At 72.5% G+C, this 52,256-nt stretch carries 46 protein-coding genes, 2 tRNA genes and 1 pseudogene; 7 read left to right on the top strand and 42 right to left on the bottom strand.

Annotation, left to right across the window (positions count from 1 at the left end; all coding sequences use genetic code 11):
• Positions 1-272 precede the first annotated feature (272 nt).
• From ACZ4VL_RS22805 to hrcA, 11 genes are all read right to left on the bottom strand, one after another.
• Positions 273-635 (bottom strand): MmcQ/YjbR family DNA-binding protein, encoded by a 363-nt coding sequence (locus ACZ4VL_RS22805; protein ID WP_385848764.1) that lies wholly within the window; start codon positions 633-635, stop codon positions 273-275.
• Positions 632-1,942, bottom strand: a complete 1,311-nt coding sequence (locus tag ACZ4VL_RS22800) for a hemolysin family protein (protein WP_468202797.1) — start codon at positions 1,940-1,942, stop codon at positions 632-634. The genes ACZ4VL_RS22805 and ACZ4VL_RS22800 overlap by 4 nt, the downstream gene beginning before the upstream one ends.
• The gene (gene ybeY / locus ACZ4VL_RS22795; protein ID WP_361083911.1) at positions 1,939-2,436 is read right to left on the bottom strand and encodes an rRNA maturation RNase YbeY; all 498 of its coding nucleotides are present in this window, start codon (positions 2,434-2,436) and stop codon (positions 1,939-1,941) included. Before ybeY ends, ACZ4VL_RS22800 begins: the two co-directional genes overlap by 4 nt.
• Positions 2,437-2,449: 13 nt before the next feature.
• Positions 2,450-3,505, bottom strand: a complete 1,056-nt coding sequence (locus ACZ4VL_RS22790) for a PhoH family protein (RefSeq protein ID WP_468202793.1) — start codon at positions 3,503-3,505, stop codon at positions 2,450-2,452.
• Between the two features lie 180 nt (positions 3,506-3,685).
• The gene (locus tag ACZ4VL_RS22785) at positions 3,686-4,783 is read right to left on the bottom strand and encodes a carbohydrate kinase family protein (RefSeq protein WP_468202790.1); all 1,098 of its coding nucleotides are present in this window, start codon (positions 4,781-4,783) and stop codon (positions 3,686-3,688) included.
• A 166-nt stretch (positions 4,784-4,949) separates the two neighbouring features.
• On the bottom strand, positions 4,950-5,861 hold the full coding sequence (locus tag ACZ4VL_RS22780) for a ribonuclease Z (RefSeq protein WP_452939546.1): 912 nt from the start codon (positions 5,859-5,861) through the stop codon (positions 4,950-4,952).
• A 4-nt stretch (positions 5,862-5,865) separates the two neighbouring features.
• Positions 5,866-6,225: a histidine triad nucleotide-binding protein gene (locus tag ACZ4VL_RS22775; protein ID WP_468202854.1), complete on the bottom strand. Its 360-nt coding sequence runs from the start codon at positions 6,223-6,225 to the stop codon at positions 5,866-5,868.
• Between the two features lie 106 nt (positions 6,226-6,331).
• Positions 6,332-7,075, bottom strand: a complete 744-nt coding sequence (locus ACZ4VL_RS22770) for a 16S rRNA (uracil(1498)-N(3))-methyltransferase (RefSeq protein WP_468202786.1) — start codon at positions 7,073-7,075, stop codon at positions 6,332-6,334.
• Positions 7,072-8,163 carry a nitronate monooxygenase gene (locus ACZ4VL_RS22765; RefSeq protein ID WP_468202785.1) on the bottom strand — a complete coding sequence of 364 codons (1,092 nt, stop codon included), beginning with the start codon at positions 8,161-8,163 and terminating at the stop codon, positions 7,072-7,074. Before ACZ4VL_RS22765 ends, ACZ4VL_RS22770 begins: the two co-directional genes overlap by 4 nt.
• Positions 8,164-8,321: 158 nt before the next feature.
• Entirely contained in the window at positions 8,322-9,461 is a 1,140-nt protein-coding gene (gene dnaJ, locus ACZ4VL_RS22760) for a molecular chaperone DnaJ (protein WP_468202782.1), read from the bottom strand.
• Complete coding sequence (hrcA, locus tag ACZ4VL_RS22755; protein ID WP_468202779.1) at positions 9,462-10,478, bottom strand: heat-inducible transcriptional repressor HrcA; 1,017 nt, start codon at positions 10,476-10,478, stop codon at positions 9,462-9,464.
• A gap of 144 nt (positions 10,479-10,622) precedes the next feature.
• Here hrcA and ACZ4VL_RS22750 point away from each other — a divergent pair, with 144 nt between their 5' ends.
• Both ACZ4VL_RS22750 and ACZ4VL_RS22745 read left to right on the top strand, forming a co-directional pair.
• Positions 10,623-11,384 (top strand): MBL fold metallo-hydrolase, encoded by a 762-nt coding sequence (locus ACZ4VL_RS22750; protein ID WP_468202777.1) that lies wholly within the window; start codon positions 10,623-10,625, stop codon positions 11,382-11,384.
• Entirely contained in the window at positions 11,377-12,177 is an 801-nt protein-coding gene (locus ACZ4VL_RS22745; protein WP_468202774.1) for a DUF3097 domain-containing protein, read from the top strand. Before ACZ4VL_RS22750 ends, ACZ4VL_RS22745 begins: the two co-directional genes overlap by 8 nt.
• 52 nt (positions 12,178-12,229) lie before the next feature.
• Here the strand turns inward: ACZ4VL_RS22745 and hemW are convergent, their stop codons facing one another.
• From hemW to lepA, 3 genes are all read right to left on the bottom strand, one after another.
• On the bottom strand, positions 12,230-13,462 hold the full coding sequence (gene hemW / locus ACZ4VL_RS22740) for a radical SAM family heme chaperone HemW (RefSeq protein WP_468202771.1): 1,233 nt from the start codon (positions 13,460-13,462) through the stop codon (positions 12,230-12,232).
• 115 nt (positions 13,463-13,577) lie between these two features.
• Complete coding sequence (locus tag ACZ4VL_RS22735) at positions 13,578-15,467, bottom strand: AMP-dependent synthetase/ligase (RefSeq protein ID WP_468202769.1); 1,890 nt, start codon at positions 15,465-15,467, stop codon at positions 13,578-13,580.
• A 248-nt stretch (positions 15,468-15,715) separates the two neighbouring features.
• Positions 15,716-17,581 carry a translation elongation factor 4 gene (gene lepA, locus ACZ4VL_RS22730; protein WP_468202766.1) on the bottom strand — a complete coding sequence of 622 codons (1,866 nt, stop codon included), beginning with the start codon at positions 17,579-17,581 and terminating at the stop codon, positions 15,716-15,718.
• A 228-nt stretch (positions 17,582-17,809) separates the two neighbouring features.
• Here lepA and rpsT point away from each other — a divergent pair, with 228 nt between their 5' ends.
• Positions 17,810-18,076, top strand: a complete 267-nt coding sequence (gene rpsT / locus ACZ4VL_RS22725; protein ID WP_361083950.1) for a 30S ribosomal protein S20 — start codon at positions 17,810-17,812, stop codon at positions 18,074-18,076.
• A 192-nt stretch (positions 18,077-18,268) separates the two neighbouring features.
• Here rpsT and holA read toward each other — a convergent pair whose 3' ends face one another.
• A complete protein-coding gene (gene holA, locus ACZ4VL_RS22720) occupies positions 18,269-19,267 on the bottom strand; it encodes a DNA polymerase III subunit delta (RefSeq protein ID WP_468202763.1) in 999 nt (332 codons plus the stop codon).
• Between the two features lie 61 nt (positions 19,268-19,328).
• Between holA and ACZ4VL_RS22715 the strand changes: the two genes are divergently transcribed.
• The gene (locus ACZ4VL_RS22715; RefSeq protein ID WP_361083956.1) at positions 19,329-19,571 is read left to right on the top strand and encodes a hypothetical protein; all 243 of its coding nucleotides are present in this window, start codon (positions 19,329-19,331) and stop codon (positions 19,569-19,571) included.
• 20 nt (positions 19,572-19,591) lie between these two features.
• Here the strand turns inward: ACZ4VL_RS22715 and ACZ4VL_RS22710 are convergent, their stop codons facing one another.
• From ACZ4VL_RS22710 to ACZ4VL_RS22645, 14 genes and pseudogenes are all read right to left on the bottom strand, one after another.
• Positions 19,592-20,473: a YceI family protein gene (locus ACZ4VL_RS22710; RefSeq protein WP_468202760.1), complete on the bottom strand. Its 882-nt coding sequence runs from the start codon at positions 20,471-20,473 to the stop codon at positions 19,592-19,594.
• 136 nt (positions 20,474-20,609) lie between these two features.
• Positions 20,610-22,982, bottom strand: a pseudogene (locus tag ACZ4VL_RS22705) (ComEC/Rec2 family competence protein); the annotation flags it as partial.
• Positions 22,979-23,614, bottom strand: a complete 636-nt coding sequence (locus ACZ4VL_RS22700) for a ComEA family DNA-binding protein (RefSeq protein WP_468202757.1) — start codon at positions 23,612-23,614, stop codon at positions 22,979-22,981. The gene ACZ4VL_RS22700 and the pseudogene ACZ4VL_RS22705, both read right to left, overlap by 4 nt.
• Positions 23,615-24,153: 539 nt before the next feature.
• A complete protein-coding gene (locus ACZ4VL_RS22695) occupies positions 24,154-24,999 on the bottom strand; it encodes a DegV family protein (RefSeq protein ID WP_468202755.1) in 846 nt (281 codons plus the stop codon).
• Between the two features lie 126 nt (positions 25,000-25,125).
• Positions 25,126-25,908, bottom strand: a complete 783-nt coding sequence (locus tag ACZ4VL_RS22690; protein ID WP_468202752.1) for a hypothetical protein — start codon at positions 25,906-25,908, stop codon at positions 25,126-25,128.
• Positions 25,909-26,015: 107 nt separating this feature from the next.
• Positions 26,016-28,886: a leucine--tRNA ligase gene (leuS, locus tag ACZ4VL_RS22685; RefSeq protein WP_468202749.1), complete on the bottom strand. Its 2,871-nt coding sequence runs from the start codon at positions 28,884-28,886 to the stop codon at positions 26,016-26,018.
• A 266-nt stretch (positions 28,887-29,152) separates the two neighbouring features.
• A tRNA-Ala gene (locus ACZ4VL_RS22680) sits at positions 29,153-29,225 on the bottom strand.
• 134 nt (positions 29,226-29,359) lie between these two features.
• On the bottom strand, positions 29,360-29,593 hold the full coding sequence (locus tag ACZ4VL_RS22675) for a hypothetical protein (RefSeq protein WP_008738908.1): 234 nt from the start codon (positions 29,591-29,593) through the stop codon (positions 29,360-29,362).
• Between the two features lie 144 nt (positions 29,594-29,737).
• A tRNA-Ala gene (locus ACZ4VL_RS22670) sits at positions 29,738-29,810 on the bottom strand.
• Positions 29,811-29,933: 123 nt separating this feature from the next.
• A complete protein-coding gene (locus ACZ4VL_RS22665; RefSeq protein WP_468202849.1) occupies positions 29,934-30,554 on the bottom strand; it encodes a histidine phosphatase family protein in 621 nt (206 codons plus the stop codon).
• A 74-nt stretch (positions 30,555-30,628) separates the two neighbouring features.
• Complete coding sequence (gene rsfS / locus ACZ4VL_RS22660; RefSeq protein ID WP_361083974.1) at positions 30,629-31,075, bottom strand: ribosome silencing factor; 447 nt, start codon at positions 31,073-31,075, stop codon at positions 30,629-30,631.
• 107 nt (positions 31,076-31,182) lie between these two features.
• Positions 31,183-32,982: an LCP family protein gene (locus ACZ4VL_RS22655; protein ID WP_468202746.1), complete on the bottom strand. Its 1,800-nt coding sequence runs from the start codon at positions 32,980-32,982 to the stop codon at positions 31,183-31,185.
• Positions 32,983-33,007: 25 nt separating this feature from the next.
• Positions 33,008-33,625, bottom strand: coding sequence for a nicotinate-nucleotide adenylyltransferase (gene nadD, locus ACZ4VL_RS22650; RefSeq protein WP_404237848.1), 618 nt, complete (start codon positions 33,623-33,625; stop codon positions 33,008-33,010).
• 67 nt (positions 33,626-33,692) lie between these two features.
• Positions 33,693-33,860 carry a hypothetical protein gene (locus tag ACZ4VL_RS22645; protein WP_361083981.1) on the bottom strand — a complete coding sequence of 56 codons (168 nt, stop codon included), beginning with the start codon at positions 33,858-33,860 and terminating at the stop codon, positions 33,693-33,695.
• A 141-nt stretch (positions 33,861-34,001) separates the two neighbouring features.
• On the opposite strand from ACZ4VL_RS22645, the gene ACZ4VL_RS22640 reads away from it, so the two are divergent.
• Positions 34,002-35,084 (top strand): M48 family metallopeptidase, encoded by a 1,083-nt coding sequence (locus ACZ4VL_RS22640; protein WP_468202742.1) that lies wholly within the window; start codon positions 34,002-34,004, stop codon positions 35,082-35,084.
• Here ACZ4VL_RS22640 and ACZ4VL_RS22635 read toward each other — a convergent pair.
• From ACZ4VL_RS22635 to ACZ4VL_RS22605, 7 genes are all read right to left on the bottom strand, one after another.
• The gene (locus ACZ4VL_RS22635; RefSeq protein WP_468202739.1) at positions 35,068-36,237 is read right to left on the bottom strand and encodes an SCO2583 family membrane protein; all 1,170 of its coding nucleotides are present in this window, start codon (positions 36,235-36,237) and stop codon (positions 35,068-35,070) included. The genes ACZ4VL_RS22640 and ACZ4VL_RS22635 overlap by 17 nt on opposite strands.
• A gap of 67 nt (positions 36,238-36,304) precedes the next feature.
• Positions 36,305-36,859, bottom strand: a complete 555-nt coding sequence (locus ACZ4VL_RS22630) for an SCO2584 family spore wall biosynthesis protein (protein ID WP_468202736.1) — start codon at positions 36,857-36,859, stop codon at positions 36,305-36,307.
• Positions 36,860-36,936: 77 nt separating this feature from the next.
• Positions 36,937-38,214: a glutamate-5-semialdehyde dehydrogenase gene (locus ACZ4VL_RS22625; protein ID WP_468202733.1), complete on the bottom strand. Its 1,278-nt coding sequence runs from the start codon at positions 38,212-38,214 to the stop codon at positions 36,937-36,939.
• Between the two features lie 256 nt (positions 38,215-38,470).
• Complete coding sequence (locus ACZ4VL_RS22620) at positions 38,471-38,902, bottom strand: hypothetical protein (protein WP_361083996.1); 432 nt, start codon at positions 38,900-38,902, stop codon at positions 38,471-38,473.
• Between the two features lie 58 nt (positions 38,903-38,960).
• Entirely contained in the window at positions 38,961-40,088 is a 1,128-nt protein-coding gene (gene proB, locus ACZ4VL_RS22615) for a glutamate 5-kinase (protein WP_468202730.1), read from the bottom strand.
• A gap of 81 nt (positions 40,089-40,169) precedes the next feature.
• Positions 40,170-40,613, bottom strand: coding sequence for a GtrA family protein (locus ACZ4VL_RS22610; RefSeq protein WP_468202726.1), 444 nt, complete (start codon positions 40,611-40,613; stop codon positions 40,170-40,172).
• A gap of 4 nt (positions 40,614-40,617) precedes the next feature.
• On the bottom strand, positions 40,618-41,691 hold the full coding sequence (locus ACZ4VL_RS22605) for a glycosyltransferase family 2 protein (protein ID WP_468202723.1): 1,074 nt from the start codon (positions 41,689-41,691) through the stop codon (positions 40,618-40,620).
• A 158-nt stretch (positions 41,692-41,849) separates the two neighbouring features.
• On the opposite strand from ACZ4VL_RS22605, the gene ACZ4VL_RS22600 reads away from it, so the two are divergent.
• Both ACZ4VL_RS22600 and ACZ4VL_RS22595 read left to right on the top strand, forming a co-directional pair.
• Positions 41,850-44,720 carry a bifunctional glycosyltransferase/CDP-glycerol:glycerophosphate glycerophosphotransferase gene (locus tag ACZ4VL_RS22600; protein WP_468202720.1) on the top strand — a complete coding sequence of 957 codons (2,871 nt, stop codon included), beginning with the start codon at positions 41,850-41,852 and terminating at the stop codon, positions 44,718-44,720.
• Entirely contained in the window at positions 44,717-45,925 is a 1,209-nt protein-coding gene (locus ACZ4VL_RS22595; RefSeq protein WP_468202718.1) for a glycosyltransferase, read from the top strand. Before ACZ4VL_RS22600 ends, ACZ4VL_RS22595 begins: the two co-directional genes overlap by 4 nt.
• A gap of 133 nt (positions 45,926-46,058) precedes the next feature.
• Here the strand turns inward: ACZ4VL_RS22595 and galE are convergent, their stop codons facing one another.
• The 6 genes from galE to ACZ4VL_RS22565 form a co-directional block, all read right to left on the bottom strand.
• Entirely contained in the window at positions 46,059-47,060 is a 1,002-nt protein-coding gene (gene galE / locus ACZ4VL_RS22590; RefSeq protein ID WP_468202716.1) for a UDP-glucose 4-epimerase GalE, read from the bottom strand.
• A 61-nt stretch (positions 47,061-47,121) separates the two neighbouring features.
• Complete coding sequence (locus tag ACZ4VL_RS22585) at positions 47,122-48,744, bottom strand: glycosyltransferase family 2 protein (RefSeq protein WP_468202713.1); 1,623 nt, start codon at positions 48,742-48,744, stop codon at positions 47,122-47,124.
• A 76-nt stretch (positions 48,745-48,820) separates the two neighbouring features.
• On the bottom strand, positions 48,821-50,266 hold the full coding sequence (gene obgE / locus ACZ4VL_RS22580) for a GTPase ObgE (protein WP_468202711.1): 1,446 nt from the start codon (positions 50,264-50,266) through the stop codon (positions 48,821-48,823).
• Positions 50,267-50,433: 167 nt separating this feature from the next.
• Positions 50,434-50,688, bottom strand: coding sequence for a 50S ribosomal protein L27 (gene rpmA / locus ACZ4VL_RS22575; RefSeq protein ID WP_008738950.1), 255 nt, complete (start codon positions 50,686-50,688; stop codon positions 50,434-50,436).
• 14 nt (positions 50,689-50,702) lie between these two features.
• Positions 50,703-51,023 (bottom strand): 50S ribosomal protein L21, encoded by a 321-nt coding sequence (gene rplU, locus ACZ4VL_RS22570; protein ID WP_114057537.1) that lies wholly within the window; start codon positions 51,021-51,023, stop codon positions 50,703-50,705.
• A 167-nt stretch (positions 51,024-51,190) separates the two neighbouring features.
• Entirely contained in the window at positions 51,191-52,147 is a 957-nt protein-coding gene (locus ACZ4VL_RS22565; protein ID WP_468202708.1) for a barstar family protein, read from the bottom strand.
• Between the last annotated feature and the right edge of the window lie 109 nt (positions 52,148-52,256).

Genomic DNA, 52,256 nt, shown 5'->3' with positions numbered 1-52,256 from the left:
TGGTTTTTCTGTGGTGTGGCTTGTGGTTTGGGGGCTAGGGAACACCCCCTCCTCCCCCCCCCCCCCCCCCCCCCCCCCCCCCCCCCCCCCCCCCCCCCCTCTCCCCTCCGTCCCCCGTCTGTCCCCCGCGTCATACCGGTCTCAGGGATTGGCCTGGACCAACATAAGGGCACGCCAAGCGATTGCCCCCGGTCGGGGGCCGCAGAAAACAGTGACGTTCGTCCCACCCCGCGACGGCACCGGGCAGCCGGTCCGCCGGGCAGCCGGTCCGCTCAGGGCCGGTCGAGACGCAGCCGCTCCGCCTTCGGCAGGCCCGCGACCACCAGGTCGTAGCTGTCCTCGACGAGCTCCCGCACCATCGCGTCGGGCAGGGCGTCGGGCCCGCCCACGGTCACGGTGTTCCAGTGCCGCTTGTTCATGTGCCAGCCCGGCACGATCGCCGCGTGCTCGGCGCGCAGCCGCACCGCCAGCTCGGGCTCGCACTTGAGGTTCACCTTCAGCGGCTCCGCGTCGAGCGCCGACAGGGCGAACACCTTCCCGAGCACCTTGAACACCGAGGTCTCGGGGTTGAAGGGGAACTCCTCCACCGCGGCGTTGAAACCGAGGCACAGCTCCCGCAGCTCTGCCGGGGTCATTCGCCCTCCTCGCCCTCGCCCTCGGCCTCCGCCGGGGACACGGGCTCCACGAGCACCGTCACGATCTTGTTCCGGCGGCCGGCAGGAGCCTCGGCCGTCAGCCGCAGGGGCCTGCCGTCGGGCAGCTCGACCAGCGCCGAGGCGCCCGCGATGGGTACCCGGCCGAGGGCCTTGGCCAGCAGTCCGCCGACCGTCTCCACGTCCTCGTCGTCGAAGGCCTCGACCTTGAACAGCTCGCCGAGGTCGGTGATGTCGAGGCGGGCCGTGACCCGGTAGCGGTCCTCGCCCAGGTCCTCGACGGGCGGCAGCTCCCGGTCGTACTCGTCGGTGATCTCGCCGACGATCTCCTCCAGGATGTCCTCGATGGTGACGATGCCGGCCGTACCGCCGTACTCGTCGACCACGACGGCGACGTGGTTGCGCACCTGCTGCATCTCCCGCAGCAGGTCGCCCGCGTTCTTGGTGTCCGGCACGAAGGCCGCGGGCCGCATGGCCGTCGAGACCAGGTCGGACTCCGCGTCCCGGCTGATGTGGGTCTTGCGGACCAGGTCCTTCAGGTACACGATCCCCACGATGTCGTCCTCGTTCTCCCCGGTCACCGGGATGCGCGAGAAGCCCGAGCGCAGGGCGAGCGTGGTCGCCTGGCGGATCGTCTTGTACCGCTCGATGCAGACCAGGTCGGTGCGCGGCACCATCACCTCGCGCACCAGCGTGTCGCCCAGTTCGAAGACCTGGTGCACCATCCGGCGCTCCTCGTCCTCGATCAGCGACTCCTTCTCGGCCAGGTCGACCATCGCGCGCAGCTCGGCCTCCGAGGCGAACGGCCCCTTGCGGAAGCCCTTGCCGGGGGTCAGGGCGTTGCCGATGAGGATCAGCAGCTGCGGGATGGGCCCCATGACGCGGGCGAGCGGCACCAGCACGTACGCGGCGGCCGTCGCCGTGCCGAGCGGGTGCTGGCGGCCGATGGTGCGCGGCGAGACGCCGACGGCCACGAAGGAGACCAGGACCATCACGGCGATGGCGGTGAGCAGCGCCTTCCAGTTCTCTCCGAGCGCGTCGAGGCACACGTACGTGACGAGCACCCCCGCCGCCATCTCGCAGGTCACCCGGACCAGCAGGGCGACGTTGAGGTAGCGGGTGGTGTCCTGGGCGACCTGGAGCAGCTTCTCGCTGCCGCGCCGGCCCTCCCGTACGGCCTGTTCGGCGCGGAAGCTGGACACCCGGGCGAGGCCCGACTCGGCGCAGGCCGCGAACCACGCGACCACCACCAGCAGGACCGCCCCGGTGATCAGTTGCGGGGCGGTCACGAGACGGTCGGGGCCGGGGAGGGGCCCGTCAGGCCGCGCTCGCTGCGCCAGCCGTCCACGATGGCCGCCTGGAGGCCGAACATCTCGGCCTTCTCGTCCGGCTCCTCGTGGTCGTAGCCGAGCAGGTGCAGCACCCCGTGGACGGTCAGGAGCTGGAGCTCCTCGTCCATGGAGTGCCGGGTCGGGGCCTCGTCGCCCTGCTTCTTCGCCACCTCGGGGCAGAGCACGATGTCGCCGAGGAGCCCCTGCGGGGGCTCCTCGTCGTCCTTGGCCGGCGGACGGAGCTCGTCCATCGGGAAGGACATGACGTCGGTGGGTCCGGGCAGGTCCATCCACTGGATGTGGAGCTGTTCCATGGCGTCCTCGTCGACGACGATGACGGACAGCTCGGACAGGGGGTGGATCCGCATGCGGGTCAGCGCGTAGCGGGCGATGTCGAGGATCGCCCGCTCGTCGACCTCGGTTCCGGACTCGTTGTTGACGTCGATCGACATGGTGCGCTGGGTTCTACTTCCGCTGGGAGCCGTTCCGGGCCGGCCGGGATTCCCGGTCCGCCTGGCTGTCGTCGTACTTCTCGTACGCATCGACGATACGGCCGACCAGCTTGTGCCGGACGACATCCTCGGACGTGAGCCGCGAGAAGTGGATGTCCGGGATCCCTTCGAGGATCGACTGGACCTGGCGCAGACCCGACTTGGTGCCGCCGGGGAGGTCGACCTGGGTGATGTCGCCCGTGATGACGATCTTCGAATCGAAGCCGAGCCGGGTCAGGAACATCTTCATCTGTTCCGGGCTCGTGTTCTGCGCCTCGTCGAGGACCACGAAGGCGTCGTTGAGGGTGCGGCCGCGCATGTACGCGAGCGGGGCCACCTCGATCGTCCCGTTGGCCATGAGCCGCGGGATCGAGTCCGGGTCGAGCATGTCGTGCAGCGCGTCGTACAGCGGCCGCAGGTACGGATCGATCTTGTCGAAGAGCGTGCCGGGCAGGAAGCCGAGCCGCTCTCCGGCCTCGACGGCCGGGCGGGTCAGGATGATCCGGCTGACCTGCTTGGACTGCAGGGCCTGGACCGCCTTGGCCATGGCGAGGTAGGTCTTGCCGGTACCGGCGGGGCCGATGCCGAAGACGATCGTGTGCTTGTCGATCGCGTCGACGTACCGCTTCTGGTTCAGGGTCTTGGGGCGGATGGTGCGGCCGCGGCTGGAGAGGATGTTCTGCGTGAGCACCTCGGCAGGGGTTTCCTGCGGACCGTTGCCGTTGTCACTGGCCCTGAGCATGGCGATCGAGCGTTCCACTGCGTCCTCCGTCATCGGCTGCCCGGTGCGGAGCACGAGCATCATCTCGTCGAACAGGCGCTGGATCAGACGGACTTCCGCTGCTTCGCCGATCGCGCTGACCTGGTTGTCCCGAACATGGATGTCGGCCTTCGGGAAGGCCTTCTCGATCACACGAAGCAGGGCGTCACCGGGACCGAGCACCGCCACCATGGGGTGGCTGGCCGGAACGGTGAAGTGGGCTCGCGCCTGTCCCTGCGCCGGTGTGTGAGCTGTCGATGTCTGAGTCATGGGCCGGCACTGTGGCCTGCACATACCTCCCGCTGAGGGGCCGCGCCGATCGACGACCTCCGGAGTACCAAGGGTACGTCGCCCCGGCGGCTGTACCGAGGGGTTTTCCAGCGCCCCTCCGGCCGGCCTCGGGCGGGCCGAGCACGGGTGTCCGTGCCCCGGTGCGGGGCGCCCGGGCCGCTACGCGAAGTGGCGGAAGCCGATCGTCGGCACCGCCCGGCGCCGCGGCCCCCGGGCCGCGTCCCGCGGGAGCAGCTCGTCGAGGAAGCCGTAGCGGCCGCGCAGCCCGTCCGGGGCGGTCCGCCACCAGTGGGCCACCTCGGCCCAGCCCGGGGCCGACAGGGAGCCGCCGAACTCCTGGACCGACAGGGCCGCCGTCAGGCCCGCGAAGGCGAGCCGGTCGACCAGCGGCCACCCGGCCAGCGTCCCGGTGACGAACCCGGCCATGTAGACGTCCCCGGCGCCGGTCGGGTCGAGCTCGTCCACCACGATCCCCGGCACCTCCGCCGTCTCGCCGGACCCCGAATCCACCGCGTACGAGCCCTCGGCACCCAGCGTGACCACGGCGACCGGAACCCGCTCGGCCAGCGCCCGCGCCGCCGCCCTCGGGCACTCGGTCCGCGTGTACCGCATCGCCTCCCCCGCGTTCGGCAGGAACGCGTCGCAGTGCTCCAGGTCTGCCAGTGCGCCGAGGTCCCAGCGGCCCGTCTCGTCCCACCCCACGTCCGCGAAGATCCGCGAGCCGCGGCGGGCCGCCTCCCCGATCCAACCGTCCGCCCGGTCCGGGGCCAGCGAGGCCACGGCTGCCCGGGTGCGCGGCGGGCACTGCGGGAAGGGGGCGGGGTCGGCCGGGGGCGGCGCCTCGTGGCCGTGCGAGATCATCGTCCGCTCGCCCTCGTACGCCATCGAGACGGTGACGGGGCTGTGCCAGCCGGGAATGGTCCGCGACATGGACAGGTCGATGCCCTCGCCCTGTTCCAGCGCGTCCCAGCAGTACTCGCCGTAGTGGTCGTCCCCGAAGGCCGCGGCCAGCGAGGTCCGCAGACCCAGCCGGGCGAGCGCGGTGGCCATGTTGGCCACGCCGCCGGGGCTGGAGCCCATGCCGCGCGCCCAGGACTCCGTACCGCGCACCGGGGCGGAGTCGAGGCCGGTGAAGATGATGTCGAGGAAGACCGTGCCGGTCAGGAAGACGTCGTACCCCGGGTCCTGGGGATCGCGCAGCGGACCGAGCGGGTCCACGTCGGCGCTGAGGCTGAGTCTGCTGTCCCGGTTGGTCACGGTGCACTCCCCGATCGGCGCGAAGGGTCGTCTCTGCCGGCGGCGGATTCCGGCGGAAGGCCGGCGGCCCCGCCCGTCCGGGCCGGACTCACAGCCCAGTGTGGCGTACGTCACCACCGGGCCGCTGCCCCACCAGGCGGGGCGCGGGCGCCCGCCCGCGCCCCCGTCAGTCCTGGCGCCGCTTGGGCAGCGGCACCCGGGCGAGGTCCGCGGCGACGGTCAGTTCGCCCTCGAAGCCGGCCGCGCGGGCCTGCCGCTCGAACTCGAAGGGGTCGCCGTACCGCTGCGAGAAATGCGTCAGCACGAGGTGGCGCACTCCGCCGTCGCGGGCGACGCGGGCCGCCTGGCCGGCGGTCAGGTGCCCGTGGTCGGCGGCCAGCTGCGCATCCTCGTCGAGGAAGGTGGACTCGATGACCAGCATGTCGCAGCCCTCCGCCAGGGCCTCCACGCCGGGGCAGAGCCGGGTGTCCATGACGAAGGCGAAGCTCTGGCCGGGCCGCAGCTCGCTGACGTCGTCGAGCGTGACCCCGTCCAGCCGGCCCTCGCGCTGGATCCGGCCCACGTCGGGGCCCTTGATCCCGTGCCGGGCGAGGAGTTCGGGCAGCATGCGGCGCCCGTCGGGCTCGGTGAGCCGATACCCGAAGGACTCCACCGGGTGGGACAGGAGACGGGCTTCGAGGACGTACGAGGGCCCCTCGGCCAGCGTTCCGTCCTGCGCCACGGGCTCCTCGCGCAGCTGGACGGTCTCCCGGTAGGCGGTGGCGTACCGGAGCCGGTCGAAGAACTTCTGCCCGGAGGCCGGGTAGTGCGCGGTGACCGGGTGCGGGACCTGGTCGAGGTTGATGCGCTGGATCACCCCGGCGAGGCCGAGGCTGTGGTCGCCGTGGAAGTGGGTGACGCAGATCCGGTTGATGTCGTGCGCGGCCACCCCCGCGCGGAGCATCTGCCGCTGGGTCCCCTCGCCCGGGTCGAAGAGGATCCCCTCGCCGTCCCACCGCAGGAGGTAGCCGTTGTGGTTGCGGTGGCGGGTGGGCACCTGACTGGCGGTGCCCAGCACCACGAACTCTCGTACGGACACGGCCTTATCCCGGCGGCCACTGCAGGCCGCGCCCGCCCAGGACGTGCGCGTGCGCGTGGAAGACCGTCTGGCCCGCGCCGGAGCCCGTGTTGAACACGATCCGGTAGCCGTGGCCGTCGATCTTCTCCTGGGCGGCGATGGCCCCGGCCTCGCGCAGCACGTCGGCGGCGAGCTCCGGCGCCCCGGCGGCCAGCGACGCCGCGTCGGGGTAGTGCGCCTTGGGGATGACGAGCACGTGCGTGGGCGCCTGCGGGTTGATGTCCCGGAAGGCGACGACCGTGTCGGTCTCCAGGACCACGGTCGCCGGAACCTGCCCCGCGACGATCTTGCAGAACAGGCAGTCCGCCTGCGGTTCGCCGGCCATCGATGCGCCTTCCGTGAGGTGGGGTGGTGAACCGGGCGGGCGGCCCGGATCGGTGTGGATCATTCTGGAGATCGTATCCGGCGCCGACCCGCCCCCACGGGGGATTTCAGGACCAGCGGCCGGTGCGAGCCAGCAGGACCGCCGCCGCCGCGGTGCCCGCCGTGGACGTGCGCAGCACCGAGGGGCCCAGGCGGAAGGGGTGGGCGCCCGCCTCGGCGAAGAGGGCCAGCTCCTCGGGCGAGACGCCGCCCTCGGGGCCGACCACCAGGACGACGGAGCCCGCGGCCGGGAGCTCGGCCGTGGCCAGGGCGCCCGACGGGTGGTCGCGGTCCTCGTGGAGCACCACCGCCAGGTCGGCGTCGGCCAGCAGGGCCGCGACCTGCTTGGTGGTCATGGCCTCGGCCACCTCGGGGAAGCGGACCCGGCGGGACTGCTTGCCCGCCTCGCGGGCGGTGTTGCGCCACTTGGCCAGCGACTTGGCGCCACGGTCGCCGCGCCACTGGGTGATACAGCGCGAGGCCTGCCAGGGGACGATCGCGTCCACCCCGGTCTCGGTCATCGTCTCGACGGCCACCTCGCCGCGGTCGCCCTTGGGCAGGGCCTGGACCACGGTGATCCGGACCTCCGGCTCGGGCTCACGGCCCGTGGCGGACACCACCACGGCCAGCCGGTCCTTGCCTTCCGCCGCCTCGACCACGGCCTCGGCCCAGCCGCCGCGGCCGTCGGTGAGGACCACCTCCTCGCCCGGGTTCAGCCGCTTCACGGACACCGCGTGCCGGCCCTCCGGGCCGTCCAGGACGAACTCCGGCCCCGCGGGGACCTCCTCGACCACGAACACGGGGGCGGTCATGACGTACTCCTCTGCTGCATCTCGTTCAACGTGCTCTGTGCCTCGGCCAGTTCCGCCGCCAGCACCTCCACCAGCTCCCCGGCCGGCATCGCCCGGGCCAGCCGGTGGCCCTGCCCGGCCCACAGGGCCATGCCCTGCGGGTCGCCGGCCGCGGCGGCCGCCTTGCGCAGCCCCGCGGTCATGTGGTGGACCTGCGGGTAGGCGGCGGGGGCGTAGGGGCCGTGCTCCCGCATGAAACGGTTGACCAGGCCGCGGGCCGGGCGCCCGGAGAACGCCCTGGTGAGCTCGGTGTGCGGGAACAGTGGGTCCGTCAGCGCCTTCTTGTGCAGCGGGTGCGCCCCGGACTCCGGGCAGGCGAGGAAGGCCGTGCCGAGCTGGGCCGCCTCCGCGCCGGCCGCCAGCAGCGCCGCGATCTGCGAGCCGCGCATCAGGCCGCCCGCCGCGATGATCGGGAGGGCCACCGCCTCGCGCACCTGCGCCACCAGCGCGAGCAGGCCGACCCCGGCCGTGGCGTCGGCCTGCGGGTCGTCGCGGTGGGTGCCCTGGTGGCCGCCCGCCTCCACGCCCTGGACGCAGACGGCGTCGGCGCCCGCCGCCTGGGCGGCGCGGGCCTCGTCGATCGAGGTGACGGTGACGATGCTGTACGTGCCCGCCGTGCGCAGGGAGGCGATGACGGCGGCCGTGGGGCAGCCGTAGGTGAACGACACCACCGGGACCGGGTCCTCCAGGAGGATCGCCAGCTTGGCGTCGTAGCCGTCGTCGCTGGTGCCGAGGGTGTCCTCTTCGGCGATCGAGACGTCGTACCAGGTGGCCTCGCCGGCGAGTTGGCCGCGGTAGGCCTCGACGGCGGCCTGGTCGACGGGGCCGGTCTGCGGCATGAAGAGGTTCACGCCGAACGGGCGGCGGGTGAGCGCGCGCAGCCGTTTGACCTCCTGGTACATGCCGTCGGCGGTCTTGTAGCCGCCGGCGAGGAAGCCCAGGGCGCCCGCCTCGCACACGGCGGCGGCGAGCGGCGGACAGGAGGCCCCGCCCGCCATGGGAGCCTGCACGATCGGGTACCGGTGGAGACCGCTCAGTGCCAAGGACATGTCCAGCATCGTGCCACGTCCCGCCCACGGCGCCGAATCTCCGCGATCGCCCCCGCCATCACCCCGCCCGACCGGTGTCCCGGCAGGAGCGCCGAGCCCGGCCCGGGGTATCCCCGGACCGGGCTCGTACGTCGTGCACGCGGTCTCCCGCGGGCGGCTCAGCGGCCGTTGAACGCGTCCTTCAGACGGCTGAAGAGGCCCTGCTGGCCCGGCGCGAACTGGCCCATCGGCCGCTCCTCGCCGCGCAGCTTGGCGAGCTGGCGCAGCAGCTCCTCCTGCTGGGCGTCCAGCTTGCCCGGGGTCTGCACCTCGACGTGGACGATCAGGTCGCCGCGGCCGCCGCCGCGCAGGTGGGTCACGCCCCGGCCGTGCAGCGGGATCGACTGGCCGGACTGGGTGCCGGGCCGGATGTCGACCTCCTCCATGCCGTCGAGCGTCTCCAGCGGGCACTTGGTGCCGAGGGCCGCCGCCGTCATGGGGATGGTCACCGTGCAGTGCAGGTCGTCGCCGCGCCGCTGGAAGATCGGGTGCGGCAGCTCGTGGATCTCGACGTACAGGTCGCCGGCGGGGCCGCCGCCGGGGCCGACCTCGCCCTCGCCCGCGAGCTGGATCCGGGTGCCGTTCTCGACGCCGGCCGGGATCTTGACCGTGAGGCTGCGGCGGGAGCGGACCCGGCCGTCGCCCGCGCACTCGGGGCACGGGGTCGGGACGACGGTGCCGAAGCCCTGGCACTGGGGGCAGGGGCGCGAGGTCATGACCTGGCCCAGGAAGGACCGGGTGACCTGCGAGACCTCACCGCGGCCGCGGCACATGTCACACGTCTGCGCCGAGGTGCCGGGCGCCGCGCCCTCACCGGAGCAGGTGGTGCAGACGACGGCGGTGTCGACCTGGATGTCCTTGGTCGTACCGAACGCGGCCTCGTCCAGCTCCAGGTCGAGGCGGATCATGGCGTCCTGGCCGCGACGGGTCCGCGAGCGCGGTCCGCGCTGCGCCGCCTGGCCGAAGAAGGCGTCCATGATGTCCGAGAAGTTGCCGAAGCCGCCCGCGCCGAAGCCGCCCGCGCCACCGGCGCCGCCCGAGGAGGACAGCGGGTCCCCGCCGAGGTCGTAGACCTGCTTCTTCTGCGGGTCCGAGAGGACCTCGTACGCGGCGTTGATCTCCTTGAAGCGCTCCTGCGTCTTCGGGTCCGGATTCACGTCCGGGTGGAGTTCGCGCGCCAGGCGGCGGAAGGCCTTCTTGATCTCGTCCTGCGATGCGTCGCGGCGTACGCCGAGTACGGCGTAGTAGTCCGTGGCCACTTACGACTCCGCCAGGATCTGTCCGACGTAACGTGCCACTGCGCGTACCGCTCCCATCGTTCCGGGGTAGTCCATGCGGGTCGGTCCGACCACGCCGAGTTTGGCGACACTCTCGCCGCCCGAACCGTAGCCGACCGACACGACGGACGTGGAGTTCAGTCCCTCGTAAGCGTTCTCATGTCCGATTCGTACAGCCATGCCTGATTCACTGGCCTCGCCGAGCAGCTTGAGGAGCACGACCTGCTCCTCCAGCGCCTCCAGCACCGGCCTGATCGTCAGGGGGAAATCATGTCCGGAGCGCGTCAGATTGGCGGTACCGCCGATCATCAGCCGCTCCTCCGCCTCCTCCGCCAGCGTCTCCAGCAACGTCTGGAGCACGGTCGCGACCGTGCCCCGGTCGTCCGGCTCGAAGGCCTCCGGGAGGTCCTGCACGAGCCGCGGCACATCGGTGAACCGGCGGCCGACGACCCTGCTGTTGAGCCGCGCCCGCAGATCGGCGAGCGAGCTCTCGGCGAACGGCGCCTGGCAGTCGACCAGCCGCTGTTCGACCCGGCCGGTGTCGGTGATCAGCACCAGCATCAGGCGGGCCGGCGCCAGCGCGAGCAGTTCGACGTGCCGGACCGTGGAGCGGGTCAGCGACGGGTACTGCACGATCGCGACCTGCCGGGTCAGCGTCGAGAGCAGCCGCACCGTCCGGCCGATGACGTCGTCGAGGTCGACGGCGCCGTCGAGGAAGTTCTGGATGGCCCGGCGCTCCGGCGTCGACAGCGGCTTGACGTCCGCCAGCTTGTCGACGAAGAGGCGGTAGCCCTTGTCCGTGGGGATCCGGCCGGCACTCGTGTGCGGCTGGGCGATGTAGCCCTCCTCCTCCAGGACGGCCATGTCGTTGCGCACGGTGGCCGGCGAGACGCCGAGCTTGTGGCGCTCGGTCAGCGCCTTGGAGCCGACCGGCTCCTCCGTCCCGACGTAGTCCTGGACGATGGCGCGGAGCACCTCGAGTCTGCGTTCGCTGAGCATCGCGCACACCTCCAGCTGTGATGCGGGTCGTCGTGGTCCACTGCTTCTGGCACTCGCCTCGTCGGAGTGCCAGCGATCCCCCGGCCAGTGTACGGCCGGGTAGTGCACGGCTAGCAAGGGTGGCCCGCCAGGTAGCGTCGCGGTATGGACGTACGGTGGGAAGACACGAATTGGGAACGTTTGACACGGCGGACCGGCCGCAAGCGTCTTCCGGTGTGGGATTGCACGGTGGGACTGGTGGTCGGGGACGATTCCGTCCTGATGATCGACCCCGGTTCGAGCGTTCGTGAGGGGGCCTCGCTGAGGGCCGAGGCCGAGCGGCTGACGGGCCGGCACGTGACCCATATCGCATTCACCCACGGACATTTCGATCACGTCCTGGGCAGCGCGGCCTTCTCCGGGGCCGAGGTCTACGGGGCGGTCGGGCTCGACGGCGAGCTCCGCTCGGGACGCGAAGAGCTCCGGGAGGACGCGGTGCGCCAGGGCCTGGACGCGGCCGAGGCCGCCGAGGCCGCGGACCTGCTGGTGCCCCCGCGGCACCTGGTGTCGGGCGAGTGGACGCTCGACCTGGGCGGCGTCCAGGTGCTGCTGGCCAACGTGGGGCCCGGCCACACCCCCTACGACCTCGCCGTCTTCGTGCCGGGCGAGCGCGAGACGGTGTTCTGCGGCGACCTCGTGGAGGAGTCCGGCGAGCCCCAGGCGGGCCGGGACGCGCTGCCCGAGCAGTGGCCGGCGGCCGTGGACCGACTGCTGGCGCTGGGCGGGGAGGACGCGCTGTACGTGCCGGGGCACGGCGCCGTGGTCGACGCGGCCTTCGTCCGCGCGCAACGCGACGCACTGGCCGCCCGGTTCGGTCTGACGGACCCGGGCGCGCACCCGCTCCCCCAGGGGCGGCCGGATGCGTGAGTACTCCCCCGACCTGACCCCGCCGTGGAAGCGCGCCCGGGCCGTGCCCGAGGTGCCCGCCGATCCCGACCTGGTGGTCGAGGTGGCCGGTACGGACTTCTGCGGCGCCGTGGTGGCCTGCGAGGCGGGCACGGTGACCCTGGAGGACCGCTTCGGCAAGCGGCGGGTCTTCCCGCTGGAGCCCCGCGGCTTCCTGCTGGAGGGGGCCGTGGTCACCCTCGTCCGGCCCGCCGCCCGGACCTCGGCGGGGCCGCGGCGCACGGCCTCGGGCTCGATCGCGGTCCCGGGGGCCCGGGCCCGGGTGGCGCGGGCGGGGCGGATCTACGTGGAGGGCCGGCACGACGCCGAGCTGGTCGAGCGGGTGTGGGGCGACGACCTGCGGATCGAGGGCGTCGTCGTGGAGTACCTGGAGGGCGTCGACCACCTGCCCGACGTCGTCGCGGAGTTCGCGCCCGGCCCGGACGCCCGCCTGGGCGTCCTGGTCGACCACCTGGTGCCCGGCTCGAAGGAGTCCCGGATCGCCGCGGCCGTCGCCTGTGACGACGTGCTGGTGCTGGGCCACCCGTACGTGGACGTCTGGCAGGCCGTGAAGCCGTCCGCGCTGGGCATCGCCGCCTGGCCCGAGGTCCCGCGCGGCCAGGACTGGAAGACGGGCGTCTGCCGGGCGCTGGGCTGGCCCGAGCACACCGGGGCCGCCTGGCAGCACGTCCTGTCCCGCGTGACGTCGTACAGGGACCTGGAGCCCGCCCTGCTGGGCGCGGTGGAGCACCTCATCGACCACGTCACGGCCTGACCCGGCCCGCGGCCCGACCCGCGCCGCCGAGGCTCGGGCCGGGCGGCCGGTGTCAGTCGACCAGGTCCCGGACCACCGCGTCGGCCAGCAGCCGGCCCCGCAGGGTGAGCACGGCGCGCCCGGCCGCGTACGGGCCCGGCTCCAGCAGGCCGTCCTCCACGGCGCGGCGGGAGGCCGCCAGGCCGGCCGGGGCAAGCAGGGACAGCGGGCAGCCGTCCACGAGCCGCAGCTCCAGCAGGATCCGCTCGACGCGCCGGTCCTCCTCGGACAGCAGCTCGCGGCCGGCGCCGGGGGACCGGCCCGCGGCCAGCGCGGCCGCGTAGGCGCCGGGGTGCTTCACGTTCCACCAGCGCACCCCGCCGACGTGGCTGTGCGCGCCGGGGCCCGCGCCCCACCAGTCCGCGCCCCGCCAGTACAGCTCGTTGTGCAGGCAGCGGCCCGCCTCGGAGGCGGCCCAGTTGGAGACCTCGTACCAGGAGTAGCCGGCCGCGGCGAACACCTCGTCCGCGATCAGGTACCGGTCCGCGTGGACGTCGTCGTCGGTCATGGGGACCTCGCCGCGGCGGATCCGGCGGGCGAGCTGAGTGCCCTCCTCCACGATCAGGGCGTACGCCGAGACGTGGTCCGGGCCGGCGCCGAGGGCCGCGTCCAGCGAGGCCCGCCAGTCGTCGTCCGACTCCCCTGGCGTGCCGTAGATCAGGTCCAGGTTGACGTGCTCGAAGCCGGCCCGGCGGGCCTCCGCGACGCAGGCCTCGGGGCGGCCCGGGGTGTGCGTGCGGTCGAGCACCTTCAGGACGTGCTGCCGCGCGCTCTGCATGCCGAAGGAAATCCGGTTGAAGCCGCCGGCGCGCAGCTCGGCCAGGTAGGCCGGGTCGACCGACTCCGGGTTGGCCTCGGTGGTGATCTCCGCGTCCTCGGCCAGGCCGAACTCGTCGCGGATCGCCGCGAGCATGCGGACCAGGTGCGCGGCGGGCAGCAGCGTGGGCGTGCCGCCGCCGACGAACACCGTGCGGACGGGCCGCGGGTCGTCGCCGAGGACCTTGCGGGCGAGGCGGACCTCGTCGATCAGGGTGTCGGCGTAGTTCTCCCGGGAGGCGAGCACGCCGCCGGAGCCGCGCAGCTCGGTCGCGGTGTAGGTGTTGAAGTCGCAGTACCCGCAGCGGGTGGCGCAGTACGGGACGTGCAGGTAGAACCCCAGCGGACGGTCCCCGGCGCCCGCCAGGGCGTGCGGCGGCAGCGCGCCGTCTTCGGGCACGGGCTCGCCGTCGGGCAGTGCGGAAGGCATGCGCCCATTGTCCCGTACGCGGGCCGCGGGCCCGTCCGGGCGGGCGCCCGGCGGCCACCCGGCAGCCGCTGCCGCGGGAGGGCCCGGCGGTCCGCCGGGCCCCGTACCGCAGGGCTCAGGCCTCGCGGGCGCCCTCGTACATCTCGTCGATCAGGTGCTTGAACTCACGCTCGACGACCGGCCGCTTCAGCTTGAGGCTGGGCGTGAGGTCGCCGTGCTCCACGTCGAGGTCGCGCGGCAGGATCCGGAACTTCTTGATCGTCTGCCAGCGCTGCAGCCCCTCGTTGAGGGTCTGCACGTAGGTTTCGACCAGCCGGTTCGTCTCGGCGGCGGCCAGCACCTCGGCGTACGTCCTGCCCTCGAGCCCGTTCTCGGCGGCCCAGCCCATGATGGAGGGCTCGTCGAGGGCGACCAGCGCGGAGCAGAAGTTCCGGTCGGCGCCGTGCACGACGATGCTCGACACGTACGGGCAGATCGCCTTGAACTGGCCCTCGATCTCGGCCGGGGCGACGTACTTGCCGCCGGAGGTCTTGATCAGGTCCTTCTTGCGGTCCGTGATGCGCAGGTAGCCGTCGGGCGAGAGCTCGCCGATGTCGCCGGTGTGCAACCAGCCGTCCTCTTCGAGCACCTCGGCGGTCTTCTCGGGCTGGCCGTGGTAGCCCTGCATGACGCCGGGGCCGCGCAGCAGGATCTCGCCGTCGTCGGCGATGCGGACCTCGGTGCCGGGGAGCGGCTTGCCGACGGTGCCGGTGCGGTAGGCCTCGCCGGGGTTGACGAAGGAGGCGGCGCTGGACTCGGTCAGGCCGTAGCCCTCCAGGATGTGGATGCCGGCGCCGGAGAAGAAGTAGCCGATCTCGGGGGCCAGGGCGGAGGCGCCGGAGACGGCGGCGCGCAGCCGGCCGCCGAAGGCCTCGCGGAGCTTGGAGTAGACGAGCGCGTCGGCGATCTTGTGCTTGGTGGTGAGGCCGAAGGGGGCGGTGGCCCGGCCGGTGCGGCGGTAGTTGTCCTGGGTGACCTTGGCGTACTCGCGGGCGACGTCGACGGCCCACTGGAAGATCTTGTACTTGGCCCCGCCGCCGGCCCGGGCCTTGCCCGCGGCCCCGTTGTAGACCTTCTCGAAGATGCGCGGGACGGCCGCCATGTAGGTGGGCTGGACGACCGGCAGGTTCTCGACGATCTTGTCGATGCGGCCGTCGACGGCGGTGACGTGCCCGACCTCGATCTGGCCGGAGGTCAGGACCTTGCCGAAGACGTGCGCCAGCGGCAGCCACAGGTACTGGACGTCCTCGGCGGTGATCAGACCGGTGGCCACGGTGGCCTTGGCCATGTACGACCAGTTGTCGTGCGGGAGCCGCACGCCCTTGGGGCGGCCGGTGGTGCCGGAGGTGTAGATGAGGGTGGCGAGCTGGTCGGCGGTGATGGCGCCGATGCGCTCCTCGACCGCCTCCGGGTACTCGGTGAGGTACTGCTTGCCGCGGGCCTCCAGATCGGCGAGGGAGACCACCCAGCCCTCCGGGTCGCCCTGGGCGGGAACCGCGTCGGCGGCCTCCAGGACCACGACGTGCCGGAGGTCGGGCAGGTCGGTGCGGCGCTCGCGGGCCTTGGCCAGCTGCGCGGCGTCCTCGGCGATCAGCACCCGGCTGGCGGAGTCCTTGAGGATGAACGCGGACTCGTCGGCGTTGGTACTGGGGTAGATGGTGGTGACCGCGCCGCCCGCGCACATCACGCCGAGGTCGGACAGGATCCACTCGACGCGGGTGTTGGAGGCCAGCGCGACCCGCTCCTCGGCCTTGAGGCCGAGGTCGATCAGGCCGGCTGCGATGGCGAAGACCCGCTCGGCCGCCTGGCCCCAGCTCAGCGACCTCCAGTCGTCGGGGCCGCTGCCGGAGGCCGGGGGCACCGGGTACCGGTAGGCCTCGGCGTTGGGCGTGGCGGCGACACGCTCAAGGAAGAGGGCCGCCACGGAGGGCGGGCGGTTCTCGATCAGGGTCTGTGTGTCGCTCACGGACGTCCTCCGGACCACGCGGCAGGGCCTGCCGACCAGGGGGTGGGCGGCGGGCTTCCGACAGGGCTGGCAGCAATCTTGCGGCCAAAGTGTTGTAACTCGCGGGTAACCAACGGCAGTGATCAGGGTAGGGGCCCTCCGCCTGCCGCGTAAGGGCCCTTGAGCCGCCGATTCATAACGAAACAGGCCCCCGCATGTGTACGCGGGGACCTGTTCCGCCTGCAACGGCGGGTGACGGCGGCGAGCTGCTACTTCTTCTTGCCGCCGGATTCGTCGCTCGAGAGGACGGCGATGAAGGCGTCCTGGGGGACCTCCACGGAGCCGACCATCTTCATGCGCTTCTTGCCTTCCTTCTGCTTCTCCAGCAGCTTCCGCTTACGGGAGATGTCACCGCCGTAGCACTTGGCGAGGACGTCCTTGCGGATGGCGCGGATGGTCTCGCGGGCGATGACGCGCGAGCCGATCGCGGCCTGGATCGGCACCTCGAAGGCCTGCCGGGGGATGAGCTCGCGCAGCTTGGCGACGAGGCGCACGCCGTAGGCGTAGGCGGCGTCCTTGTGGGTGACCGCGGAGAAGGCGTCGACCTTGTCGCCGTGCAGCAGGATGTCGACCTTGACCAGGCTGGAGGCCTGCTCGCCGGTGGGCTCGTAGTCGAGGGAGGCGTAGCCGCGCGTCTTCGACTTCAGCTGGTCGAAGAAGTCGAAGACGATCTCCGCGAGCGGCAGCGTGTAGCGGATCTCGACGCGGTCCTCGGAGAGGTAGTCCATGCCGAGCAGCGTGCCGCGGCGGGTCTGGCACAGCTCCATGATCGCGCCGATGAACTCGGTGGGCGCGAGCACGGTGGCCCGCACGACCGGCTCGAACACGTCGCGGATCTTGCCCTCGGGGAACTCGCTCGGGTTGGTGACCGTGACCTCCGTGCCGTCCTCCAGCACGACGCGGTAGACCACGTTCGGGGCGGTGGCGATCAGGTCGAGGCCGAACTCGCGCTCCAGGCGCTCGCGGACCACGTCCAGGTGGAGCAGGCCGAGGAAGCCGACGCGGAAGCCGAAGCCGAGGGCCGCGGAGGTCTCCGGCTCGTAGACCAGGGCCGCGTCGTTGAGCTGGAGCTTGTCCAGGGCCTCGCGCAGCTCCGGGTAGTCCGAGCCGTCGAGCGGGTACAGGCCCGAGAAGACCATCGGCTTCGGGTCCTTGTAGCCGCCGAGCGCCTCGGTGGCACCGCCGGTCTGCTGGGTGATGGTGTCGCCGACCTTGGACTGGCGGACGTCCTTCACACCGGTGATCAGGTAGCCCACCTCGCCGACGGAGAGGCCGTCGGCCGGCAGCATCTCGGGCGAGTTGGTGCCGATCTCCAGCAGCTCGTGCGTGGCGCCGGTGGACATCATCCGGATGCGCTCGCGCTTGTTGAGCGTGCCGTCGACCACACGGACGTACGTCACGACACCGCGGTACGAGTCGTAGACCGAGTCGAAGATCATCGCGCGGGCGGGGGCGTCCTTGACGCCGACCGGCGCCGGGACGGTCTGCACGACGCGGTCGAGCAGGGCCTCCACGCCGACACCCGTCTTGGCGGAGACGCGCAGCACGTCGTCGGGGTCGCAGCCGACCAGGTTCGCCAGCTCCTCGGCGAACTTCTCCGGCTGGGCCGCCGGCAGGTCGATCTTGTTGAGGACCGGGACGATGGCGAGGTCGTTCTCCATCGCCAGGTACAGGTTGGCGAGGGTCTGCGCCTCGATGCCCTGGGCCGCGTCCACCAGGAGGATCGTGCCCTCGCACGCGGCGAGGGAGCGCGAGACCTCGTAGGTGAAGTCGACGTGCCCGGGCGTGTCGATCATGTTGAGGATGTGCGTCCGGCCCACGCCGTCGCCCGAGGTGGGCGCCCAGGGCAGTCGGACCGCCTGGGACTTGATCGTGATGCCGCGTTCACGTTCGATGTCCATGCGGTCGAGGTACTGGGCGCGCATCTGCCGCTGGTCGACGACCCCGGTGAGCTGCAGCATCCGGTCGGCAAGCGTCGACTTGCCGTGGTCGATGTGCGCGATGATGCAGAAATTGCGGATCAGCGCCGGGTCGGTACGGCTCGGCTCGGGCACGTGGCTGGGGATGGCGGGCACGCAGTGTCCTGATTCTCGGGTCGCAGAAGCGTTGGGTCGGATCTGTACGCAGCTCCCATGGTCCCATGGACGGGGCAGTGCGCTCGGTTTGGGCCACCCCGAGGGCCCCTGGTAGCCTGGGCAGCTGTGTCTCGTACGCCCTCTCACCCGTGGGCGCCTCCCCGGACGCAGTCCGGGGGGTAGGGGCACGACCGGAAGATCAAACTCTGAACCTGAAAAGGCTCTTTCGTGGCGAACATCAAGTCCCAGATCAAGCGGATCAAGACGAACGAGAAGGCGCGCCTGCGCAACAAGTCCGTCAAGTCCGAGCTCCGCACCTTCATCCGCAAGGCCAACGAGGCCGTCGTCGCCGGCGACGTCGAGAAGGCCACCGCTGCGGCGCGCGTCGCCTCGCGGAAGCTGGACAAGGCTGTGTCGAAGGGTGTCATCCACAAGAACGCCGCCGCCAACAAGAAGTCGGCGCTGGCCTCCAAGGTTGCCTCCCTTCAGGGCTGAGCACTCGATGTGATCGCCGGGAAGGACCCAGCGGGCCCTCTCATCCGCTCCTGACCGGCACCCCAGCGCCGCACGCGGCCTGCGTTCGCCACGCGGGTGCGGCGCACACACAGTAGTAACCGAAGGCCCCGGCCGCCCCCTTTCCCCAGGGAGGCGTACGGGGCCTTCGGCGTGCCCGGGCCCGGGGCCCGGTCAGTACGCGGGGCGGCGGGGGCGGGCCGCACGGGCGACGGCCACCACGGCCTTCTCCAGCGCGTACTCGGGGTCGTCGCCGCCGCCCTTGACGCCCGCGTCGGCCTCGGCGACCGCGCGGAGGGCGTCGGCGACCCCGTCGGCGGACCAGCCCCGCATCTGCTGGCGCACCCGGTCGATCTTCCACGGGGGCATGCCGAGGTCGCGGGCCAGGTCGGCGGGACGGGCGCCGCGCGGCGCGGAGGCCAGCTTGCCGATCGCCCGGACGGCCTGTGCCAGGGCGCTGGTGATCAGCACCGGGGCCACCCCGGTCGCGAGCGACCACCGCAGGGCCTCCAGGGCCTCCGCCGCACGCCCCTCCACCGCCCGGTCGGCGACCGTGAAGCTCGAGGCCTCGGCCCGGCCGGTGTAGTAGCGGCCGACCACGGCCTCGTCGATGGTGCCCTCGACGTCCGCGCAGAGCTGCGCCACCGCGCTCGCCAGCTCCCGCAGGTCGCTGCCGATCGCGTCGACGAGGGTCTGGCAGGCCTCCGGGGTCGCCGACCGGCCCAGGGTGCGGAACTCGCCCCGGACGAAGGCCAGCCGGTCCGCCGCCTTCGTCATCTTCGGGCAGGCGATCTCCCGGGCCCCCGCCTTGCGGGCGGCGTCCAGCAGGCCCTTGCCCTTCACGCCGCCGGCGTGGAGGAGCACGAGGGCGATGTCCTCGACGGGCGCGGCGATGTACGCCTTGACCTCCTTGACCGTGTCCGCGGACAGGTCCTGCGCGTTGCGCACGACCAGCACCTTGCGCTCGGAGAACAGCGAGGGGCTGGTGAGCTCGGCCAGCGTGCCGGGCTGGAGCTGCTCGGACGTCAGGTCGCGCACGTCCGTGTCGGGATCGGCGGCGCGGGCGGCCGCCATCACCTCCCGTACGGCGCGGTCGAGCAGCAGGTCCTCCTGCCCCACCGCGAGGGTGAGCGGGGCGAGCGGATCGTCGGTGGGGTTCTTCCTGGTGGCCATCGCCCCCAGCATCCCACGCCGCACCGACAGGCCTCCGCCCCGCGTACCCGAGAATGGTCGGGTGAACCTGCGACATGTACTGGTGCTGCCCGACCGCGACGCCGCGGAGGAGGTGGCCGAGGAGGCCGTCGACCGCTTCGGCCTCCAGGAGGAGCCCCAGTTGGTCCGCGACGCCCTGGCCGGCGAGGACGACGCCGAGGACGCCCAGTGGCTGGTCGTCGTCGAGGACCCGCGGGAACGGCTCGACGCCGCGGCACTGGACGGCCTCGCCGCCGAGTACGAGGGCTGGCTGGAAGCCCCGTAGAAGGCCGTGCAGGGCCCGTCTCAGGCCTTGCGGACGATCTGCACGTCGAGCGTCACGTCCACGCTCGACCCGACGGCCGCGATCCCGTTGGCCAGCACCGACTGCCAGGTGAGGGCGAAGTCCTCGCGGTGGAGTTCGGCGGAGGCCCGGCAGGCGGCGCGAGGCTCGCCGTCCAGGCCCGTGCCCAGCCCGAGGTACTCGGTGTCGAGGGTCACCGACCGGCTGGTGCCGTGCAGGGTCAGCGCGCCCGCGACGGTCCACCGGCTGCCGCTGCGGTGGATGAACCGCTCGCTGTAGAACTCCAAGGTCGGGTAGTGGACCGCGTCCAGGAAGTCCGCCGACCGCAGGTGGTCGTCGCGCATCTTCAGCCCGGTGTCGATGCTCGCCGCGTCGATGATCACGTGCATGGAGGACTCCTCCATGCGGTCGGCGATCCGCACCGCCCCGGCGAAGGTGTTGAACCGGCCCCGGATCCGGGCGAATCCGATGTGCCGGGCCGTGAACCCGATCGACGAGTGCGCCGGGTCGAGCTCCCAGTGTCCGGGCTGCGGCAGCAGCGGCGGTTCCACCGCATCGAGGATGATCTCCGCGGTGCCGGACTGCACCGTGTCCCCGACGATGGTCGCCCCGTGGAACGGGGCGTATCCCTCGGCGGTGACGGTGAGCCGGTACTCCCCCTCCGGCACGGCCGCCGTGAACCCGCCGTACGGGTCGGTCTCGCCGCTGACGACGTGCCGCCCGATCGGATCCGTCACCTCGAACGCGGCCCGGCGGACCGGCTGGTGGACGGTGTCGAGGACCCGACAGCTGAGCAGGTGCGCCGCATGAGGCAGCGTCAGCATCGCAGTGGTGTGCGAGGCGCTGCTTCCCGCTGCGTCTTTCCCTCTTCGGCGTACGAACATGGTTGGTGCACCCCCGTGCTGTGTGGACATGTCCCGCTGTGGCGAAGACGCATTCGATCATGCTGTCGGGTTGTGGGCAAACAGAACGCGGGCGCACGGTTCGGACGCGCCGGCGCCGCCCTCTCCGCGACGGGAACGCGCTCAGTCGGGGCCCACTGCCGGTGATCGCGACGGAGCCGTGGGTGTCGGTGCGCAGGACCGTCGCGCCCAGTGACCGGAGCCGCAGGAGGGTGCCCTGGGCGGGGTGTCCGTAGCGGTTGCCCGCACCGACCGGGACGATGGCGAGCCGGGGCCGGACCCGCTCGTGCAGTGCGGTGTCCTGGTGTGCGGAGCCGTGGTGGGCGACCTTGAGGACGTCGACCGGCCCCAGTTCCGGGTGGTCGCCCAACAGGGCCTGCTGGGAGGGCGGTTCGAGGTCTCCGAGGAGTAGCAGGGTCAGCCCGGCGGTGCGCACCAGCAGGGCCACGCTGGCGTCGTTGGGCCCCTCTGTGGGCGGTCCGCCGGGCGGGGGCCACAGCACCTGCCATTCGAGCGGCCCGGCCCGTCGCCGCTCCCCCGGCGCGGCCGCGGCAACGGGCACGCCGGCTGCCGCCGCGGTCCGCCGGACGAACGCCGCCTGCCCGGCCGGCTCGTCCAGCGTGGTGGTCTGGATGGCGCCGACCGCCCGGCCCCGCAGCACCCCGGGCAGCCCCCCGACGTGGTCGGCGTGGAAGTGGGTCAGCAGGAGCAGCGGCACCCTCCGCACCCCCAGCAGGCGCAGGCACTCGTCCACCGGGCCGGGTTCGGGCCCCGCGTCCACCACCACGGCCGTGCCGGGCCCGGCGGCGAGGACGCCGGCGTCGCCCTGCCCGACCGCGCACTGCACGTAGCTCCAGTCGGGCGGTGGCCAGCCGGTGAGCGTACGGGTGACCTGCGGGGGCCGCAGCACGGCCAGGAACAGCAGCAGGCACAGCGCCCAGCACAGCCACGCCCGGCGCAGGAGCCGCGTTCCGAAGGCCAGGGCGGCCCCCGTCAGGGCGGCCAGCAGCAGCCCGCCGCCGAGCCCGCCCGGCCAGGCCAGCTCCGCCCCGGGCAGGCGCGCCCCGGCCCGGGCCACGGCGGCGATCCACCCGGCCGGCACCGCCGCGCACCGGGCGAGCAGCTCCGCGGCGGGCGGGCACAGCGGGGCCGCCGCGAGCACCGCGAAGCCGAGCACGGTCGCCGGCCCCGCCGCGAGCTCGGCCAGCAGGTTGCACGGCACCCCGACCAGGCTCACCCGGGCCGACAGCACCACGACCACGGGCGCGCAGACGGCCTGGGCAGCGGCGGCGGCCCCCAGCGCCTCGGCGAGCCGGGGCCGCATCCCGCGCCGCCGCAGGGCTGCGCTCCACCGCGGGGCGAGTGTCAGCAGGGACCCGGTGGCCAGGACGGACAGCAGGAAGCCGGGGCTGCGGGCCAGCCACGGATCGTGGAGCACCAGCAGCAGTACGGCGGCGGCAAGGGCGGGGAGCAGGGACCGGCGCCGGCCCGTGGCGAGGGCCAGCAGGGTGACGGCCCCGCAGGCGGCGGCCCGCAGCACGCTCGGCTCGGGCCGGCAGACGACCACGAACGCCAGTGTCAGCGCCGTCCCGGCGAGGGCGGTGGCCCGCAGGGAGAGCCCGAGCCGCGGGGCGAGCCCGCGCCGCTCGGCGAGCTGTGCGCTGGCCGGGGGCCCGATGAGCAGGAACAGCACCACGGTCAGGTTCGCCCCGGAGACGGCCAGCAGGTGCAGCAGGTCGGTGGCCCGGAAGGCCTCGTCCAGCTCGGGCGGCACCCGGGAGGTGTCCCCGACCACGAGGGCCGGCAGCAGCGCCCTGGCATCCGGTGCGAGCCCGTCGGTGGCCCCGCGCAGCCCGGCCCGCAGCCGCCCGGCCAGCCGCTGGACGGCATCGGGGCCGCCCGTCACCCGGGGCCCGGCGTCCCCGGCCGGCCGCAGCAGCGCCACGGCCCGTTCCCCGTCCCGCCCCGGCGCGAGGCGGGCCTGCACCGCGACCCGGGTGGAGGGCAGCAGCCCGCCCCAGTCGGGATGCCCGGCGAGGACGCGGACCGGGGTCTCGACCCTCGTCGCCGCGCCGCCGGGCTCGGTCACCCGGGTCACCACCGCGTCCAGCACGACCACGGGCGGGCCGCCGCCGGTACGGGTGCTGCGCGGATCGGAGGCGACCGTGAGCTCGGTGAGGACCCGGGCGTGGTCCCGGGCCAGGCCGTCGACCGGTCCGGCCCGGGCCTCCGCCTTGGCCAGGGCCGCCACCCCCGCCCCGGCGGCCGCGCACAGCAGGGCGAGGGCCGCGGCGGTGCCGGCACGCCACAGCCGGTCCGGGCGGTGGCATCCGGCGAGGAGCAGCAGCCCGGCGGCCGCCACCGCGAGCCCCGCCCCGCAGGCGCCCCACCCGGCCGGCACGCGCAGGGCGACGGCGGCCGCCGCCCAGGCGGCCAGGGCGGGCACGACCAGCCGCAGGTCCAGGGGCTGCGCGCCCTCGGCCCGCTTCACGGCCGCACCAGTTTGCGCAGGTCGGCGAAGCGGCGCTCGCCGATGCCGTTGACCTGGCGGAGCTCCTCCACGGACCGGAAGCCGCCGCGGGCGGTGCGGAAGTCGACGATGTGCTGCGCCAGCACGGGCCCGACCCCGGGCAGCGCGTCCAGTTGCTCCACCGTGGCCGTACCGAGGCTGATCGGGCCGGCGGACGGCCCGCCGGGCCCCGGTGCGGGCGGTGCCGGACCCCCGACGACGACGTGTTCGCCGTCGATCAGGACCCGCGCCCGGTTCAGACCGGTGGTGTCCGTGCCGGGGTCGACTCCCCCGGCGGCGGTGAGCGCGTCCTCCACCCGCGAACCGGCGGGCAGCCGCCGCACCCCGGGCTCGCGGACCTTGCCGCTGACGTCCACGACGATGCGGGAGCCACCGGCTGCGGTGCCGGGCGGCCTGGGGAGCGGGCCGGGCGTCGGGGCGGGGGCCGTGGCCGGGGCGAGGGCCGGGGGCGCGGTCACCGGCTGTGGCCGGGCGGACCAGTACTGCTGGACCCCGATCCCGACGGCGGCCGCCAGCACGACCGCGACGGCGCCCACGGCACGCGGCCGGACCTCCAGCCGCGCCTGCACCCACAGCGGCAGCCGCTCCTGCACGGCAAGCCACCCCGAGCCCCCGGACGCCCGCACCACCCCCGGTTCCGACGGCTCGTCCCCACCGGGCCCGGCCGACGCCGGCGGGGGCGACAGCGCCGGCGGAGGCGACGGGGGCGAAGTCGGCGACGGAGCCGGAGTCGGCGGCGGGGCCGGCAGCGGCGGCAGGAAGGGCCGTGGCGGCGGTTGCGGCGGATCCGGTACCCCCGGCCCCGGCGGCGCGGCGCCACCGCCGAGGAGGGCTTCCGCCCGGCGTCGCACGACTCCCGCGGCGGCGGCCGCGGAGGTCGCGGCCGTCCGCCCGCGGAAACGGGTACCGGCCGGCCCGCGGAAACCGGTGTCGGGGCGCCCGCGACGGTGTCGTGGGCGGCTGTCGGAGGGACGGGAACGGCCCGGGCCGGGAACGGCTCCGGAACGGTGTGGCCTGCGCGTCTGAAGAGTCATGCCTCGAAGGTAGGGACGAATCCCGGCCACCGTTCGGAATGCTCAAATCCGGTGGACTTCCCACCCCTTGTGGAAAACCGCGCCACCCGTTCCGGTGATCAGCGGGGCGAGACGACCGCCGCCAGCAGCCCCGGTCCCGTGTGCGCGCCGATCACCGCGCCGACCTCGCTGACGTGCATCTCCACCAGGCCCGGGATGCGTTCGCGCAGCCGCTCCGCGAGCTTCTCCGCCCGCTCGGGCGCCGCGAGGTGGTGCACGGCCACGTCCACGTCGGCCGTGCCGGCCCGCTCGACGGCCAGCTCCTCCAGCCTGGCGATGGCCTTGGAGGCCGTCCGCACCTTCTCCAGCATCTCGATGCGCCCGCCGTCCAGCGTGAGCAGCGGCTTCACCGCGAGGGCCGAGCCGAGGAGGGCCTGGGCGGCCCCGATGCGCCCGCCCCGCCGGAGGTAGTCGAGGGTGTCGACGTAGAAGTACGCCGACATGCCCGCGGCCCGCTTCTCCGCGGCGGCCACGGCCTCGTCGACGGAGCCGCCGGTCTCGGCCGTCTCGGCGGCGGCCAGGGCGCAGAACCCGAGGGCCATCGCGACCATGCCCGTGTCGACCACTCGCACCGGCACCGGGGCGGTCTTCGCCGCGAGCACGGCGGCGTCGTAGGTGCCGGAGAAGTCCGCGGAGAGGTGCAGGCTGACGATGCCCGTCGCACCGGTCTCCGCGGCTGCCCGGTAGGCCCGTACGAACTCCTCCGGGCTCGGGCGGGAGGTGGTGACCGAGCGGCGCTTCTGCAGGGCCAGGGCCAGGCTGCGCGCCGAGATCTCGGTGCCCTCTACGAGGGCCTCGCCGCCGACGACCACGGTCAGCGGGACGGAGGTGATTCCGTGCCGCGCCATGGCCGGTGGGGGCAGGTAGGCCGTGGAATCGGTGACGATCGCGACATGGCGGGACATGAGGCGGAGGTTACCGCTCGCGCGGCTGCGGCGGCAGCCCGACCCCTCCCGCCGCGGACCTGACTACGGGGCCCCGGCCGCCCGCCCCGGGTGGAGCCGTCCCGGGCCGGTCGCCCGGGGTTCGCCTCAGGTCGTCGCCTCGGGGCGGGGGCTCTTCTGCCACGGGTACGTCGGCGGCGTCACGGAGGGGTTCAACGCCGGAGCGGGGGAGGAGGCCTGCCGGCCCCGGGCGTCCTGACCGGCGCCCGCGTCCGCTGCGGGGCCCGTAGCGGGTCCCGCTCCGGCCGCCGGGCCTGCGCCCGCGCCCGCGTCCCACGCGGCCGCGGCCGCCGCGAGGTCGTCCAGCGAGTCCCGGCGGGAGGCCCAGTCCCGCAGCGCGTCCGACTCGACCTCGATCTGCGACGACAGCGACGACAGCTCGTCGTCCGCGAACCGGCGGGCCCGGTCGCGCGCGGCCCACCGCAGCGAGTCAGCAGCCTGCGTGATCTTCGCGGTCCGCTCCCGCAGGTCGGGCAGTGCCTGGGCGACCCGCGACCGGTCCGGTTCCTGCTCCAGCCGCTTCAGCTCGTCGTCCAGCTCGTGGCCGTGCGCGCTCAGCCGCTCGAACAGGGCGAGCGACTCCTTCAGCGAGGCGTCCGCCCGGGCCCCCTCGGTCAGCGCGTCCTGCGTGGCCCGCATCGACGTCCGCAGGTCCAGGCGCAGCTGGGCCAGCGCCCCGCCGACGCCGACCTGGCCGAGGCTCTTGGCCTTCAGGGCGGTGTCCTCCACGGTCCGTCTGGCCTGCGTGATCGTACGGTCCACGCCGCGCTTCGCCGCGCCGACCGCCTTCACCGTGGCCCATGCGCCGAGCCCCAGGAAGGCGAACAGCATCACCAAGGCAAACATGATGATCAACGTGCCCGCATCCATGAGGGCCCCTTCCCCTGCCGTTTTCCGTCCCCTCCACCGTAAACGCCACGGGCAGGCCAGGGGTTCCAAACGAACCCCCAACCTGCCCGTACGGGAATACCCCGACCTCAGACGACGATGTTCACCAGCTTCGGCGCGCGCACGATCACCTTGCGGATCTCGGCCCCGCCCAGCGCCGCCACGACGGCCTCGTTGCCCAGCGCCAGCTGCTCCAGGTCGCCCTCGGAGATCGTCGGCGGCACCTCCAGGCGGGCCTTGACCTTGCCCTTGATCTGCACGACGCAGGTCACGGCCTCGTCCACCACGTATGCCGGGTCGGCCACCGGGAAGTCCTGGTGAACCACGGACCCGCTGTGGCCCAGGCGGTGCCACAGCTCCTCCGCGATGTGCGGGGCCAGTGGTGCGACCAGCAGGACCAGTCGCTCGGCGACCGAGCGCTCCAGCGGACGGCCCGCCTTGGTCAGGAAGTTGTTCAGCTCGGTGATCTTCGCGATGGCGGTGTTGAAGCGCAGGCCCGCCATGTCCGCCCCGGCCCCGTCGATCGCCTTGTGCAGCGCGCGCAGGGTGCCCTCGCCGGGCTCCGCGTCGACGACGGTGACCTGCCCGGTCTCCTCGTCCACGACGTTGCGCCACAGCCGCTGCAGCAGCCGGAACTGGCCGACGACGGCGCGGGTGTCCCACGGACGGGAGACGTCCAGCGGGCCCATCGCCATCTCGTACAGGCGCAGGGTGTCGGCGCCGTACTCCTCGCAGATCTCGTCCGGCGTGACGGCGTTCTTCAGGGACTTGCCCATCTTGCCGTGCTCGCGCTTGACCGGCTTGCCGTCGTAGAAGTAGGCGCCGTCGCGCTCCTCGACCTCGGCGGCCGGGACGTACACGCCGCGCTCGTCGGTGTACGCGTACGCCTGGATCATGCCCTGGTTGAACAGCTTGTGGAACGGCTCCGCGGAGGAGACGTGGCCCAGGTCGAACAGCACCTTCGACCAGAAGCGGGCGTACAGCAGGTGCAGCACCGCGTGCTCGGCGCCGCCCACGTACAGGTCGACGCCGCCGTGCGGCGCGCTCTCGCGCGGGCCCATCCAGTACTGCTCGATCTGGGGGTCGACCAGGGCCGCGTCGTTGTGCGGGTCCAGGTAGCGCAGCTCGTACCAGCAGGAACCGGCCCAGTTGGGCATGGTGTTGGTCTCGCGGCGGTACGAGCGGACACCGCGTCCGTCGCCCAGGTCCAGCTCGACGTTGACCCAGGCCTCGTTGCGGGACAGCGGGGTCTCCGGCTTGGAGCCGGCGTCGTCGGGCTCGAAGGTGCGCGGCGAGTAGTCCTCGACCTCGGGCAGCTCCAGCGGCAGCATCGACTCGGGCAGGGCGTGCGCGACGCCGTCCTCGTCGTAGACGATCGGGAAGGGCTCGCCCCAGTAGCGCTGGCGGCTGAACAGCCAGTCGCGCAGGCGGAAGTTGACCGTGCCCTCGCCGATGCCCTGCTCGGCCAGCCAGGCGGTGATGGCGGCCTTGGCATCGACGACGGTCAGGCCGTCCAGGGAGATGCCCTCGCCGGTCGAGTTGACGATGGTGCCGTCGTACGAGGTGAAGGCGTCGTCCCACTCGGCCGGGTCGGCGTCGCGGTCGTCCGAGGGCTCCACGACGCAGCGCACCGGCAGCTCGAAGGCCTGCGCGAAGGCGAAGTCACGGGAGTCGTGCGCCGGGACGGCCATGATCGCGCCGGTGCCGTAGCCCATCAGGACGTAGTCGGCGATGAAGACCGGGACCCGGTCGCCGCTGACCGGGTTGGTGGCGTAGGCGCCGGTGAAGACACCGGTCTTGTCCTTCGCCTCGGCCTGGCGCTCGACGTCGGACTTGGAGGCGGCCTGCTTGCGGTACGCGTCCACGGCCTCGCCGGGGGTGGCGGAGCCCCCGGTCCACACCTGGTGCGTGCCCTCGGGCCATTCGGCCGGGACGATCTTCTCGACCAGCGGGTGCTCGGGTGCCAGGACCATGTAGGTGGCGCCGAACAGGGTGTCGGGGCGGGTGGTGAAGACGGTGATGGCGTCGCCGCCCACGGCGAAGTCGACGCGGGCGCCCTCGCTGCGGCCGATCCAGTTCCGCTGCTGCAGCTTGATGGCCTCGGGCCAGTCCAGCGCGTCCAGGTCGTCCAGCAGCCGGTCCGCGTACGCGGTGATGCGCATGTTCCACTGGCTCAGCCGGGCCTTGAAGACCGGGAAGTTGCCGCGCTCGGAGCGGCCGTCCGCGGTGACCTCCTCGTTGGCCAGGACGGTGCCCAGGCCGGGGCACCAGTTCACGGGCGCGTCCGAGGGGTAGGCCAGGCGGTAGTCGTCCAGCACACCGGCCCGCTCGACGGCGGTCAGGTCGGCCCAGGTGCGGCCTCCGGGGACCTCGCGGGAGCCGTCCTCGAAGGAGGCGACCAGCTCGGCGATCGGGCGGGCCTTCTTCGCGTCGGTGTCGTACCAGGAGTTGTAGATCTGCAGGAAGATCCACTGGGTCCACTTGTAGTAGTCCGGGTCGATCGTCGCGAACGACCGGCGCCTGTCGTGGCCCAGGCCCAGCCGGCGCAGCTGCGCCTTCATGTTCTCGATGTTCGCCTCGGTGGACACGCGCGGGTGCGTGCCGGTCTGCACGGCGTACTGCTCGGCGGGCAGGCCGAAGGCGTCGAATCCCAGGGTGTGCAGGACGTTGTGGCCGGTCATCCGCTGGTGACGGGCGAAGACGTCGGTGGCGATGTACCCCAGCGGGTGGCCGACGTGCAGGCCCGCACCGGACGGGTACGGGAACATGTCCATGATGAACTTCTTCGGGCGCGCGACGACCGCCGGGTCACCGACCAGGTCGCCGGTCGGGTTCGGGGCCTCGTAGGTGCCCTGCGCGTCCCAGACGTCCTGCCAGCGTGCCTCGATGTCGGCGGCCATGGAAGCCGTGTAACGGTGCGCCTCGGCCGCCTCGGGGGCCGGGGTGTTCGTCTCGCTCATGTTTTCGGAAGCTCCATCGATCGTCTCTGCCGGCTCTGCTCACTCAAACGAACCTGCTCGCTCAAACGAAAAAACCCCTCGCACAGGAGGGGACGCCGCGCCGATGCCGACCGTCTCGAGGGGTCGGTACTGATCAGCGCGGCTCGGTAAGCAGAAGGCGTACGGCACGCATGGCGCCAGGGTACCGCAGCGGTCCCGGCGACCGCTCGGCCGTTTCGTACGACGAGAAGAGGGCCACCCGATTCGGGTGACCCTCTTCCACACTGTGGAGCTAAGGAGAATTGAACTCCTGACCTCCTGCATGCCATGCAGGCGCTCTACCAACTGAGCTATAGCCCCTTGTTTCTCTCTGCCGCCGGGCCCCTTCTCGGTTTCCCTTGCCGGTTCCCCCTGGCGACATCGAGAACATTACACGGACCCGACCCAACTCCCAAAATCGGTTTCCCGGGGGTCGGTTTGTCCGCTTCGCCCTGTCAAGCGCGCGCGAACTGGTAGAACCGCTTGAGCGTGCAGTGCTCGTCGAGGAGGCGGCCGTAGATCGGCTCGCCCTCCAGTTCCCGGTAGGTCTCGATCGGGTCGCCTTTTATGATCAGCGCCCGCGCGCATTCCTCGCACCAGTACTGGTAGTCGGGGTTGACCGGGTCCATGTCCCGCACGATCGGCGTGCCGTTGTTGCACCAGTCGCACCGCCGCCGGTGTGCACCCATCCGTCAGCGACTCCCTCCCGCGTCGGGCCGTCGACTCCCCCGCCGGCCGTCCGATTCTGCCACGCGGGTGCGTGGCAGGTCAGCAAGCGCACGGGTATCAAACGCAAAGGATCCCGCCCCCTGTTGGGGACGGGATCCTGATTGTGGAGCTAAGGAGAATTGAACTCCTGACCTCCTGCATGCCATGCAGGCGCTCTACCAACTGAGCTATAGCCCCGCTCTCCGCCTCGCTCCCCCGTTTCCGGTGTTCCGCGCTGCGAACAAGAAGAACTCTAGCCTGTGACCGGCCCGAAAGTGAAATCCGGGTGCTGGCGGCCTCCGGACGGGGCCCGCCAGCAGCTCAGTCGTCGTCGCCGAGCACTGGTTCCGGCAGCGTGCCGGCGTTGTGCTCCATCAGCCGCCAGCCGCGGGCGCCCTCGCCCAGGACGGACCAGCAGCAGTTGGAGAGCCCGCCCAGGCTCTCCCAGTCGTGCGCCGCCAGCCCCAGCAGCCGGCCGATGGTCGTCCGGATCGTGCCGCCGTGGCTGACCACGACGAGCGTGCCGCTCTGCGACAGCTGCCCGGCGTGCTCCAGCACCACCGGGGCGGCCCGGTCGGCGACCTCGGTCTCCAGCTCACCGCCACCGCGGCGGACGGGCTCGCCGCGCTTCCACGCCGCGTACTGTTCGCCGTGCTTCTCCAGGATCTCGTCGTGCGTGAGGCCCTGCCACTCGCCGGCGTACGTCTCGCGCAGCGCGGACGTGTGCGCCACGGACAGGCCCGTGACGGCGGCCAGCTCCGCGGCGGTGGCGGAGGCGCGCTGGAGGTCGGAGGCCACGATGGCGTCCGGCTTCAGGGAGGCGAGCAGCCGGGCGGCACGGCGCGCCTGCGCCACACCGGTCTCGGTCAGCGGGATGTCCGTGGAGCCCTGGAAGCGGCGCTCCAGGTTCCAGGAGGTCTGGCCGTGCCGCCACAGGACGATCTTCCGGCCGGAACGGGCGGCCGGGGCCGCCCCCTCGCCCCTGCGGGCGCTCGGGCTCGTGTCGGGGCGTGTGCTCAGAACAGATCACCGTCCAGGTCCTCGTCGCCCTGCGCCTCGCGCAGCTTGGCGTACTCCTCCGCCTTGCCCTTGGTGAGCTTGGCGTCCTCGGGCAGCTCGATCTCGGGGCAGTCCTTCCACAGGCGCTCCAGCGCGTAGAAGACCCGCTCCTCGCTGTGCTGGACGTGGACGACGATGTCGACGTAGTCGAGCAGGATCCAGCGGGCGTCGCGGTCGCCCTCGCGGCGCACCGGCTTGGCGCCGAGCTCCTTGAGCAGCCGCTCCTCGATCTCGTCGACGATCGACTTGACCTGGCGGTCGTTGGGCGCCGAGGCGAGCAGGAAGGCGTCGGTGATCGACAGCACGTCGCTGACGTCGTACGCGATGATGTCGTGCGCGAGTCGGTCGGCCGCCGCCTGGGCGGCGGTGGTGATGAGCTCGATGGAGCGGTCCGTGGCGGTCACTGGCCATGCTTTCCGGTTGGCGGGCAGATCCCTACAAGGGTCTCATGTACCGCCGACGCCGCCCGCGCTCGACGTCCGGCGCGGGCGGCGGTACGACTCGGGCCCGGTCAGGACGGCTTGTAGTCCTTGCCCAGGGTCACCACGACGTCGGCGTTCACGGCGTTCTCGCCCTTCTTGACCACCGTCTCCGGCAGCCCCAGCGTCTTGGCGACCTCGACGGCCTTCGTGCGCTGCGCGTCGTCCTGGTACGTGATCTGCGTGGCGGACTGGGTCCCGGCGGCCTTGCCGCCCTCGACGAAGCTGTAGCCGCCGTTGACCAGCGCGGCCTTCGCCGCCGTCTGCGCCTTCTCGTCGCCGGTGGCGTTCCGCAGGCCGACGCGCGGGGCGGTGCCCGCCTGGGCGGCGGTGAAGCTGCCGCCGAGCACCTCCTTGACCACGGTCTTGTTGGCGTCGTCGGTGAGGGCGCCGTCCGGCTTCACGCCGAGCACGTCGGTGCGGTACGCGGAGGGGCCCTGCTTGGCGTGTTCGCCGAGCTTGTACAGCAGGGTGCCGAGGGTCTGCGCGTTCAGGGACGGGTCGAGGATCTGGCCCATGCTCTCGACCGTGACCGTGGCCGCCTTCGGGTCGGCGGGGATCTTGCGCAGGGTGCCGTACAGCACCGTGCCGAGCCGCTCCAGTTGCTTGGTCTCCGGCTCGTTCTGGCCGCGGTGGGTGGCGTACGCGACGGCCATGGCGCCGCTGAGGTGCTGCTTCGCGCCCTGGGCCACGGCCGGGGCCTTGACGGCGTCATCGGCCGGGACCGCGGTGTCGGTGTCGACCTCGATGCCGCCGACCAGCTCGACCAGGTTCTCCAGGAACGGGGTGTCCAGGCGCCAGGTGCCGCCGATGCGGGTGCCGAGCACCGAGTCGAGGGACTCGCGCACGCCGAGGCCGCCGTCGTCCACGGCCTTGCCGAGCGGGGTGCCGGTGCCGTCGTCCTTGGTGACGCCGAGGGTGTTGGGCAGCAGGACGGTGGCGCCCTTCTGCGTCGTCACGTTGTCGACGAGCAGCGCGGTGGACGTGCCGCCCTTCTTCGTGTTGTGGACGTGTACGACGATCATGTCGCGCTTCTGCGGCCCGGCGGCGGCCGCCGCGGCCTTCTTGCGGTCGGGGCCGTCGAGGAAGGGCAGCTTGCCCGCGTACCAGAGGTAGCCGACGCCGCCGACCACGAACAGGGCGAGGACGACGATCAGGGCGATCACCCGGTTGCGGCCGCGGCGGCGGGCCTCCTCGCGGCGCTCGGTGCGGCTCTCGGTGAACTTGAGCCAGTCGATGACGTCCTCGGAGTCCTCGTCCGGCTGGTCGAGGAAGGCGAACTGCTCGGTGCGGTAGTCGGGAGCGTCCCCGAGGTCCTCGGGGCCCTCGGTGCCGGAGGAGGGGCCGACGGTGCCGTCACCGCGCCGGGGCTCCGGGACCTGCGGGGTCCGGGGCTGCTGCGGGGCGACGGGCTCCCGGTCGGCCTGCTGGGGGATCCACTGCTGCGCCTGGGCCTGCTGCGTCTGCGAGGCCTGGTGGGACTCGTAGCCGGCATACCCGGGGTGGCCGCCCTGGCCGCCTTGGACGCCCTGGCCGCCGTACCCGTGGCCGCCGCCCTGGCCGCCGTACGTGTCGTAGCCCGGCGTCCACGGCTGGTCCTGCGGGACGGCCTGCGGCTGCTGCCCGTGGTACTCCTGCTGCCCGCCGTGGGACGGGCCGCCCTGGCCGTAGCCCTGGTCGTACGGCCGGCCGTAGGCGTCGTACTGCGGGGCCTGCGGGGCGGCGGGTTGCACGGGCGCCCGCCCGTACACGGGCCGCCCGTACGCGTCGTAGCCGATGAGCTGCTGCTCCTGCGAGGCGTACGGGTCGTACGGCTGCTGTGGGTCGTTCACCGCGGGCCCCTATCTGTCCGGAAGCTCAGGCTCCCCGATACAGCTCACGCTTGTCGATGTAGCGCACCACACCGTCGGGCACCAAATACCAGACCGGGTCACCCTGGGCGACCCGGGTGCGACAGTCCGTGGAGGAGATGGCCAGCGCGGGCACCTCGACGAGGGAGACCCCGCCCTCGGGCAGTCCGTCGTCGGTGAGCACGTGGCCGGGCCGGGTGACCCCGATGAAGTGGGCGAGGGAGAAGAGCTCGTCGGCGTTCCGCCAGGTGAGGATCTGCGCCAGGGCGTCGGCACCCGTGATGAAGAACAGGTCCGCGTCCGGATTGAGGGCGCTGAGGTCCCGCAGGGTGTCGATCGTGTACGTCGGACCACCGCGGTCGATGTCGATGCGGCTCACCGAGAACTGCGGGTTCGAAGCCGTCGCGATGACCGTCATCAGATAGCGGTCCTCGGCGGGGGACACGGCCCGCTGCGACTTCTGCCACGGCTCGCCGGTCGGTACGAACACCACCTCGTCGAGGTGGAACAGGGCGGCCACCTCGCTGGCGGCCACCAGGTGTCCGTGGTGGATCGGGTCGAATGTCCCGCCCATCACGCCGAGCCGGCGCTTGACCGGACCGGTAGGCATCTCCTGCTCTCCCATGAGCGCAGAGCCTACTGGCCCGGCGGAGCGGTGCGGGCTCGCATGCGCGCGCGTGCGCGGGCGCGGGTCAGCGGTCGCGGTTCAGGCGCGTGGTCACCCAGAGCATCAGCAGCAGGATGCCGAGGGCGGCGCCACCGGTCACGTACGGGTTCAGGCTGTCGTGGTTGCCGCCGTGCTGCTCGGCCCCCTCCGAGGCGAGGAGAACCAAAGAGTGGGCGGTGGACGTGAGGCTCATCAGGCAGATACCTATCGAGTCGGGGAGCGGACGGAGACTTCGCTCACATCGTATGCGGGGGCTCGGGGCACGCTCACGCCGACTCAGGCGTTGGAGAGGATGGACGCAAGTGGAGAGCTGGTCGATCAAGGGGGAGGCGTCATGAGCGGGACGGTTTTCGAGAAGGCACCGGCGCGGGACCGCAGGAGGTTCCCCGGGATCTCCTCACGCGCGTACGAGCACCCGGCGGACCGGTCCGCACTGGTGGCGCTGCGCAAGCTGAGCGGGTTCGACACGGTGTTCAAGGCCCTCAGCGGCCTGCTGCCGGAGCGCAGCCTGCGGCTGCTGTTCCTGTCGGAGTCGGTGCGCGTGGGCGAGACGCAGTTCCCGCACCTGTACGAGATGCTCCGTGACGCCTGCTACATCCTGGACCTGGAGAAGGTCCCGCAGATGTACGTGCAGCAGGACCCGAAGCCGAACGCGATGTGCATCGGGCTGGACGAGCCGATCATCGTGGTGACCACGGCTCTGGTGGAGCTGCTGGACGAGGAGGAGATGCGGGCGGTCGTGGGCCACGAGGTGGGCCACGCGCTGTCCGGCCACGCCGTGTACCGCACGGTGCTGCTCTTCCTGACGAACCTGGCGCTGAAGGTGGCGTGGATCCCGCTGGGCAACGTGGCGATCACCGCGATAGTGACAGCCCTGCGGGAGTGGTTCCGCAAGTCCGAGCTGTCGGCGGACCGGGCGGGCCTGCTGGTCGGCCAGGACCCGCAGGCCTCGATGCGCGGGCTGATGAAGATCGCGGGCGGCAACCACCTGCACGAGATGAACGTGGACTCCTTCCTGGCCCAGGCCGAGGAGTACGAGGAGAGCGGCGACCTGCGCGACTCCGTGCTGAAGATCCTCAACATGCTGCCGCGCACGCACCCCTTCACCACCGTCCGGGCGGCCGAGCTGAAGAAGTGGTCGGAGAGCCGGGACTACCAGCGGATCATGGACGGCCACTACCCGCGCCGGGAGGAGGACAAGGACACCTCGGTCTCGGACTCCTTCCGGGAGTCCGCCGCGCACTACGCGGACTCGGTGCGCACCAGCAAGGATCCGCTGATGAAGCTGGTGGGCGACATCGCCGGCGGGACGGCCGACCTGGGCGGACGGCTGCGCGACAAGTTCACCGGGGCGAACGGCTCCGGGGCCGGGGCGGGAGCCGGGGGCCAGGGCGGGGGCGCTACCCCCCAGGACTGACGGGGGCGGTCGCCGTCGCGGTGTCCGTCGCTGCCGGGGCCAGCACGCCGCACAGGCCGGTGCTGCGCCTCGGGTGGCCGCTGGCGTACGGGTCGCTCGCGGCCGGGCCGACCGTGGTCGGCCCGGCCCCGGCCAGCAGCGGGCGGAAGCCCTCGGCGGGTTCGGTGGAGCAGGACTGGGGCCCGGCCATGACGTAGGCCGAGACCAGTTCCGCCCGCCGGGTCCCGAGGTCCCCCCGGTCGAAGCGGAGCCGCAGTTCCCGGCGGACGGTGAACAGCGAGGCCCCGTCTGCTGCGGAGGGCACACCGGTGGCGGGCCGTACGGCGTACACGAAGGTGTGGTCGGTGGTCACCTCCAGCACGTCCGCGGAGACCTCCTCGAAGGCGAGGTTCCCGCTCACCCGGACGCGGGGGTCCGCGATGACGGCGGTGCCGGGGTCGAAGCGGACCAGCCAGCCGGTGGCCGCGTGCCGCCCGTCGCCGGAGGGCGAGGCCATGCTGCGGTCGAACTGGTCCAGCTGGTCGGGGTCGACCAGGACGCGCACCGGCCGGGTGGCGGTGCCGGCCAGGACGTCCGGGTCCAGGGAGGACTGCACCAGGTAGTCCTTGGCGATGGACAGGGCGGTGACGACCTGCCCGTCGGTGAAGTGCCGGGTGCGGCGTACGGCGGGCATGGCGATGCCGGCCGCCCCGACGCGGAATTCCGCCGCGGGGCTGTTCGCGAACAGGTCGACGGGCCGTCCGCCGGGCACCGGGGCGGTCGGCGCCAGCGGGATGACCGTGCTGGTCAGCGGCTCGGTCCGGGTGTCGGGCTGGGGCACGGCGGGATTGCGCAGGCCCATGTAGACGGCCGAGGCGAAGGCCAGGGCGATGAGCAGCACGAGCAGCAGCCCCTGCCGGGCGCTGCGGCTGGGGGTGCCGTTCCCGGGGCGGGCGGAGCCGCCGCCGGACCAGAGGGAGCGGCTGCGCACGGCGCGGGCGTGCTCGCCCATCCGCTCCTGGGCGGAGAACTCCTGGAGGCGGGCTGCCCGGACGAAGTCCTCGTCGAACACCACCGAGCGGTATTCGTACTCGTAGTCGTCCCGCCGGAACTCCTCGTCGCCCCCGCCGATGCCGTCGGGGGTGCCGTCGGGTGGATCTGCTGGCACGGCCATTGCTTCTCCCGCTGGTCCCGCTTCAGAGAAGCCCCCGGCTCCGGTGAACGGGAGTGGGGTCGTACCTTCAGGGTTGGCGGCCGGCGGGGTCCATAAACGCCCCGACGCCGCTGACTTCCTTCAGCGGGGTGCTGGCGGGCGCGGGAGCGGGCTCCGCCTCGCCCGAGGCGCTGCGGTAGACGGCGCTGAAGGCGAGGGCGACCATGCCGAGGCCCATCACCACGGCGAGCACCCAGGCGACCGGCCGCAGCCACGGTGAGCGGCCGCGGTAGGGGCGGAGGCTGCCGCCGTAGACGCCGTAGGGCGCGTCGGGGTGGCCCGGGCCGTGGCCGTACTCCCAGCCGGGGTCGTCCAGGTCGTAGCCGTCGGGGCGCCCGTAGCCGTAGCCGTCGGGGTCCTCGTCGGAGGTCCAGCCGCCGGGCAGGGCGCGGGCGGACTCGGCTTCGGCGCGGGCCCGGTGGTCGGCGGCGCGCTGGCGTTCCAGCGCGCTCGGTTCATGGATCTCGGCCCTCCGGACGAAGTCCTCGTCGAACACCACGGAGGCGAAGTCGAAATCCGCGCCTCCGCGGTCGTCGTCGGGCTCCCCGCTGTCCGGGTACTTGCCCCCCACGTCGTCCGGCACGGGACCAGCGTAGACCTGGGGGGCTGCTTTGGGCAGGGAGTCAGCCGAAATCCGGCCACACGGAGTTCAGCTGTCCGCTACCGGACGTGACCGTCGCCGGTGACGATGTACTTGGTGGAGGTGAGCTCGGGAAGGCCCATCGGGCCGCGGGCGTGCAGCTTCTGGGTGGAGATCCCGATCTCGGCGCCGAAGCCGAACTGGCCACCGTCGGTGAACCGGGTGGATGCATTTACGGCGACGGTGGTCGAGTCGACCAGCTGGGTGAAGCGGCGGGCGGCGGCCTGCGAGGTGGTGACGATCGCCTCGGTGTGGCCGGAGGTCCAGCGGCGGATGTGGGCGACGGCGTCGTCGAGGGAGTCCACGACGGCGGCGGCGATGTCGTAGGAGAGGTACTCGGCCCCCCAGTCCTCGTCGGTGGCGCGCAGCGCGGTCACCTTGGAGTCGCGGGCGGCTTCGAGGACGCGGTCGTCGCCGTGGACGGTGACGCCGGCGTCGGCGAGCGCGTCGAGGGCGAGCGGCAGGAAGGCGCCGGCGATGTCGCGGTGGACGAGGAGGGTCTCGGCGGCGTTGCAGACGGAGGGCCGCTGGGCCTTGGAGTTGATGAGGATCTCCACGGCCATGTCGAGGTCGGCCTGCGCGTCGACGTAGACGTGGCAGTTGCCGGTTCCGGTCTCGATGACCGGGACGGTGGACTCCTCTACCACGGTCTTGATGAGGGAGGCGCCGCCGCGCGGGATGAGCACGTCGACGAGGCCGCGGGCGCGCATCAGCTCGCGGACGGAGTCGCGGGACTCGCCGGGGACGAGCTGGATCGCGTCCGCGGGGATGCCGGTGCTCTCGACGGCGTCGCGGAGGATGCCGACGAGGGCGGTGTTCGAGGCGTACGCGGAGGAGCTGCCGCGCAGCAGGACCGTGTTGCCGGCCTTCAGGCAGAGGGCGGCGGCGTCGACGGTGACGTTGGGGCGGGCCTCGTAGATGATGCCGACGACGCCGAGCGGGACCCGGACCTGGCGCAGGTCGATGCCGTTGGGGAGGGTCGAGCCGCGGACGACCTCGCCGACCGGGTCGGGCAGGGCGGCGACGTCGCGCACGTCGGAGGCGATGGCGCGGACCCGCTCCGGGGTGAGGGTGAGGCGGTCGATGACCGTCTCGCTGGTGCCGGCGGCCCGGGCCTTGTCGGTGTCGACGGCGTTGGCGGCGACGATCTCGTCGGTACGGGCCTCCAGCGCGTCGGCGATGGCCAGGAGCGCGGTGTCCTTGGCGGACCGCGGGAGGGGGGCGAGGGCCGCGGCAGCGGTGCGGGCGCGGTCCGCGGTGGCGAGGACGGGGGAGGTCGTGGCATCGAGCGAGGTCATGCGGCCAGGGTAATCCCCGCCGTTCGGGGCCCCACGCCGATTCCACCCCCCGAGACGCCCCGTGGCCCGGGCCCCCGCACCGGCCGGGACACCCCGTCGCCGGGCCCCCGCGCCGGCCGGGGCCACGGCCCGCCGGAGGCCACCGCGAGCAGGGCCGGGCCTGGCAGGGGCGGGGCCAAGGCCAGGGTCGAGCCGCACCGGGCGGGCCAAGGCCAGGGTCAGGTCGAGCCGCACCGGGCCGGGCGTGGCCGGAGCGTCAGTACGGGTGGACGCCCACCGGGTGGGCCGGGGGCGGGCCGTAGCCCTCCGCCACGCGCAGGTGGTACGTCGCGCGGTCGATGACCTCCAGCCCCACGATCTCCCACGGCGGGAGCTGCGCCGAGGACCGGTGCTCACCCCACAGGCGCAGCGCGACCGCCGCAGCGTCGTGGAGGTCGCGCGCCTCCTCCCAGTACCGGATCTCGGCGTGGTCGTCGGCGTATCTGCTGGTCAGTAGGAAGGGATGGTCGTGGGCCAGCTGCTCCAGCCCGCGCCGCACCTCCGACAGCGGCGCCGGCTTGCCGGAGACGCTCAGGGTGACGTGCCAGAGGCGGGAGGGCTCAGCACGCTCGTCCCCGCCGCCGTTGATGCTGGTCAGCGCTCGTCTCACCAGCCGCCTCCTGTCTGCACCACTTCCTGCCGCCGGCATGTCCGCCCCTCACAGTTGACCAGTCCCGGGCCCGCCGCGCGGCGGTTTTGCCGAACTCTCAGCCCTGGAGCAGGACGAGATCGTCCCGGTGGACGACCTCGCGTTCGTACTCGGGTCCGAGCTCGCGGGCCAGCTCGCGGGTGGAGCGGCCGAGGAGCTGCGGGAGTTCCCTCGCGTCGAAGTTGACCAGGCCCCGGGCCACCGGGCGGCCGTCGGGCGCCCGCAGTTCCACCGGGTCGCCGGCGACGAACTCGCCCTCGACGGCGGCGATCCCGGCGGGCAGCAGCGAGCTGCCGCGCTCGGTGACCGCGGCCACGGCGCCCTCGTCGAGGACGAGGTGCCCCTGCGGGGTCGACGCGTGCTGGAGCCAGAGCAGCCGGTCCGCGGAGCGGCGGCCGGTGGCGTGGAAGTGCGTGCCGGTCAGCCGCCCGGCGAGGGCGTCGGCGGCCTGGCTGGCCGAGGTGAGGACGACCGGGATGCCGGCCGCGGCGGCGATCCGGGCCGCCTCGACCTTGGTGACCATACCGCCGGTGCCGACGCCGGCCTTGCCCGCGCTGCCGATCGAGACGTGCGCGATGTCGGCGGGTCCGCGGACCTCGTCGATGCGGGTGGTGCCGGGGAGCGACGGGTCGCCGTCGTACAGCCCGTCCACGTCGGACAGCAGGACGAGGAGGTCCGCCCGGACCAGGTGGGCGACGAGGGCGGCGAGCCGGTCGTTGTCGCCGAAGCGGATCTCGTCCGTGGCAACGGTGTCGTTCTCGTTGACGACCGGGAGGGCTCCCATCGCGAGGAGCTGGTCCAGGGTGCGGTAGGCGTTGCGGTAGTGGGCGCGCCGACTGGTGTCGTCGCTGGTCAGCAGGACCTGGCCGACGCGGACCCCGTACCGGGCGAAGGAGGCGGTGTAGCGGGCGACGAGGAGGCCCTGGCCGACGCTTGCGGCGGCCTGCTGGCGGGCCAGGTCGGTGGGGCGGCGGCGCAGGCCGAGCGGGGAGAGGCCGGCGGCGATGGCGCCGCTGGAGACGAGGACGATCTCCTTCTCGCCGCCGCTGCGGGCCTTGGCCAGTACGTCGACCAGGGCGTCCACCCGGTCCGCGTCGAGCCCGCCGGCCGCGGTGGTCAGGGACGAGGAGCCGACCTTGACCACGATCCTGCGGGCGTCCACGACACCTTGCCTAGCCGCTGACACGTCTGTCCCCTTGCCCCTTGCCCTGCGCGTACGTCTGCCACCTCAATCTACGGGGTGGGCGCGGATGGCTGCGCCCCGGTTTCAGACCCTGGACGACCGCGGCTCGCCGGAGGCGGCGGGCCCGGCCCCGGGGGCGTCCCCGTCCCGCTTCCGGCCGCCCGGGACGAGGATCTTGCGGGAGAGCAGGAAGGTGAACGGGATGGCGACGGCGGCGGCGACGAGCGGCGCGATCCGGGTGTCCATGCCGGCCCAGGTCACGAGGGCGTAGAGGCCGGCGGACTGGATGACGTAGTTGGTGACGTTCGTCAGCGGGAAGAGGAGGAACTTCTTCCAGGTCGGCCGGGTCCGGTAGGTGAAGTAGGTGTTCATGAAGAACGAGCCGACCATCGCCAACAGGAAGGCGACGGTGTAGGCGAGGAAGTACGGCATCCACGGGTGCAGCAGCAGGTAGATGCCGAAGAACGTGCCGGTGTTGACGGCCCCGACGAGGCCGAAGCGGAAGATCTGGCCGAGCTGTTCCTTCATGGTTTCAGCAGGCCTCGTTCTTCGACGGGACGGCGGTGCGCGCCCCCGACAGGCCGCCGCGCTCACGCTCGGCCGGCGCCTCCTCCGCCGCCGGCGCCGCCGCCGGACCGGTGGCGGCGCCGCCGCGGACCTCGGCGGGCCGGGCCTGCGGGTCGGCGCCGTGCGCCTCCTTGACCAGGAAGTGCGGGCGGCGCTTGGTCTCGTAGTAGATGCGCCCGATGTACTCGCCGATCAGCCCCAGCATGATCATCTGGACGCCGCCGATACCGACGATGATCGCCACGAGGGTGACGTAGCCGGGGACGTCCACCCCCTTGGTCATGGCCATGACCGCGATCCACACCGCGTACAGGGCGGTCAGCGCGACCAACGACACACCCGCCCAGATACCGATCCGCAGCGGTCGGTTGTTGAAGGAGATCAGCCCGTCCATGGCGTAGTTCAGCAGCGAGCCGAACTTCCACTTGGTCTCGCCGGCCTCGCGCTGGGCGTTGCGGTAGTCGAAGTGGACCGTGTCGAAGCCGATCCAGGAGAACAAGCCCTTGGAGAAGCGGTTGTACTCCGGCAGCGACAGCAGCGCGTCCACCGCCGGCCGCGACAGCATCCGGAAGTCGCCCACGCCGTCGGTGAGCTCGACGTCGACCCAGCGGTTGACCCCGCGGTAGTACAGGCGGCTGAGCGCGGAGCGGACCTTCTTGTCGCCCTCGCGGGTGCGGCGGGCGATGATCTGGTCGTGGCCCTGCCGGTAGTAGTCGAGCATGGTCGCGATGAGCTCCGGCGGGTGCTGGAGGTCCGCGTCCATGATCACGACCGCGTCGCCGGTGGCCTCGCGCAGGCCCGCGAGCATGCCGGCCTCCTTGCCGAAGTTGCGGCTGAAGGAGACGTACCGGGTGCGGTCCCCGTGTTCGGCGGCGATCTTGCGGAGCTTTTCGAGGGTGCCGTCCCGGCTGCCGTCGTCGACGTAACAGACCTCGTACGCGACGGGCAGGGAGTCCAGGACCCTGCGGATCTCCACATCGAAGCTGTCGATCACGGCTTCTTCGTTGTAGCAGGGGACAACTACGGACAGCTTCGTCATGAACACTTCCTGGCGGAGTCCGAACGGGTGATTGTCGGCGACCGGACCCGCCACTCACCTCTTCCTCAGAAGTATGCACGCCGGGGTCGGCAGGCCGGATCCGAGCGCGGCACACGGTAGCTTTGACGGGTTAAGCGGAATGGAACGAAGGGATCGAGGTGCACGTGCCTGACGTCTCCGCGGTCGTCATCGTCTACAACGACGCAGAGCGCCTGCCGACAGCCGTCCGGTCGGTTCTGGACCAGACCCTGCACGGGGTCGAAGTCGTGATCGTGGACGACTGCAGCCAGGACCGGTCGTTCGCGGTCGCCCAGGAGCTCGAAGCGGCGCACCCGGGGCGGGTGCGGGCGTTCCAGCTGCCAGAGAACAGCGGCGGCTGCGGCGCCCCCCGCAACCACGGCGTCCGCCAGGCCACCGGCACGTACGTGATGTTCCTGGACAGCGACGACGTGCTGGAACGAAACGCCTGCCGGAACATGCTGGACGCCGCCGAGCGGACCGGCTCCGACCTGGTCTCCGGCATGTGCGTGCGCGTGCACCTCGACAACCGCTGGGGCAAGACCACCGAGTGGTACCCGTGGATCTACTCGCGGACCCGCACCCTGGAGTCGATCACCGAGGACCCCGACCTCCTGGTGTACGACACCCTCTCCACGAACAAGTGCTACCGGCGCGCGTTCCTGCTGGAGCAGGGCCTGGAGTTCCCGGTCGGCATCCACTACGAGGACCTGCTCTTCTCCGCGCAGGCGTACGTCGCCGCCCGCCGCATCACGCTGATCCCGAACCACGTCTACTACTGGAACGTGGTCGAGAAGGCCGCGACCAAGTCGATCAGCAACCGCCGCCACGAGATCGCGAACTTCGTCCACCGGATGGAGATCCACCGCCGCGTCGACGAGCTGCTGGCCGCCAAGGGCTTCACCGAGATCAAGACGGCCAAGGACGCCAAGTTCCTCAAGCACGACCTGGTGCTCCACCTGCGCGACCTGCCGCTCCTCGGCGACGCGTACCGCCAGGAGTTCGCCCGCCTGGCCAACGGCTACCTGGCTGGCATCGACCCGGCCGCGTACGAGAACGTCACGCACCTCCAGGCCATCTGCGCCTACCTGCTGGGCAAGGAGGACTGGGACAACCTGCTCCCGGCCGCCGACGCCATGATCAACAAGGGTCGGCTGACCTCGCCGCTCGCCGAGCGCGACGGGCGGATCTACTGGTGTGGCGAACATCTCGACGACGCCGAGGCCCGCCGGATACTGGACGTCACCGAGCAGGGCTTCCACACCGCCCCGCTCTCCTCCCTCATCCTGGGCAACCGCCTGACCTCGTACGAGGACGACGGCCGCGGCAGCGTCACCCTGTCCGGCACGGTCGTGAACCCGCTCGGCCGGATCGCGCCCGAAGCAGAACTGAAGGCCACCCTGGAGTTCCGGGCCCGCCGCCAGGTCGGCGTCCGGTCCTTCAGCTTCCCGGTGGAATCCGTCCGGCACGCCGGCGGCACGATCGAGTGGCGGGGCACCGCCGACATCGGCAGCACCGTGCGCCCCCTCGGCATCATCGACGCCGTCTGGGACGTCCGGCTGAAGCTGACCGCCGGCAGCGACCGCCTCACCACCCGCGTCTCCGTCGGAGGCCTCGACCTGGAGTCGGCGGCCCGGCTGCGCGTGCGCCCGCGGCTGACCCGGCTGGTCTCCGACCGCTTCGAGCCCGAGGTGACCAAGAAGGGCAACCTCTCCTACGTCCTGACCGCCGAGGGCCCCGCCGCCGTCCGCACCCAGGCCATGATCAGCGGAGCCATGCACGGCAGAACCGCCGGCGTGGTGAAGAAGACCCTGCGCCGGGCCCTGCGCGCCCGCCGGAACCTCGGCTCGGGCGAGCAGAAGGTGAAGGTCTACCACGAGGTCTTCTCGAAGCTGCCGATCAAGAAGGGCACGGTCGTCTTCGAGAGCCACATGGGCAAGCAGTACAGCGACAGCCCGAAGGCGATCTACGAGGAGATGGTCCGCCAGGGCGTGGCCTTCGACGCCATCTGGTCGTACGCGGGCGCCAAGCCCAACGGCTTCCCCAAGGAGGCCACCCTGGTCAAGCGCTGGAGCTGGCAGTACCTGCGGGCCCTGGCCCAGGCCGAGTTCTGGATCGACAACCAGGGCTTCCCGCTGGCCCTGACCAAGCGCCCGGGGACCACCTACATCCAGACCTGGCACGGCTCCGCCCTCAAGCGGATGGGCTTCCACGAGCCCCGCACCAAGGCCCAGGGCCGCGCCGCCCAGGACCGCTTCCAGGCCGCCGTCAACCGCTTCGACCACTTCCTGGTCCGCTCCGAGCACGACGTGCGCACCCTGGCCAGGGGCTTCCGGCTGCGCGACGAGGTACTGCTGCGCACCGGCTACCCGCGCAACGACGCCCTGGTCGAGGCGCACCGCGCCGAGGCCCAGAGCGGGGAGCGGGTCCGCGGACCGCTCGCCGCGGAACTGGGCATCGACCCGGCGAAGAGGGTCCTGCTGTACGCCCCCACGTTCCGGGCGACCGCGGACGGCGCCGTGGAGGGCTTCGAGTTCCCCTTCGACGTGGAGGAGTTCGCCGACCGGCTCGGCGACCGCTTCACGCTGCTGGTGCGCACCCACTACCTCAACAGCGTCTCCCTGCCGCCCTCGGTCGCGGGCCGGGTCGTCGACGTCTCCGGGCACCACGACATCACCCCGCTGCTGGCCCTCGCCGACGGTCTGATCACCGACTACTCGTCCGTGATGTTCGACTACTCGGTCCTGGACCGGCCGATGCTGTTCTTCGCGTACGACTACGACAGCTACGCGGGCGACATCCGCGGCACGTACTTCGACCTGAAGGAGAAGGCCCCGGGCCCGGTCGTGGCCACGGCCGACGAACTCTTCCAGGCCATCGCCGCCTTCGACGAGGCGGACGCCAAGTACGCCGAGGCGCGCCAGCGCTTCCTCACCGAGTTCGGCGAGTACGACCGCGGGGACGCGGCCCGCCAGATCGTCGAGAAGTTCTTCACCAGGAGCGGCAAGTGAGCCAGCAGACCGCCGAGGCGGCCGGGACCGCCACGACCGGAGCGGCCGCGGCGGCCGGCGGCCGTGACGTCTTCATCGTCTCCAACAGCGTCGACGAGCTCGGCGGCGTGACCACCTGGTCGCACCAGATGGCCCGGCTCTTCACCGACCGCGGCCACCGCGTGCACCTCGTCGGCATCGCCCCGGTCGCCGAGGAGATCCGGCAGAAGCTGCCGCAGGACCTGCCGTACACGATGACCACCCTGTACGACGTCCACCCGCCCAAGGCCCGCCGCCTGCGCGGCATCAAGGGCCGGCTCAACGCCCCCGAGCGGCGCCGCCAGGCCGCCCGGCGGGCCCTGATGCGGGCCAAGGCGGACGAGTTCGGCGCCCTGCTGCGCACGGCCCGCCCCGGCGGCGTCGTGATCGTCACCCAGGTCTGGGCGATGGAGTGGGTGGCGCTGGCCGACACCAAGGGGTTCACCGTCATCGGCATGAGCCACGAGTCGTACGAGGCCAGCCAGAAGTCCACCCGCGGCGACCGGGTCCGCCGCCACTACCGCGAGGTCGACCGGCTGCTGGTGCTGACCCCGGAGGACGCGGACCTGTGGATCCGCTCCGGCATGGAGAACGTCTCCAGCATGCCGAACCCGCTGCCGTTCATGCCCGACTCCCCCGCCCCGCGCACGGAGAAGGTCGTCGCGAGCGTCGGCCGGCTCGCCTTCGAGAAGGGCGTGGACCTGCTGCTGGACGCCTGGGCCGAGGCCGCCCCGCAGCACCCCGACTGGGTCCTGCGGATCTACGGGGCGGGCGTGGAGGAGGCCACGCTGCGGGCCCACTGCACCACGCTCGGGATCGACGACTCGGTGGAATGGATGGGCAGCACCGACGACGTGCTGGGCGCCCTGCGCGGGGCGTCGGTCTTCGCGCAGGCCTCCCGGGCCGAGGGCTTCCCGATCACCCTGCTGGAGGCGATGGCCGCGGGCGTGCCGGCAGCCGCGTTCGACTGCGCGCCGGGCGTCCGGGAGATCGTCTCGCACGGCGAGGACGGCCTGCTGGCCCGCCTGGGCAACACCATGGAACTGGCCGGGCACCTGCGCGTGCTGATGGCGGACCGGGAGCTGCGCGACCGGCTCGGCGACCGGGCGTTCCGGTCCGTGCAGCGGTTCTCCAGCACCGAGATCACCGATCGGTGGGAAGAACTGTTCGCGTTCCTGGAGCGCTGAGCAGCCCCTCGCCCCGGCCGCGGCCGGCGACGGCGCCCGCGCCCCCGCCGGCCCGGTACGGACGGAGCCGCCCGCCCCCTTCGCTACGGGGGGCGGGCGGCTCCGTCCGTACTGCGCAGACGTAGCTCTCCGGCTAGCGCTCCACGTGGTGCAGGGCGCCCTCGCGGTTGGCCTCCCAGCCCGCCCAGGCCGAGGTGATCATCTCGCGGACGTCGTGCTTGGCCTTCCAGCCCAGCTCGGCGTGGATCTTGTCGGCCGAGGCGACGACCTTCGCCGGGTCGCCGGGACGACGCGGCACGACCACCGGCTCGACGTCGTGTCCGGTGCCCTCGTTCAGCAGCCGGGCCATCTCCCGCACGGAGACGCCCTCACCGCGGCCGATGTTGACCGTGAGGTCCTGGTACTCCCCGGCGGCCGCCCACTCGGCGAGCTTGCGGGCCGCCGCCACGTGCGCCTCGGCCAGGTCCTCGACGTGGATGTAGTCGCGGATGCAGGTGCCGTCCGGCGTCGGGTAGTCGTCACCGAAGATGCGGGCGCCCTCGCCCGCGTCGAACCGCTGGAAGACCATCGGGACCAGGTTGAACACCCCGGTGTCGGCGAGCTCGGGGCTGGCGGCGCCCGCCACGTTGAAGTAGCGCAGGCAGGCCGTCGAGATGCCGTGCGCCCTGCCGGCCGCGCGGACCAGCCACTCGCCCGCGAGCTTGGTCTCGCCGTACGGGCTCAGCGGCGCGCACGGGGTCTCCTCGGTGACGAGGTCCACGTCCGGCATGCCGTACACGGAGGCGGAGGAGGAGAAGAGGAAGTTGCGGACGCCGGCCTCGGCCACCGCGCCCAGCAGGACCTGCAGGCCCTCCACGTTCTCGTGGTAGTAGTACAGCGGCTTCTCGACGGACTCGCCGACCTGCTTCTTGCCGGCCAGGTGCACCACACCCGTGATCTTGTGCTCGCGGATGGTCTTGTCGAGGACGAGGCGGTCCAGGACCGAGCCGATCACCAGCGGGACGCCCTCCGGGACACGGTCCTCGTTGCCCGTGGACAGGTCGTCGAGGACGACGACCCGCTCCCCCGCGAGCTGCATCGCGCGGACGACGTGCGAGCCGATGTAGCCGGCGCCACCGGTGATCAGAAAGGTCATGCGTTTCTCCCGAGTCCGTTTCCGTTGTCCTGGGCGGCGGTCCGGAGGCCGCCTGCCGTCCTCATCCCGCGGCGCGGCCTGCCCGGGCCCGGTGGAGACGGTTGCGTACGAGGCTCAGTGCACCCGCAGCGCCCGGCGCGAGCCGCAGTGCCAGGGAGCCCCCGGCCGTGCGGAACGGCTGCGCCAGCAGAACACCGTACCTGCTGCTGAGCAGCGCCCTGCGGCGGAGCAGGGCGTCGAGGGGGCGCGGGGAGGTGAGCAGGGAGCTCCCGTCGGCACAGTCCACGCCCACCTGCACGCTCCAGGCCTGCATGCCGCGCCGGCCCTGGCGGCGCCCGGCGGCGGCCACGGCCGTCAGGTGGAAGGGGACCTCGCAGGTCCAGCCGTCGCCGTCCGCGGCGGGCCGCAGCTCCACCGGCCGGTCGAGCACCGGCTCGCCGCCCGAGCGGGGCACGAAGCCCAGCCGGGCGGTGCGCGGCCCGGCCTCGGCGAGCCGCCCGTACAGGTCGTGCACCCGCAGCCGCAGGCCGCCACCGGAGCCGGTCGGCCCGGCGTCCACGGTGATCGGCAGGTCGGCGACCGGCAGCGCGTCCAGCCCGTCCAGGGGGACGGGGAGTTCCGCGCTCCACACGGGCCCGCCGTCGGGGCCGGTGGCGTACGGGGGCAGCAGCCGCGGCGGCTCGGCGGCGAACCGGGTGAGCCGGGCGACGTCGGCGGGCGGCTCGGGGGCGGCCCGCAGCACGCGCACGATCCAGCGGGCGTGCGCCCCGGCAGCCTCGACGGCAGCGGCGTCGAAGGTGTCCAGGTAGTCGCGGGTGAGGGTCCACCAGTCGGCCTGGTAGCCGGGGTCGGTGCCCAGTTCGCGCAGGTACATGCGCAGGTCGTACTCCAGGAACTTCACCTGGCAGGCCAGGCCCAGCTCCGGGGAGGAGTCCGCGAGGATCCGGTGGGCGGTGCGGTGCGCCTCGACCCGGGAGCGCCAGTTGGAGACGTCCTTGCGGTCCAGGGAGATCGACACCTGGGCGGCGCTGCGGCGCACGTGCCAGACGTAGACCAGGTCGTCGACGACCGCGATGCGGGGGGCGGCGGCCAGGACGCGCGCCGTGAAGACGAAGTCCTCGTAGACGAACCGGCCGTCGGGGAAGCGGATCGCGTGCTTCTCCAGGAAGGCCCGCTCGTACAGCTTGTTGACGCAGAGGGTGTCCCGGACCAGCTCGGGCCGGCCGGCGGGCCGGTCGATGACGTCACCGGGGGTGTACAGCCCGGGCACCCAGGGCGTGTCGTGGTGCTGCGGCAGCTCGCGGCGCACGCAGGAGCCGACGGTCACGGGCGCGCGGTGCTCCTCGGCGGCCCGCAGGAGGGCCTCGGCCGCCCCGGGGGGCAGCACGTCGTCACTGTCGAGGAACAGGACGTACGGGGAGGTCGCGACCGCGATGCCGTCGTTGCGCGGGGTTCCGCACCCGCCGCTGTTGTCCGTGCGGTGCACGACCTTGAGGCGGGGGTGGACGGCGGCCAGCTCGTCGAGCACCCGGTCGGTGCCGTCGGACGAGGCGTCGTTGACGGCGATGACCTCGGCGACGACCGGGCCCTGGGCGAGCGCCGAGGTGACGGCCTCGCCCACGAGCTCGGCGTCGTTGTACGCGATCACGACGACGGAGACGCTGGGAGGAAGGGTGCTGCTCACCCGTGGATCCTAGGCGACCGGGGTAAACATCACCTCAATACCGGCGCCTCCGCCGGCGGAACGGCGGAAACGCAGGTCAGAAGGGACGGAATTCGTCGTACTCCTGCTGCGCGGAGTCCTTGCGCTGGGCGTCCTTGTCCTTGCGGCGCTGCGCGGCCGGACGGGGTGCCTCCATGCGGTGGTCCTCGCCGCGGCGGCCGAGCATCTCGGCGCCGGCCATCATCGACGGCTCCCAGTCGAAGACGACCGCGTTCTCGTCGGAGCCGATGGCGACGCCGTCGCCGGCGCGGGCGCCGACCTTCAGCAGCGCGTCCTCGACGCCCAGGCGGTTGAGGCGGTCGGCCAGGTAGCCCACGGCCTCGTCGTTGTTGAAGTCCGTCTGACGGACCCAGCGCTCCGGCTTCTCGCCGCGCACCCGGTACACCTCCTCGACCTCGTCGAAGGTGACCGTGAAGCCGGTCTCGTCGACGGCCTTCGGACGGATGACGATCCGGGTCGCCTCCTGCTTCGGCTTGCGGGCGCGCGCCTTGGCGACGACCTCCGCGAGGAAGTAGGACAGGTCCTTCAGGCCGGTGCGGGCGACCGCGGAGACCTCGAAGACCTTGTAGCCGCGCGCCTCCAGGTCGGGGCGGATCATGTCGGCGAGGTCCTGGCCGTCGGGGATGTCGACCTTGTTGAGGACGACCAGGCGCGGCCGGGTCTCCAGGCCGCCGCCGTACAGCTTGAGCTCCTCCTCGATGACGTCGAGGTCGGAGACGGGGTCGCGGTCGGACTCCAGGGTGGCGGTGTCCAGGACGTGCACGAGGACCGAGCAGCGCTCGACGTGCCGCAGGAACTCCAGGCCGAGGCCCTTGCCCTGGCTGGCGCCCGGGATCAGGCCGGGGACGTCGGCGATCGTGTACACGGTCGAGCCGGCGGTGACCACGCCCAGGTTCGGGACGAGCGTGGTGAACGGGTAGTCCGCGATCTTCGGCTTGGCGGCGGAGAGCACCGAGATCAGCGAGGACTTGCCGGCGCTGGGGAAGCCGACGAGGGCCACGTCGGCGACGGTCTTGAGCTCCAGCACGATGTCGCCGGTGGCGCCGGGGACGCCGAGGAGCGCGAAACCGGGGGCCTTGCGGCGGGCGGAGGCGAGCGCCGCGTTGCCGAGGCCGCCGCGGCCGCCCTCGGCGGCGACGTAGGTGGTGCCCTGGCCGACGAGGTCGGCGAGGACGTTGCCCTGCTTGTCGAGGACGACGGTGCCGTCCGGGACCGGCAGGACCAGGTCCTGGCCGTCCTTGCCGGAACGGTTGCCGCCCTCGCCGGGCTTGCCGTTGGTGGCCTTGCGGTGCGGGCTGTGGTGGTAGTCCAGCAGAGTGGTGACCGACTGGTCGACGACCAGGATCACGTCGCCGCCGCGGCCACCGTTGCCGCCGTCGGGGCCGCCGAGCGGCTTGAACTTCTCCCGGTGTACGGAGGCGCAGCCGTGGCCTCCGTTACCCGCGGCGACGTGCAGCTCGACGCGGTCCACGAAGGTGGTCATGGGTGTTCCTCCAGATACAGACGGGATGTCCCGGACAGACCTTGCTGTCCATTAAACGTGTCTACGTGCAAACGCGCCGAGGGCGGACCTCTCTTCCCGGCACGACGCCGGGAAGAGCTGAGATCCGCCCTCGGGACTTACGAACGCTTGATCAGCAGGAAGCTGGATCAGGCGGCCGGAACGATGTTCACGACCTTGCGGCCACGGTGCGTGCCGAACTGCACGGCACCGGCCTGCAGCGCGAACAGCGTGTCGTCGCCACCACGGCCGACACCGGCGCCCGGGTGGAAGTGCGTGCCGCGCTGGCGGACGAGGATCTCACCGGCGGAAACGACCTGACCGCCGAAGCGCTTCACGCCGAGCCGCTGGGCATTGGAATCGCGACCGTTCCGGGTGGACGATGCGCCCTTCTTGTGTGCCATTGCTCAGTCCCTCTTTACTTCGCGGCCGACGGGATGGACGTGACCTTGATCGCCGTGTACTGCTGACGGTGACCCTGGCGACGGCGGTAGCCGGTCTTGTTCTTGTAGCGCAGGATGTCGATCTTCGCGCCCTTGGTGTGGTCCACGACCTCGGCCTGGACCTTGATGCCCGCCAGGACCCACGGGTCGCTGGTCACGGCGTCGCCGTCGACGACGAGCAGGGTCGAGAGCTCGACCGTGTCGCCAGCCTTGGCAGTGGAAATCTTGTCAACCTCAACGATGTCGCCGACAGCAACCTTGTGCTGGCGGCCACCGCTGCGCACGATGGCGTACACGCGGATCTCTCTCTCGCTCGCAATGGAACCCCTGAAGCCAGCCGTTCCTCGCAGAACGCGATACGGCCTCCCCCGTGCCGCACGGCGGCCCGGGAGGTGAGGTGCTCAGTGGCTGGCGTGCACGTAGACACGCCGACGGTCAAGGTTACGGGGCAGGGTTTAAGAGGTCAAACCGGCCCGTGCAGGCCCCGCGCCCACGTCACGGGCCGCCAGGCGGCCAGGTCCAGGGCTGCGGTGGCGAACGCTCCGTCCACGGCCGCGACGACGTCGTCCGGCTCCTCGATCAGCGGGGCGAAGGCCGCGGCGTCCACCTCGTCCAGCAGGAAGACGAAGTGCTCGACCACCACCGGATTCCCCGTGGGGTCCCCGTCCGGGTCGAACGGCGTGTTGGCCCGGTCGGCGGCCAGGCACAGGACGGAGACGAGCGTCTTCAGCCCGGGGCAGTCCAGCAGGACGTCGGCCCCGTGGACGAAGCAGAGGATGCCGACCCCGCCGGTCTGGTGGGGGTGCAGATCGTCCAGGCAGTCGACCAGCGCGTCCCAGTTGCGTCCGAAGTAGCCGGGGAACCCGATCTCCCGCGCGAACGCGTCACAGGCGGACACCATCTCCCGCAGGTCCTCGGCCCGCAGGTGGTGCACCCGGCCGCCCCGGGCCCGGAAGGCCTCGCCCTGCTCGGCGAACACGGGCGCGTCACGCGGTCCGAACACCACCCACGGGGTCACCGGCCCGCTCAGGTCGAACGGTGCCGGGCGGCCGTCCGGCCGGCCCACCGTCCACGTCCCGCTGTCGAAGCCCTCGACGAGGTACCGGCAGCCGGCGAAGTCGTCCTGCGCGAACCGCTGCGGGTCCGCGTCGGCGGCCGCGTCGACCGCCACCAGCAGCACGTCGACGACGTCCTGCTGCGCCGCGGCGAACGCCTGCACCTCGGACCAGGTCATGGGGATCCCGGTCGGCGCGGCCAGGACCAGGTCGCGGAAGTCCTCGACGTCGAGGCCGCCGGGCGCCTCGCCGACCCCGTCCCAGTCGAGCAGGAGCCACGTCCAGGTGTTGTCCGGGACGCGGGCGAGCACCTCGGCCAGGCCGGTCTTCCGGCCCGGCCCGTCCCACATGGGGAACCGCTCCATGGCTGCCCGGCCTCCTTCCTCGTTCGCCGCGTGCGGGTACGGGGACGGGGGGGGGGGGGGAGGGGGGGGGGGGGGGGGGGGGCGGACGGGTCAGCGGGCGCGGCGGGGC

It is taken from the genome of Streptomyces sp. NPDC029014 (genome assembly GCF_055564695.1).
This window is presented reverse-complemented; position numbering and strand designations above follow the sequence as displayed.

Coding starts and splice junctions, on each gene's coding strand:
- ACZ4VL_RS22565 (WP_468202708.1), bottom strand. CDS start 52,147: ATGGAGCGGTTCCCCATGTGGGACGGGCCGGGCCGGAAGACCGGCCTG.
- nadD (WP_404237848.1), bottom strand. CDS start 33,625: ATGGGAGAGCAGGAGATGCCTACCGGTCCGGTCAAGCGCCGGCTCGGC.
- leuS (WP_468202749.1), bottom strand. CDS start 28,886: ATGAGCGAGACGAACACCCCGGCCCCCGAGGCGGCCGAGGCGCACCGT.
- ACZ4VL_RS22625 (WP_468202733.1), bottom strand. CDS start 38,214: ATGACCTCGCTCGATGCCACGACCTCCCCCGTCCTCGCCACCGCGGAC.
- ACZ4VL_RS22710 (WP_468202760.1), bottom strand. CDS start 20,473: ATGTTCGTACGCCGAAGAGGGAAAGACGCAGCGGGAAGCAGCGCCTCG.
- ACZ4VL_RS22690 (WP_468202752.1), bottom strand. CDS start 25,908: ATGGATGCGGGCACGTTGATCATCATGTTTGCCTTGGTGATGCTGTTC.
- ACZ4VL_RS22805 (WP_385848764.1), bottom strand. CDS start 635: ATGACCCCGGCAGAGCTGCGGGAGCTGTGCCTCGGTTTCAACGCCGCG.
- ACZ4VL_RS22750 (WP_468202777.1), top strand. CDS start 10,623: ATGGACGTACGGTGGGAAGACACGAATTGGGAACGTTTGACACGGCGG.
- ACZ4VL_RS22640 (WP_468202742.1), top strand. CDS start 34,002: ATGAGCGGGACGGTTTTCGAGAAGGCACCGGCGCGGGACCGCAGGAGG.
- ACZ4VL_RS22775 (WP_468202854.1), bottom strand. CDS start 6,225: ATGGCCGGCGAACCGCAGGCGGACTGCCTGTTCTGCAAGATCGTCGCG.
- ACZ4VL_RS22605 (WP_468202723.1), bottom strand. CDS start 41,691: ATGACGAAGCTGTCCGTAGTTGTCCCCTGCTACAACGAAGAAGCCGTG.
- ACZ4VL_RS22610 (WP_468202726.1), bottom strand. CDS start 40,613: ATGAAGGAACAGCTCGGCCAGATCTTCCGCTTCGGCCTCGTCGGGGCC.
- ACZ4VL_RS22675 (WP_008738908.1), bottom strand. CDS start 29,593: ATGGGTGCACACCGGCGGCGGTGCGACTGGTGCAACAACGGCACGCCG.
- ACZ4VL_RS22635 (WP_468202739.1), bottom strand. CDS start 36,237: ATGGCCGTGCCAGCAGATCCACCCGACGGCACCCCCGACGGCATCGGC.
- holA (WP_468202763.1), bottom strand. CDS start 19,267: ATGGCCACCAGGAAGAACCCCACCGACGATCCGCTCGCCCCGCTCACC.
- ACZ4VL_RS22765 (WP_468202785.1), bottom strand. CDS start 8,163: ATGTCCTTGGCACTGAGCGGTCTCCACCGGTACCCGATCGTGCAGGCT.
- ACZ4VL_RS22620 (WP_361083996.1), bottom strand. CDS start 38,902: ATGCCGGCGGCAGGAAGTGGTGCAGACAGGAGGCGGCTGGTGAGACGA.
- ACZ4VL_RS22770 (WP_468202786.1), bottom strand. CDS start 7,075: ATGACCGCCCCCGTGTTCGTGGTCGAGGAGGTCCCCGCGGGGCCGGAG.
- rpmA (WP_008738950.1), bottom strand. CDS start 50,688: ATGGCACACAAGAAGGGCGCATCGTCCACCCGGAACGGTCGCGATTCC.
- ybeY (WP_361083911.1), bottom strand. CDS start 2,436: ATGTCGATCGACGTCAACAACGAGTCCGGAACCGAGGTCGACGAGCGG.
- ACZ4VL_RS22645 (WP_361083981.1), bottom strand. CDS start 33,860: ATGAGCCTCACGTCCACCGCCCACTCTTTGGTTCTCCTCGCCTCGGAG.
- obgE (WP_468202711.1), bottom strand. CDS start 50,266: ATGACCACCTTCGTGGACCGCGTCGAGCTGCACGTCGCCGCGGGTAAC.
- galE (WP_468202716.1), bottom strand. CDS start 47,060: ATGACCTTTCTGATCACCGGTGGCGCCGGCTACATCGGCTCGCACGTC.
- ACZ4VL_RS22745 (WP_468202774.1), top strand. CDS start 11,377: ATGCGTGAGTACTCCCCCGACCTGACCCCGCCGTGGAAGCGCGCCCGG.
- hrcA (WP_468202779.1), bottom strand. CDS start 10,478: ATGCTCAGCGAACGCAGACTCGAGGTGCTCCGCGCCATCGTCCAGGAC.
- hemW (WP_468202771.1), bottom strand. CDS start 13,462: ATGCCTTCCGCACTGCCCGACGGCGAGCCCGTGCCCGAAGACGGCGCG.
- ACZ4VL_RS22695 (WP_468202755.1), bottom strand. CDS start 24,999: ATGTCCCGCCATGTCGCGATCGTCACCGATTCCACGGCCTACCTGCCC.
- ACZ4VL_RS22790 (WP_468202793.1), bottom strand. CDS start 3,505: ATGACTCAGACATCGACAGCTCACACACCGGCGCAGGGACAGGCGCGA.